Here is a 54,129-nt window from a genome sequence, read left to right on the forward strand (position 1 = left end):
GTCTCGGTAGACACGCTGCGCGTCATTGCTCTGCGTAGCCGACAATAAACTCGGTTTCAGTGCGAGCCATATCACGCACTAGAATCTTTTCTTGGGCTTCACTTACGAACCCCTCGCCATCTCTAGACATCAGGAGGACGCTTGCTTACCGCATTTGGCCGCGCCTTTCGCACGCCTGATCTGCGACGCAAGTTGTTGTTCACGCTGGGAATCCTCGCCATTTTCCGCTTGGGTGCGTTCATCCCCTCGCCAGGAATCGATTATCGAAACGTCCAGCAGTGCGTGAACTCTGCCAACACCAATGAGGGTCTTTATCAGCTGGTGAACCTGTTCAGCGGCGGAGCCTTGCTGCAGGTCTCCATCTTTGCTCTCGGGATCATGCCCTACATCACAGCGAGCATCATTGTTCAGCTGCTGCGCGTGGTCATTCCCCGCTTCCAGGAACTCCACCTTGAAGGTGCCCAGGGCCAAGGGAAACTGACCCAGTACACGCGCTACCTCACCATTGCCTTGGGCCTACTCAACGGTACGACTTTGGTGACTCTGGCCCGATCTGGTCAGCTATTTGCCGGGTGTGGTGCCGCAGGCACTGCTACCCCGTTGATCCCGAATGACAACCTGATTACGATCGTTCTTTTGATTCTGACCCTGACGGCCGGCTCCGGCTTGATCATGTGGATGGGCGAACTTGTTACCGAGCAAGGTGTTGGCAACGGTATGTCCTTGCTGATCTTCGTTGCTATCGCAGCTCAGTTCCCGACGTCGCTGGGCGCCATTTTGAAGACTCAAGGCTGGGGTACGTTCTTGATCGTCCTGGTCCTTGGACTCGTGGTGGTGGCACTTGTGGTGTTCGTTGAGCAGTCTCAGCGCCGTGTCCCGGTTCAGTATGCCAAGCGCATGATTGGCCGGCGCACCATGGGAGGGACCAGCACTTACATCCCGATCAAGGTGAACATGGCCGGAGTAATCCCGGTGATCTTTGCTTCCTCGATGCTGTACCTTCCAGCTTTGCTGGCCCAATTCGCCACGCCGGCAAATGGTGGGAACACGCCGCCGTGGATCGACTTCATCAACAACTACTTAGTCCGCGGCGATCACCCGTTCTACATGTTGATGTATTTCCTCCTGACAGTGGGCTTTACGTACTTCTATGTCGCGATTACTTTCGATCCGGAAGAAGTCTCTGACAATATGAAGAAGTACGGTGGGTTCATTCCCGGTATTCGAGCCGGAAAGCCTACGCAAGATTATCTGCAGTACGTGATCTCTCGCATCACCTTGCCTGGATCGCTCTACCTAGGTGTTGTGGCGCTTATTCCGCTGATTGCCCTAGTCATGGTGGGAGCGAACCAGAACTTCCCGTTTGGCGGCACGTCGTTGCTGATCGTCGTTGGAGTTGGGTTGGAGACCGTCAAGCAGATTGATGCGCAACTGCAACAGCGCCACTACGAAGGGTTATTGCGATGACAAGAATGCTGATCATTGGGCCTCCCGGGTCTGGAAAAGGGACGCAGGCCGAACGCATCTGTGCGGAACTTGGCATTGTTGCCATCTCCACCGGTGATATTTTTCGGGCCAACGTCAAGGGTGGAACCCCGCTAGGCGTGGAAGCCAAAAAATATATGGACAACGGCGACTTTGTCCCTGACAGCGTCACCAACCGCATGGTTCGGGACAGGCTTGCCCAGGACGACGTCGCGCAGGGGTTTTTGCTTGATGGCTACCCCCGTACTACAGCCCAAGTCGATGAGCTTGATGACATTTTGGCAACGGCCGGCGTCGAGCTTGGTACGGTTGTCCAGCTGACCGCTGACGATGAAGAATTGGTCAAGCGCCTGCTGGGCCGCGCGCAGGAAACTGGGCGAAGTGACGATACCGAAAAAGTTATTCGGCACCGCCTGGACCTGTACCGCGAACAGACAGAAATTGTTCTTGCTCGTTATGCGGAGCGTGGGATTTTAGTCAAGGTCGACGGTCTTGGCGATATCGACGAAGTCACCAGCCGTGTCATGGACGCCATTAAGAAGACGGCTTAGATCCAAGAGCGAAGGCGTGCAAACGGCACACTGAGCATAGGAGGGCTCCTTCCCGATCGTTGGGGAGGAGCCCTTGGACATTTTCCAGTGAAGGGATTCCGACATGGCGTTTGGCCAGCAGCGGATTGAGTACAAAAGCATTGAACAGATGCGCATCATGCATCGCAGTGGGCTCATCTTAGACGATGCCCTAAATCAGACTATTGCAGCGGCCGCTCCCGGAGTCACGACGGGGGAGCTGAATAAGCTCTTTGCCTCGATCATCACCAAAGCTGGTGCGAAATCCAACTTCCTAGGCTATTACGACTATCCCGCGTCCATCTGCACGTCGGTGAACGAAGAAGTCGTCCATGGAATCCCCGGCAAGCGTGTTCTCAAGGCTGGAGACGTCCTTTCGATCGACGGGGGCGCGATCGTAGAGGGCTGGCACTCTGACTCCGCGCGGAGCACCATAGTGGGCGCAGCGGAAGAAGAAGACGTAGCAGACCGGCGGCTCAGCGACATTACCGAAGAGTCCATGTGGCATGGGATAGCGGCCATGGCTAGCGGCAAGTACGTTGGCGATATTGGCGACGCGATTGACGACTATGTCACGTCGGCGCCGGGAGCGCCGCTAGGCATCCTAGAGGACTACGTGGGCCACGGAATCGGTACCGCCATGCACATGGCCCCGGATGTGCTCAACTACAGATCCAAACATCGCGGCCCCAAACTCAAACCCGGAATGTGCCTGGCTATTGAACCGATGCTGGTGCGGGGAGCCCTGGAGACCACCACTCTCGGTGATGACTGGACCGTTGTCACTAACGACGGCGCTCGTGCCGCCCACTGGGAACACTCTGTTGCCATCCACGCAAAAGGCATCTGGGTTCTAACGGCGGCAGACGGCGGTGCTGAGCGCCTAGAAGCGTTGGGCGTCACGCCAGTGCCTCTGGGCTAGTCCCCACACCCTCCCCACCTGCGCTCCGCACCTGCGCTCCCCACCTGCGCTCCCCACCTGCGCTCCCCACCTGCGCTCCGTACAGCCGGGGCCCTCGGGTGCGTGGCCCCACCCCCACCCACCCTCCGCACTACTTCTTCCCTGTCTCTTGAGGTTTTCCGCTGAGGCAGGGATGAAGTGTTTAACCTCCCGTTTCCTGCTGTCCACTTTCAAGACACCCAATGCCGACGTTCGATGATTAACGTTTCGAGTGGTGCCGCGACAGGCCCCGCAAGCACTGCGGGTCGGATAGTCGTGGCTTGAATCGAGAGGGTGCAAGCGAAATGCGCATCTATGCCCACAGAGGGGTGTCGGCTCACTATCCGGAAAACACCCTGGCAGCTTTTGCCCGAGCGATTGAACTCGGTGTTGATGGGATTGAGTTGGATGTTCGGACTTCAGCTGACGGCGTTCCGGTCGTCATTCACGACGACACCGTCGAACGCACCACGAATGCCATCGGATCTATCGCTGACTTCACTGCCAAGCAGCTGAACTTACTAGACGCTGGCCACCGCCAGCACGTCCCCACGCTTGCTGCGGTCCTCAAACTTGCTGAAGGTAAAGCGCGGGTGAACATCGAACTCAAGGAATCGGCAGTTGTCCCAGCCGTACTGGAAGTGACCTCGTCTTTTGACAACCTTGACTGGTTTGCTTCCGGCTCAGACTGGGATGCACTGAAGCAACTGCGCGCGCTGGACCCGGGAAGCGATGTCCATCCGCTCACCGTAGGAAATCCCCTAGGTATGGATAGCACCGGAGATTTGGCCCGCGCAATTGAATTCGTGATCAATCACGGTGGATCGGGAGTATCCATTTGGGAAGGCTCCTTGGATCAGGTATCCGTGGACCTCATCCATGGACGAGGACTAAAAGTCTGGGCATGGACAGTCAACGACGGTGACCGCGCCTGCGAACTCGCCCAGCTCGGCGTGGATGCGGTATGCACCGATGACCCCGAATTGGTCCGCAACGCCGTCGGCCTTGGCATTTCATGACGGGGATGGATAAGTCGATTCCGCTGGGACGCACCAAGCGTCACGCCAGTGCTCGCGCCCGTCGGGAGGCATGGGTGTTTCTCGCATTGGCGCTACCAAACATAGTGCTGATTGCCTTCTTCACGTACCGGCCGCTACTACTGAACATGTACTACTCGACCTTGGACTGGACCTTAGGGTCGATGGATGCCGTCGTCGTGGGGCTGGGGAACTATGTGGAGTTCTTCACCTCTGGAGACGCCGAGGAAGTCCTGAGCATCACAGCCATTTTCACCGTAGCCACGGTGGGTGGAGCTCTAGTGCTTGGCTTATTGGTAGCGCTCGTGCTCAATAAGAAGGTACCCGGAGCGACGTTGGCCCGCTCTGCAGTGTTTGCCCCCTATGTCCTTTCCGGAGTAGGCGTAGGCCTGGTATGGCTCTTCATCTTTGATCCCGTCTATGGCGCACTTTCTTGGGTGCTGCGTGGCATAGGACTTGCCAGTCCGCAATGGATCAACGATCCCAACCTGGCCCTTGTCATGCTCATCATCGTGTACGTGTGGAAAAACTTGGGCTATTGCGCGGTCGTGTACTTGGCCGGGCTGCAGTCTCTGCCGAAGGACGTCATGGAGGCTGCTTCATTGGACGGTGCCGGAGCCTTTCGGCGTTTCTGGCTGGTCAGCTTCCCACTCCTCTCACCCACCACCTTCTTTCTACTAATAACAAGTCTCCTGAGCTCCCTTCAAGCGTTCGACATCATCAAGATCATGACGCCAACCGGCAACGGTACCGGAACCCTTATTTTCGAGGCATATTTGCAGGCCTTTGGTGCCTACAACCGTGCAGGGTACTCAGCTGCCATCTCGGTGGTGCTCTTCGTTGTTCTGCTCGCCATGACAGGAATGCAACTGCGTTTTGTCGAAAGGAAGGTGCACTACTCATGAGTTTGCAAACAACGCACGCGCCCCGAACTGGCCCGCTCTCTCCAGCTAACCTCGCCCGGACAGTGGTCACCGGATGGCTCCCGCTACTGCTCGCGATAGTCGTCGTGGCAGCACCCTTGGCCTGGATGGTCCTTTCTTCGCTGAAAGAACCAGGGGAAATCGTTAGCACTGAGCTTTCTGTGCTCCCAGCGAACCCCACTTTCCAGAACTACGTGCAGGCTGCCACGACGGTGCCCTTTGCCAGATTCTTTGCCAACAGCGTGATTGTCACGCTCATAGGCTCGACGGTCAAGTGTCTGCTTGCGATCCTGACCGCCTATGCGCTGGTATTCGTCCAGTTCCCGTTCAAAAGAGCCATCTTCTTGGCTATTTTGGTAGCCCTGATGGTGCCTCCACAGGTCGCCGTGTTGCCAAACTATATTTTTGTTGCCGGGCTGGGCGGTTTGAACACCTATTGGGGCATCATTTTGCCGGGACTTGGAACGGCTTTCGGGACCTTCTTGTTGCGACAACATTTCCTCACGCTGCCGGCGTCGATCCTTGAAGCAGCGGAGATCGACGGCGCCGGGCACCTGCGCAGACTATGGCAGGTGGTGGTCCCCATTTCGGGTCCCAGCATCGCAACGGTGGCACTTGTGACGATCGTGGGGGAGTGGAATGACTACATCTGGCCACTGATCATCACGGACAAGCCGGAGATGATGACCCTCCCGGTTGGGTTGACCCTACTTGCAAACAGCGATTCATCCGCACAGGCGTGGGGAATCCTTATGGCCGGTGCCGTCATAGTGATCGTGCCCATCTTGATCATCTTCGCTGCCCTTCAGCGCTTCATCGTGGCTGGACTGACACAGGGCTCAGTCACAGGATAATTTCCCCCGCCCGACCCGCAACTCCTTCGACGAACGCTTCTTTTCCCTTTGATAACTACCTATTGAAAGAGACATCGCCATGACGACTGATATCAACCGTAGAAATCTCCTCGCCGCTGCCGGACTCGGCATGGGTGCGCTGGCACTAGCTGCGTGCGGCGGGCCAAGCACCGCAGCCCCTGCGGCAACCGCATCGGCTACGGACTGGTCCAAGGTAAAGCCGGCAAGCAAGATCACTTTTATGTCCAGCCATCCCGGAAAATCTGCGGACATTGAGGCGGCGCTGATAAAGGACTTTCAGGCGGCGAACCCTGGGATCGAGGTTGAACTGGTCACCGGCGGCGCCAACTATGAAGAAGTCGCCCAGAAGTTCCAGACGTCCCAAGCCGGAAATAATGTCCCCGATGTTGTGGTGGCATCGGATGTGTGGTGGTTCCGCTACGCCATTGCTGGCACAGTGGTCCCACTAGAAGCCTTGTTGTCTGCGGTGGATGATAAGAGTGCAGGCTTCAATAAGACTCTCTATGACGACTACAACTACGGAGAAAGTCACTGGGCAGTCCCTTACGCGCGGTCCACACCGCTCTTCTACTACAACAAAGATCACTTTGCGGCAGCAGGCGTCCCGGACCGGGCACCGGCCACATGGGACGAGTTCGCCTCCTGGGCTCCAAAGATTCAAGCAGCCAATGCAGGTAAGCCAGGCTACCTGCACGCCTATCAGTACCCGGCGCTTGCCGGGTATGCCGGATGGACTTTGCAAAACGTCCTGTGGGGCCAGGGTGCTGGTTGGTCTAACAAGTGGGACATGACCGCTAACTCGGATGCTTCCGTGAAGGCCATGCAGTGGGTTGCGGACACCATTGTCAAAGACGGTTGGGCTGGTGTCTCCTCTAAGGACGCGGTTGCTGATATGACTGCCGGTGCAATTAGCTCAACGATTAGCTCCACGGGTGACCTTGTGGGGACTCTCAAGGCGGCATCCACCAGCGGCATGAATATCGGCGTCGGATTCCTTCCCGGAGGGGCCGTCTCAGCGTCACCTGTCTGCCCCACGGGAGGCGCAGGGCTGGTTATTGCAACGAAAACTTCTCCGGAGCGCCAGCTGGCCGCGGCAAAGTTTATTTCCTTTGTCACCAACGCTCAAAGCACCGCCAAGTTCTCGGCTGCGACCGGGTACATGCCAGTCCGCACGGACGCGGATATGACCCCTGTCTTGTCAGCCACTCCGCAGATCCAGGTGGCACTTGACCAATTGAAGGTAACGCGCAGTCAAGACTACGGCCGTGTATTCCTCCCGGGGGCGGACCTCGAGATGGCGAATGCGGCAGCAAAGATCATGAATGAAAAGGCCGATGTCAAAGCAACACTAGATACGCTCCAAGGCAAATTGGAAGAAATTTACACCAAGACTGTCAAGCCTAAGCTCAAGAGCTGATCTCTGCGGCGGTGGCGGTCGGCGTCAAGGAACGGGCATAATCGAAGCCATGAGTGGCTCATGGTCCGCTCAGCCGGTTCAGCGAAGGGTCACTTATGGTGCAGGAGAAGGCAGTGGAGCGAGGCGGGTCCATTACGGATGTCCCCGGCATCCGTGTCGGCCAGGCTCAGCGTATCGGAGATGGTTGGCTGACCGGTGTCACGGTGGTGTTGCCACCGTCTGGCACTATTGGTTCCGTTGACGTCCGTGGTGGAGGTCCTGGGACTCATGAAACGGATGCCCTCGATCCCACCACGCTGGTACCCACCGTTGATGCCGTCGTCTTAACCGGCGGCAGCGCGTACGGATTAGCCACGGCCACAGGAGTGCAACGGTGGTGCGAAGAAAATGGGAGAGGGTTTCCCGTCCCCGGCGGAGTGGTGCCGATCGTCCCGGCCGCAGCAATTTTTGACTTGGGCCGGGGCGGCGACTTTGCTGCCAGACCAGATGCTGACATGGGCTACGTGGCGGCCCTTGATGCGGCCAACTCTGCTGATGGGGCCGACGTCGCCCGCGGAAATGTTGGTGCTGGTACCGGGGCGGCGATTGGCGCAGGAGCGTTTAAAGGGGGCTTAGGTAGCGCCTCCCTCCGGCTCGGGGGTGAGAACAGCGCTGTGGTGCTCGGCGCACTGGCCGTAGTCAACGCCGCCGGCGTTCCTTGGCGCCCGGGGACCTACACACCATCAGCGGGACCGGGGCTGAACACTACCTTGGTGGTGGTGGCAACGAACGCCGTTTTGACTGCTTCGGAGGCTAAACGTACCGCCACCGCCGCGCATGCTGGAATGGCCCGCGCGCTCAATCCAGTGCACACCCTGGCTGATGGTGACACCATCTTCACCTTGGCAACTGGTGCTGTGCCGCTGACCCACGGTCCTGGGCTTGCTGTTGCCGCGATGATTGAGCTCCAAAGCGCCGCGGCCGAAGTCGTTCGGATGGCGATTCTCAACGGGGTAGCCAGCGCGAAAGCGGTAAATACGGATGCGGGAGTGTGGCCGGCCTATTCTTCCAAGAGCGACTAAATCTGCGCAGGGGATACTTTGGTCAATTTAACTTTCTTGGCGCTGTGGCGTAGAGTGGGTTGTTGGTTGTCCGTGCCCTGCAATAGTTGGGTGCGCTGCCGGGTTTGGTTGCGCGGTTTGGCTGTGCGCTAAAACCCTGCACAGCAAGTACCGGCGAACAACCCATACGTAGCAAATCCAATGCTGGCCGTGTTGTGTCCATAAGGGCGGAACGTGGTCGGCGCAACAAAGTTAGCGGAGGATATGGCCAAGAAAGACGGGGTCATTGAGATCGAGGGCGTTGTGAATGAAGCGCTGCCCAACGCGATGTTTCGTGTTGAGCTGAGCAACAAGCACATCGTTCTTGCCCATATCTCAGGAAAAATGCGCCAGCACTATATTCGTATCCTTCCTGAGGACCGAGTTGTGGTGGAGCTGAGCCCTTACGACCTCACCCGTGGTCGCATCGTCTACCGCTACAAATAACCACAACTGTTATCACGCAAAGGAATGCCATGAAGGTCAAGCCGAGCGTCAAGCAGATCTGCGACAAATGCAAGGTGATTCGACGTAATGGTCGAGTCATGGTGATCTGCGAGAACCCGCGCCACAAGCAGCGTCAGGGCTAGTCTTTCCTCTTCCTAGAGGCAAGATCCCGGGCAGCCGCTCACGCAAGTACATATAGAAAGACAGCACAAGTTGGACGAAGGCGGATTGTATCCGCAACCGGCCAACGGACCCCCGGTCGGAGGCCGGGGCCGCATTGAGGAAAATGCGGGTGTACTGTCTACGACCTCCGGTTTACACAAGGAGCAGCCACTATGGCACGTCTCGCTGGCGTAGACCTTCCCCGCGAAAAGCGGTTGGAAGTAGCGCTTACATACATTTACGGCGTGGGCAAGACCCGTGCAACGAAAGTCCTAGCTGACACGGGGATTTCCCCGGACGTCCGCGTCAAGGACCTTTCTGACGCTGAACTCGTTCAGCTGCGTGACAACATCGAGGGTAACTACAAGGTTGAGGGTGACCTTCGCCGCGAGGTTGCAGCCGATATCCGCCGCAAGGTCGAAATCGGTAGCTACCAGGGTATCCGCCACCGTCGCGGAATGCCCGTGCATGGCCAGCGCACGAAGACCAACGCTCGCACCCGCAAGGGTCCGAAGCGCACCGTCGCTGGCAAGAAGAAGGCCGGCCGCTAAATCGCCCTTGCCGGTGTGAAGAGTTGTCTAACAACTTTTTACAGAATCTGGCAAGCGTGGACTCAAGCGTCCGCCGACCCAAATAAACTTTCGTAGGAGAATAAAATGCCCCCAAAGACTCGTGGAGCGGTTCGTAAGCCGCGTCGCAAGGATAAAAAGAATATTGCGCTGGGCCAGGCGCACATCAAGAGCACTTTTAACAACACCATCGTTTCCATCACGGATCCGTCCGGTGCAGTCATCTCGTGGGCCTCGGCCGGCGAAGTCGGCTTCAAGGGCTCGCGCAAGTCAACTCCGTACGCTGCACAGATGGCTGCTGAAGCCGCTGCCAAGCGCGCTCAGGAGCACGGCATGCGTAAGGTTGACGTGTTTGTAAAGGGTCCGGGATCGGGCCGCGAAACGGCCATCCGTTCGCTGCAGGCTGCTGGTCTTGAGGTTGGCTCCATCTCGGATGTCACCCCCAGCGCCCACAACGGCTGCCGTCCGCCCAAGCGACGTCGCGTCTAGCGAGACTCCAGTGCTGCAAAGTTGGCCTTCACCGATGGTGAAGGCCAACTTCGCCGCCGTTAAGTCTCGTCAGCCGCCATTTCCACTACCTGTGTTGCGTCATATAGCGGATGCTCGCTGAAAGGAAACCCCAGTGCTCATTGCACAGCGCCCCACCCTATCCGAAGAAGTAGTTTCCGAAAACCGGTCCCGGTTCGTTATTGAACCGTTGGAGCCCGGCTTCGGCTACACCTTGGGAAACTCACTCCGCCGGACCCTGCTGTCCTCCATCCCTGGCGCTGCTGTTACCAGCATCCGCCTCGACGGAGTCCTGCATGAGTTCACCACGGTCCCCGGTGTCAAGGAAGATGTCACTGAGATCATCCTGAACATCAAGGGCCTGTCCGTCTCAAGCGAGCATGACGAGCCTGTCGTCGCCTACCTGCGCAAGCAGGGCCCCGGCGTCGTCACGGCTGCTGACATTGCACCGCCGGCCGGTGTGGAGTTCCACAACCCTGACATGCACATTGCAACGCTGAACTCGAAGGGCAAGTTCGAACTTGAACTGACCATCGAGCGCGGCCGCGGCTATGTCTCGGCAGCTCAAAACAAGAGTGCAGATTCAGAGATTGGCCGTATCCCGGTCGACTCGATCTACTCTCCCGTGCTGAAGGTGACTTTCCGCGTGGAGGCCACCCGTGTCGAGCAGCGTACTGACTTCGACAAGCTCATTGTCGACGTTGAGACGAAGCAGGCCATCTCTCCCCGAGATGCCATCGCCTCGGCTGGAACTACGCTGGTTGAACTCTTCGGGCTGGCCCGTGAGTTGAACACCGCCGCTGAAGGCATCGAGATCGGTCCGTCCCCGACGGACGCCGCACTTGCTGCTGACATGGCGTTGCCGATCGAGGATCTGGACCTAACAGTCCGTTCCTACAACTGCCTCAAGCGTGAGGGCATCCACTCCGTGGGTGAACTCGTTGCTCGCTCCGAGGCTGACCTGATGGACATCCGCAACTTTGGCGCGAAGTCCATTGACGAGGTAAAGGCAAAGCTGGTTGAACTGGGACTGTCTCTGAAGGATTCTCCTCCAGGGTTTGACCTGGCCGCCCGTGCCGCAGCCATCGATGAGAACGACGACGCCTACGGCGACGACGAACTCTAAAGACGAACAACAAATTTTCTTAATCGCCCGCAGCCAGCACAAGTGATGTGCTGGCGGTGGTGCGGTTAATACTTGAGGAGAAACACCATGCCAACCCCCGCAAAGGGTCCCCGCCTCGGAGGCGGAGCGGCTCATGAGCGCCTGATGCTCGCGAATCTGTCCGCTTCGCTGTTTGAGCACAAGCGGATCACCACCACCTTGACCAAGGCCAAGCGTCTAAGCCCCTATGCAGAGCGACTGGTCACTTTCGCTAAGCGTGGAGACCTGGCATCGCGCCGCCGCGTTTTGGGCCTGATCAGCAACAAGGGCATTGTCCATGAGCTGTTCACGGACATTGCCAAGGCTGTGGAGAACCGTGAAGGCGGTTACACCCGCATCACCAAGATCGGCAACCGCAAGGGCGACAACGCCCCCATGGCCGTCATCGAGCTAGTTCTGGAACCGGTTAGCCCCAAGCAAGCCGTCGTCAAGGAAGCTACTGCAGCTACCACTAAGGCAGCTCCGGTTGAAGAAGCACCTGTTGAAGAAGTAGTTGAGACCGAGGTTGTAGAGCAGGACGCTACCGCCGAAGTTGAAGAAGCAGCTGCCGAAGAAGCCAAGTAGAACCCAAGCACTTGCCTTGAGTTCAGGCTAGAAGGGCCCGTCATCCGTTAGCGGATGGCGGGCCCTTCTGCATTGGCGCGTGAGTCCTGATGGCGTACTGAAACGATAGAATTGTAACCATGCATAACCCTCACCTTTCCCCTGAAGAGAGAGGCCTTGTCCGGGCCCGTCTTGATATTGCGTACGACGGCGGCCCGTTCAGTGGGTGGGCGGTGCAGCCCACTTGTAGGACGGTGCAGGGGGTGCTGGAGGAAGCTATGGCCATGATCCTGCAGCGACCCATTAGGTTGACCGTGGCAGGGCGCACTGACACCGGCGTGCATGCGCGTGGACAGGTTGCTCACTTGGATCTGACGCCAAGTGAATGGGATGGGCTGCTGCGGGGGGAGGATGTGCGCCCGGAGCAATCACTCAAGCGCCGACTAAACGGCGCGTTGGGTCGCGTGCTGCTCGATCACCGCGGCTCGGTTCAGGTCCAAAACGCAAGCCGTGCGTCGGAAGGTTTCGATGCGCGGTTCTCTGCGCTGCGGCGGCGCTATAGCTACCGGATCGCCGATGGGGCTACTTCGCGAGATCCGCTTCAGCGTGCGGTGACGCTGTGGCACCAGCGTGAGCTGAACGTGGAGTTGATGAATCTGGCTGCCGCACCCTTGTTGGGGCTGGCAGACTTCAGGGCCTTTGCCAAGCCACGCGAAGGGGCCACGACGGTGCGCACATTGGAGCGTTTTGAGTTTAAACGTGGAACAGATGGTGTGATCTTCGTCAATATTGCGGCGGACGCGTTTTGCCACAATATGGTCAGGGCCCTCATTGGTGCTTCTCTGCGAATAGGGGAGGAGACACAAGAAGTTGCTTGGATGCATCAGAGGCTGCTGGCCGGGGTCCGGGATGCGCAGTCCACTTTGGCGGCTCCTCATCCCCTGGTTCTAGAAGAAGTGAGCTATCCGCCTGATTCCGAACTACTTGCCCGCGCCACGTTGACGCGGACCAGAAGGGCGCTGCTGGATGAGGTGGGGGTCGACCTCACCGGACGCCAGGACGTGCCTGCGTCCTCGCTTTGACCCGGGCCGGTTATTAATAGTATTGTGGGTAGTCGTTGTGCGTGTCCTATCTCGATACCACACGCCCGTTGAAGGTCCGGTTGCAGGACGCCAACTCAATGGGTGTCATCGAGAAGTGTATGGATAACTGGTGTTAGAGCCCTCACCTCTGTTCCGGTAAACGCATAGATAGCAGGTGTCAACCATCTGTGACACCACCTAAGAACAAGAAACGAAGGCAAAAACCGTGCGTACGTATACCCCGAAGCCCGGCGACATCAACCGTCAGTGGCACATCATCGATGCCAATGACGTTGTCTTGGGCCGTCTTGCCAGCCAGACCGCAACACTGCTGCGTGGAAAGCACAAGCCGACCTTCGCTCCCCATATGGATATGGGCGATTTCGTCATCATCATCAACGCCGAGAAGGTGGCCTTGACCGGCGCCAAGCTCGAGCAGAAGCGTGCCTACCGTCACTCGGGTTACCCGGGCGGACTCTCCAGCATGAACTATGCAGAACTGCTAGAAACCAACCCGGTGCGGGCAGTGGAGAAGGCCATCCGTGGCATGCTCCCGAAGACCTCGCTGGCTGCTTCGCAGATCGGCAAGCTCAAGGTTTACCGCGGTTCTGAGCACCCGCATGCTGCTCAGCAGCCTAAGACGTTTGAAATCACCCAGGTCGCCCAGTAGTCCTGGCCACCAACCCAATATTTATCAAGGAGAATCGTGGCTCAGAACACTGAAGAGCTGAACACCGAAGCCGTTGTGGCCGAGGAAGAAGTTTTGACCAGCTACACCAGCGAAAGCGCATCCGCCGCCGACGCTGCCCCCAAGAAGGAACGCCCGGCACTAACCGTGTCCGGAGCAGCTGTAGGACGTCGCAAGCAGGCTATTGCCCGCGTACGCGTCGTTCCCGGTACGGGTAAGTGGATTGTAAACGGCCGCGAGCTGTCCAACTACTTCCCGAACAAGTTGCACCAGCAAGAAGTCAACGATCCGTTCCGTCTCCTGGACCTCGACGGCGCATACGACGTTTGGGCTCGCATCCACGGTGGTGGCCCTTCCGGCCAAGCCGGGGCATTGCGTCTGGGCGTTGCTCGCTCGTTGAACCAGATCGACGAGGAGAATAACCGTGCCATCTTGAAGAAAGCAGGCTTCCTGACTCGTGACGCTCGCGTTATCGAGCGTAAGAAGGCCGGTCTGAAGAAGGCCCGTAAGGCTTCGCAGTACTCCAAGCGCTAAATCCCGCGCTTACCAAAAAGCCCCCGTTCGTTCAGAGCGGGGGCTTTTTGTGTCTCTTGAGCAGATTTGGCTCTACAAGCGCTAAATTCAGTGCTTCAACAAAAGTCCTCGACCGCCTTGTGGCCGGGGGCTTTTGTTCTGCCAAGGCTAAACGTAGGCAGGGCGTTTTTTAGCCATGCGATATCCGCAGGGCAAGGGTGGCTGAATTGCTGTTCCAATGATTTAGAATGAACAGGATGTCTAGATTATTTGGAACAGATGGTGTCCGCGGATTGGCTAATGGCCTCCTGACGGCAGAACTTGCTTTGTCCCTTGCCCAGGCCGCCGCCGTCGTGCTTGGCCATGATCAAATGAGTGCCGGCAAGCGCCCGCGTGCTGTTTTGGCGCGTGACCCCAGAGCGAGCGGTGAGTTCATTGGCGCAGCCGTCGCTGCGGGCTTGGCGAGCGCTGGTGTTGACGTGTACGACGCGGGCGTTCTGCCCACGCCTGCCACAGCATTTTTGATCGCCGATTTGGGAGCGGACTTTGGCGTGATGATCTCCGCCTCCCACAATCCGGCTCCGGATAATGGGATCAAGTTCTTTGCCCGTGGTGGCACTAAGCTCGCCGATGACGTGGAGGACGCCATTGAAGAGCAACTCCAGCGAGACGCCTTCCGTCCAATCGGCGTCGACGTGGGTCGAATTCAGCGCTTCGCCGACGCCGAGGACAGATACGTTGTGCATCTGCTCGGTACCTTGCCTAACCGGCTTGATGGGCTTAAAGTCGTTTTGGATTGTGCCAATGGAGCTGCGAGCGGGTGCTCACCGCAGGTGTTTACGGACGCTGGAGCCAGCGTTACGGTCATCGGTGCCGATCCTGACGGGCTGAACATCAACGACGGTGTAGGGTCCACGCACATGGCAAAGTTGCAGGAAACGGTGCTGGCAACCGGTGCTGACCTGGGAATCGCCCACGATGGGGACGCAGACCGGTGCTTGGCCGTTGACCATGAAGGCAACGTGATCGATGGGGACCAGATCATGGCCGTTCTGGCACTGGCGCAGAAGGCTGCTGGAGAGCTTAAGGACAACGTCCTGGTGGCTACCGTGATGAGTAACCTAGGCTTGAAGATTGCGCTGCGTGAGGCGGGGATAACAATCCGCGAAACCGCAGTTGGCGACCGCTATGTTCTAGAAGAAATGCGCCGAGGAAATTACACGCTGGGCGGTGAGCAGTCCGGTCACGTGATCTTTTCTGAATATGCGACTACCGGCGATGGTCTCCTCACCGGGCTTCAGCTCGCCTGCCAGGTTGCCAAGACAGGTAAGTCCCTGCAGGAGCTGGCCGGTGCCATGACGAAACTCCCACAGGTGATGATTAACGTCAAGGATGTGGACAAGAACCGGGCTGGGATCGTGCTAGCCGTCAAGGCGGCAGTTGCCAAGGCTGAGGCGGAGCTTGGCGAGACTGGACGAGTGCTACTGCGCCCTTCGGGCACGGAGCAGCTGGTGCGTGTCATGGTGGAAGCTGCCGACCTTGCTACAGCTGAAAGAATCTGTAATGACCTGGTGCTGGTAGTGAAAACAGAGCTTTCACTCTAAAATAACTTCATAAGCAAGGAGGCGGCAACCCGAATGGGTTGCCGCCTCCTTGTCTAATAGCTTGTTTAGACGAATGGGGAGTGTTGACCACCTGAGGGCGCGGCCTTGAGCGCATCACGGATTTCAGTGAGCAGTTCAATCTGAGGATCAACTGCTGGTTCTTCGTCCTTGATGCCGAGCTTCGCATTGCGACGGGCGATCATGTGATTCATCGGAACAACAACCATAAAGTAAATGGCTGCGGCAACAATGAGGAAATTGACCAAGACGGTCAGGAAAACACCGAACTTGATGTCGACGCCATTGATGCCAACAACTCCGAAGCTGTCGAAGTTAGCAGCACCAAATAATGCGGCGATCAGCGGCATTAATATATTTTCTACTAATGAATTGACCACCGCTCCAAATGCGGCGCCAATGACGACGGCTACGGCAAGGTCTACGACGTTGCCCTTCATTATGAAATCTCTGAATCCTTTGAGCATGGCACTAAACTACCCCACTAAACACTTCAATGGGTGGAGGGTCGAAGTGTTTTTTAGCTCTTAGCTTCTATTTGTAACTGGGAGCTCCAAGGCTCCCCAAGTATTGCTCGTAACTGCTGATACCGCGGACGGCCATATCCCGTGCCACGGATATACCGACAAAGCGCAGATGCCAAGGTTCGTAAAGGTAACCGGTGAGAGCCTCTTCGCCCTGAGGATACCTGATTATAAATCCATACTCCATACCATGGGCACCCACCCATTTGGCCGCTGCGGAGCCTGCCATGCACGAAGTGAACTCGCACTCCGCCGGGACGTTTGCGTCTCCGATATCTAGGGCAAGACCGGTTTGGTGTTCGGAATAACCGGGACGAGCGGAGGTCTTGTCCGCTTCAGTCTGGCCCTTTTGTTCAACATAGTTCTCGTACAAGGATATTTGCGTGAGAAAAGAGCGGTAACTACTTTGGATCGTGATGGTCACCCCATCAGCGGCAGCGGCGGCAAACATTGTTTCCACAGCAGCAGCTGCATTCTTGCGCAGAAGAGGAGGATCAGGAGAATCAGTGCGAACATTGGGCGTCGTGAGGTCCGCAGGGATGAATGTTTTGGGTATTAGCTCATGATGTTTGTTCACCAGTACCACGGTGCTTTCCGGGTTGGCCACGTCCCACAGCCCTGATTCAGGCACAGACACTGTTCCAGTCGCAAACAATGCTTGGATGGGGGACGTTGCTGCCGCGCCGGCGACTAGTAAGTGGATGGGTTGCGAAGGATCTGACTGGCCCTTATCCGACCCAGGAGAGTCGGCGCTGACGGCGAGCGGTAACTCTGGCGCCGCCGTCGTACGTGGAAAAGTGCCCGGTGTGAATGCGATCCCCGACGAGACTACCGCGCAAGCGCCCACAACTGCGAGCAGTACCCCCGCTGGCCGCGGCCACGTGAAGGCCTGGCGGACACGTTCCCCTACGCTGCCGGATCCTCTGCGTGAAGAATGGCTGCTGGGCATGCGGGCCTAGACCTTCCTCAGTAGCATCCGACGGATTGAATGATCTGAATCTTTGGTGAGCACCAGCTGCGCGCGGCCGCGGGTGGGCAACACATTTTGGAGCAGGTTGGGCTCGTTGATGCTCTTCCAGATTCGCGTGGCGGTCGCCACTGCTTCGGCGTCCGAGAGGCCGGCGTATCGGCGGAAATACGACTCCGGGTCGGAGAACGCGCCGCTACGCAGGGATCGGAAACGGTCGATGTACCACTGCTCGATGTATTGCGTCTTTGCATCAACGTAGATGGAGAAATCAAAAAAATCACTGACGGCTAGCCCTGAACGCCCATCAGGACGGGGCCGAGCAGCGGCTAGCACGTTCAAACCCTCAACGATGAGTACGTCCGGACGGTGAACTACCACTTCTTGGTCCGGGAGGATGTCGTACGTTAAGTGGGAATACATGGGTGCGCGGACTTCGTCTGCTCCGCTCTTGACGGTGCTGACGAAACGGAGGAGAGCCCTGCGATCGTAGGACTCGGGGAAGCCTTTGCGGGCGAGAAGTCCACGGCGTTCCAACTCGGCGTTGGGGTAAAGGAAGCCGTCGGTGGTGACGAGCTCCACGTTGGGAGTGTCAGGCCAGCGGCGAAGCATTTCACGAAGAACCCGCGCGGTGGTCGACTTTCCCACGGCAACCGAACCAGCGACGCCGATGACGAAAGGGGTGCGGTTTCCGTGTTCGCCCAAAAACGTGGTGGTGGCGTTGTGTAGATGCCCAGCAGCACCCACATAGAGATTCAGAAGGCGGGAGAGAGGTAGGTAGACGTCCCGGATTTCACGCATGCTCAACTGTTCGCCCAGGCCTCGGAGTCGTTGCACATCCTCTTCGTTGAGGGGCTGCTCTATTTTGTTGGCCAGCCTGGACCACGTTTGTCGGTCAAGCTCGACGAAGGGAGAAGCGCCTTCGCCGTTGCCGGACTCGGATTTTTGCGATGTCACACCCTGATTCTGCCTTGTTTGCCTGCCTCGGGGAAATGCGAGCGTGGCGATGGGAAAACGGGTGGTGGATGGCTCTCATTCTGGCAGTGTCGCTAGAAGGTAGGATGTCCTGTGGATTGCCGAGGCATTATGATTAGTTTTCATGTGCGGAATTGTAGGCTACGTCGGAACTGCCCCGGCCAATGGAACATCGTCAAGCCGGGACCATCAGGCGCTGGACGTTCTCATGGAAGGCCTTCGCCGACTCGAATATCGGGGCTATGACTCTGCCGGTGTGGCGGTCGTGGCAGACGGCGGCATCGCTATGCGCAAGAAGTCCGGCAAGTTGGCAAACCTGATTGCCGAACTGGCGGAGAACCCGATGCCGGACTCCCTGACGGGTATTGGCCACACCCGGTGGGCAACTCATGGCGGCCCTACTGATTTGAACGCCCACCCCCATGTGGTTGACGGTGGCCAACTTGCCGTGATTCACAACGGCATCATTGAAAACTACGCTCCACTGAAGGCTGACCTCCTGAAGCAGGGCTACAGCTTTGTTTCCGAGACAGACACCGAAGTCGCTGCAGTTCTCCTAGGCTCGATCTACCGTAAATTGACGACGACGGCGGGGGCCGCGTTGGGTTCCAAGGGTGCCGACTCCGCACTCACGCAAGCGATGGCGCTGACCGCGCGTCAGTTGGAGGGTGCCTTCACGCTCCTAGCCATCCATGGCGAACAGCCCGGCGTCGTGGTAGCGGCCCGTCGGAATTCACCACTGGTGGTAGGACTCGGTGATGGGGAGAACTTCTTGGGCTCGGACGTTTCCGGGTTTATTGACTACACGCGTCGTGCCGTTGAACTCGGTCAGGATCAAGTGGTTACCATCACTGGTGACAGTGTGGATATCACCGACTTCTTTGGCGCTCCGGCCCAAGGTAAGGAATACGTCGTCGACTGGGACGCGTCTGCGGCCGAGAAGGATGGCTATCCCTCATTCATGGAGAAGGAGATCAACGATCAGCCCGATGCCGTAGCGGCAACGCTGCTGGGCCGTTCTGATCTTGAGGGAAAACTGACCCTTGATGAGATGCGCATTGACCCGCAGGTGCTCAAGACCATCAATAAGATCATCGTGCTTGCCTGTGGAACCTCAGCGTATGCCGGACAGGTCGCCAAATACGCGATCGAGCACTGGTGCCGCATCCCCACAGAGGTGGAACTTTCTCACGAGTTCCGTTACCGGGACCCGATTGTGGATGAAAACACGCTCATTGTTTCTATTTCCCAATCAGGGGAGACCATGGATACCCTCATGGCCGTTCGTTACGCCCGTGAACAAGGCGCCAAGACGATCTCAATTTGTAATACCAACGGGTCCACCATCCCGCGCGAATCCGACGCTGTGCTGTACACGCATGCCGGACCTGAGATCGCAGTGGCCTCGACCAAGGCGTTCTTGGCGCAGATCACTGCCACCTACCTTTTGGGCTTGTATTTGGCACAACTGCGCGGCAACCTGTTTCAGGGCCAGATCAAGGACATCCTCGCTGACCTGGCGAAGACCCCAGCGAAGATCGCTCAAGTCTTGGCGAATGCGGCTCAGATCAAGGACTTGGCCCTTAGTATGGCCAATACCCGTACGGTTCTTTTTCTAGGCCGACACGTGGGATATCCCGTAGCGCTGGAAGGGGCCCTCAAGCTCAAGGAACTGGCGTACATTCATGCCGAAGGCTTTGCCGCTGGCGAGCTCAAGCACGGTCCAATCGCACTGATAGAGGAGGGGCAGCCAGTTTTTGTTGTGGTGCCGTCTCCTCGGGGACGCGATTCGCTGCACGCCAAGGTTGTCTCCAACATCCAGGAAGTGCGGGCCCGGGGAGCCATGACCATTGTGATTGCTGAGGAAGGCGATGAATCGGTACGTGAGCACGCAGAGCATGTGTTCTATATCCCCGAAACCACTACTTTGCTGGCACCTTTGCTAACCACCGTGCCACTGCAGATTTTTGCGTGTGCCCTAGCCACCGCCAAGGGTTACGACGTCGATCAGCCACGGAACTTGGCTAAGTCGGTCACTGTCGAGTAGTTCCTCGAATCAGTTGTCGTTGCTGTGGGCGAGATAGGCTGGAGTCATGATTATTGGCATTGGTGTGGACGTCGTTGACATAGAGCGTTTCGGGCGCCAGCTTGAGCGCACACCGGGGTTGCGCGACAGATTGTTTGTGCCGGCAGAGCGGGGGCTGAACACGCAGTCGTTGGCTGCGCGTTTCGCCGCTAAGGAGTCCGTGGCCAAGGCCTTGGGTGCGCCGGCGGGTATGAATTGGCAGGACTGTTGGATAGGCCTGGATGAGCATGGACCTACCGTGAACGTCAAAGATACCGTTGCTGCCGTTGCGAAGGCCAAGGGTATCAAGCACTGGCACTTGTCCATGAGCCATGACGGTGGTATCTCCACGGCCATGGTGATCGCGGAGAGCTGAAGTGCTGCGCGCCTACACAGCCGCAGCAATCCGCGCCGCGGAGCAACCGCTCCTGGACGCCGGCCACGGCCCAGCTCTCATGCAACGTGCGGCGTATGGACTGGCCGAGGCCGTGGTCTCTGTGCTGCACGAGCGGGATGTAGGTGTATACGGTGCGCGCGTCGTGTTATTGATTGGTTCCGGTAACAATGGCGCAGACGCCCTCTTTGCTGGTGCGCGCCTCGCCGCTCGGGGAGTCCGGACGACGGCGCTGCTCACCGGGGGGCGGACGCATGGGGACGCGTTGGTAGCGTTTGGCCGCAGCGGTGGCCGCGTGCTGAGCGCACCCGAAGATGAAAATAAGTTTCTCTCCGAAGCGGCGCGAGCAGACGCGGTGGTGGACGGACTGCTGGGTACGGGTGGGCGCGGTGCACTAACGGATTCGACCGCCGCTATTGTGGCACGCTTGAACGAAATAAAGCAGAATGCAATAGCTGGGATGGGCACGGGGCTTGCCGTGGTGGCGTGTGATTTGCCCAGTGGTATAGATGCGAGCACTGGGGAAGTTTACGGTCCGGTGCTAGCAGCAGATGTGACGGTAACGTTCGGCGCGGCTAAAACGGGACTGTTATGCCCACCCGCGGAACAATTATGTGGCCAGCTGGTGGTGGTTGATATTGGTCTGGATGACTTTCTGGGCGAACCGGACGCTTACCGACTTCTGAGCGGTGACGTGGCTGAGCTGTTACCGCATCCGGCGACAGACGATCAGAAATACACTCGCGGTGTGGCCGGGATAGTGGCTGGCTCAGCGCAGTATCCCGGCGCTGCGCTCCTGGCGGTCGCGGCGGCGTCTGCCTGCGGCCCAGGCATGGTCAGATATCTCGGCGACCCAGCGGTCTCTGCGGCTTTACACGTGCGCAATCCGGAGGCTGTCTGCTCGGACCAAATCCCATCCCAGGTCAGAGTGCAGGCATGGCTGGTGGGCCCCGGGATCGACGGAGATTCGGCCCAGCTAGCGCGGGCGCAGCATGCCATGGGCTCAGGTCTGCCCACAGTCGTCGACGCTGGCGCACTGCCACTTGTAAGGGCCGCAGATACCGAGGATTCCAACCACAATGGCGTCTTGGTGTTGACCCCACACGCTGGGGAACTCGCTACGTTGATGACACGTCTGGGTGCCGATACGACGCGTGCCGATGTCGAGGCATGCCCGCTGGCCGCTGCTCGGAAGGCCGTCCAGCTTACTGGAGCCACTGTGATTTTGAAGGGGCCCACCACGGTGGTAGCCGCACCCAACGGGACGGTATTCACCCAAGCCGACGGCACGGCGTCGTTGGCTACGGCAGGCAGCGGTGACACTTTGGCCGGAATTTTGGTGGCCTTACTGGCTATGGGGGCTGGAAGAACACTCCCCAACCGCCACCTTCTCGGTGGCACGGCTACGGAGAACGTGGCAGTGGCGTCAGCGCTTGGAGCAGTGTTGCACGGACGGTTGGCCCGTATCTCCCCCGCGGAGCCTTTGAACGCAGGGATGCTGGCCGCACGAATACCGCGGGTGTGGGGCGAACTAATAGCAACTAATTGAAGGCGCAGCCAGGGAACTGTGGCAGGAAAGGCTCTATCTTCGCGGGACCGCACTGGTGCGGAAGAAGCGAATTTCAGCCCATCCGTCTTCCGAGTTCGCCGATTCATAAATAGTGGAATTCCATGTTGACGGGGCGCAATCACTCTGCCTGGGAGGGTCTAGCAGGGCCACCTTGGTGCAGACCGTGGCGCAGATTCGGTGGCAAGATGAGAAACATGACGTATAAAGCTGCGCACGACCGCTATGAGACCATGCCCTACCGTCGGATAGGCCGAAGCGGATTGAAGCTGCCGGCGATCTCACTGGGTCTGTGGCATAACTTTGGTGACGACAAGAACTTCCAAACGCAGCGAGACATCCTGCGCCGCGCGTTTGACTTAGGTGTTACGCACTTTGACCTAGCCAACAACTATGGCCCCTCTGAAGGCGCCGCCGAAACCAATTTTGGCAGGCATTTCAAAGACGATTTTGCCGCCCACCGGGATGAACTCATCATCTCTACTAAGGCTGGTTACTTGATGTGGCCGGGCCCGTACGGGGAGTGGGGCTCGCGTAAGTACATGCTCGCGAGTCTGGACGCATCGCTTGAACGCATGGGCCTGGATTACGTGGACATTTTTTATAGCCACCGTCCCGATCCGGAAACGCCGATGGAGGAAACCATGGGCGCACTGGATACGGCAGTGCGCTCGGGCCGCGCACTTTACGCGGGCATCTCCTCATACACTCCAGCCCAGACTCTTGCGGCCGCTAGCATCTTGAAGGAGATGGGCACCCCGCTGCTCATCCACCAGCCCTCTTACTCCATGCTTAACCGGTGGACTGAGAACGGAGATCCTAACCTTTTTGAAGCGCTCGACGCCGTCGGGGCAGGATCCATTGCCTTCTCGCCGTTGGCTCAAGGCATGCTGACGGATCGCTACTTCAAGGGTGTACCTGCTGATTCCCGCGCTGCCCAGGAGCATTTTTTGCACCAACATGATCTCACAGAGGAGAAGATGACCCGGGTCCGGGCCCTGAATGACATCGCAGCCACACGCGAGCAATCGCTGGCTCAGATGGCTATCGCGTGGATTTTGCGCGAGCAAACCAAGGGAAGCCCTGTCACCTCGGCACTCATCGGGGCATCCAGCGTTTCTCAGCTGGAAAACAATGTGGCAGCTATCAACAACCTGGCCTTTACTGAAGCTGAACTGACTTCCATCGACGAGTTCGCTGTGGAATCCGATATCAACCGCTGGGCACAAAAGTAGCGTTCAGTTGCTCGCCGATGTGACGGGGCAAGAAGGCATTTCTTGCCTGAGGGAACAGAATCGGTGGAGCCAGCGTTGACTAAGATGGTTAGGACGCCGTTGGGGCGTCAGGTCCGGTCTAAAAGCCGCGCGAGGAACGATGAGAAAAAATATTCGTCATTTCCCGCTCTGCGAACCATCACGACGACGTGAGCCGGGGCCGAGTAATTTTTAGAAGGAGTTCCGTGTCCAATCATCCTATTCGGGTTGCAATTATCGGTGTGGGGAACTGTGCATCGTCACTGGTGCAGGGGGTCCATTACTATCAGGATGCCGATCCTGCGCTAAAGGTTCCTGGCCTTATGCACGTGGAGTTCGGCAAGTACCACGTCAATGACGTGACCTTTGTGGCTGCGTTTGACGTGGACAGCAAAAAGGTCGGCCTTGACCTCTCCGATGCCATTGGTGCTAGCGAGAACAACACCATCAAGCTCGCTGATGTGCCCAATCTGAATGTTCCCGTCCTGCGCGGACCCACCCTCGACGGCCTGGGCAAGTACTACAGGGAGACCATCGTTGAATCCGATGCAGAGCCCGTTGACGTAGTTGCCACACTCAAGGACCTTGAAGTCGACGTTCTGGTCTGCTACCTGCCTGTTGGCTCGGATGCAGCCGCTAAGTTCTACGCACAGTGCGCTATCGATGCGGGCGTCGCGTTTGTTAATGCGCTGCCCGTATTCATCGCTGGAACGAAGGAATGGGCAGATAAGTTCACCGCAGCCGGCGTGCCGATCATCGGCGATGACATTAAGAGCCAGCTCGGGGCCACTATTACCCACCGCGTTATGGCCAAACTCTTTGAAGACCGTGGCGTCATTCTGGACCGTACGTACCAGCTCAACGTTGGTGGCAACATGGACTTTAAAAACATGCTTGAGCGCGAGCGCCTTGAGTCCAAGAAGATTTCCAAGACCCAGGCCGTCACCTCCAATACCTCAGCGGTGTTGAGCGCGGATGACGTTCATATTGGTCCGTCCGATTACGTTGCTTGGCTTGATGACCGCAAGTGGGCCTTTGTGCGTCTTGAAGGCCGCAACTTCGGCGACGCCCCTGTTTCCTTGGAATACAAGTTGGAAGTGTGGGATTCGCCCAACTCCGCCGGTGTGATCATCGACGCCGTTCGTGCTGCCAAGATCGCTTTGGACCGTGGCATCGGCGGACCGATCCTCTCCGCCGCGAGCTACTTCATGAAGTCCCCGCCGGTCCAGCACGCTGACGACGAAGCCCATGAGCTCGTCGAGGCGTTTATCCGCGGTGACATCGAGCGCTAACCCGCCCCCGACGCTCGGTTAGATTCGGGTGTCTTTTGTGCGACGCTCGGTTAGATTCGGGTGCTAAAAGCGGAATGCTCCCTACCTTCTGTAGGGAGCATTCCGCTTTTAAGCTTCTATTTTAAGCTTCTATTTCGTGGTCGTTTCCGGTTCAGTGGTGAGTGCCGAAGGTCCCTAACTGCTTGGGTTCGGGAGAACTTTAGCTTCCGGAAGAAAAGCCGGACGCGACGGAGGGATCCGCCCAGCCTTCAAACAGCGCCTGTTTAATCTGGCGCAGCGCCCCGGCAAAGTCTTCGGCCAAGTCCTCGTGGGTGAAAGTCAAGACGGTCCAGCCAGCTCGCTGAAACGCCTTGTCGCGGCGGCTGTCACTGAGCTTTTGCAAGTCGTCGCGATGATGGCCGCCGTCATAGTGGATGGCGATACGCCGCGCCCTGTAGCCAAGATCAGCTGACGGCGCGTTCGGCTGGGCCCACAAGGTGAGCTGCAAGTCCGGTTCCGGCAGTCCGGCGTTGAACATGGCTAGACGCAATAGTGTCTCCGGGCCGGAGTCCGCACCGACTCTCATATACTCGAGGGCCTCTCGCGCCCGAACGATCCCTTGCAGATTCTTGTGATGCCTAAGCATTTTCTGGAGTGAGAAAAAGGTGGCATAAGGATCTCGCGGCCCTCAAATACGAGACGGGGGGATACGGATGAGCTGATCGCCGATGCATACGAGTTGCGCCACGGGTAGGGTACGGGAAAGATCCAACCACGTGCGGGCTCGCGTACTGATCAGTAGGCCGTTGACAAATTCGACCTCGCCGTCACTGGCTAACAGTGTGTGCCCGATGATGCCCTTGCGGCGAGTCTCGGGCAACTTTCGGCTCTTGCTCACGTGCAGTTCCGTCGAACCGCTGAGCCACGGTGGCAGGATCAGCCCATGGAGGCGTGCCGCAGTTGTGTGCGATATCCAGCCGCCCGGAGTTGCCGCGCAAAGTGCCCGAGCCGCCTCTTGCAGCTCAAAATCCCAGGAGGCCGGGCGGTACAGCCCATGGCTGACTCCGCTGACAGCTCGACCCCTGAGTTGGTCGCGGGTAAAGCCTAGAGATTTGGCCTCACCGAGCGTGAACGGGGAGGTGGGGAGCCTCTGTGCGTTAACGGTATCCATGAGGCCATTGTGGCTCACATGTGGAGCCGCGCGCAGAAGTTATCCACAAGCTCTCGTGAGATCGGCAACTTGGCTGTGCATCCGACGTCGGACGGTAACCGAGGGTTGGGTGAAAGTGCCCCTAAAGTAACCGAGGGTTGGGGGTGAGCCAGAGTGTGGTTTCTCCTGGAATAAGAGCGGCCGCCTCCGCTGGACTCGACTCCTTGATACTGGAGCTAAGCACCACTTTGGAAGGATCGACGCCGGACGGCAAGGGTGCCGCCGAGGAGGAAAAGTTGGTGAGCACTTCCCAGCCGTTCGGGCGACGATAGTGGACCACAGAGGCATCCGGGAGGCTGAGCCATTCCAACGATTCGTCGCTTTGCAGTTCCCGACGCAACCGCAACGCCGCACGGTACATTTCCAAAGTAGAGCCAGCCACCCCATCTTGAACGTCCGCAGCTAGGGCACCGAACCACTTCGGCTGTGGCAGCCAAGGCGTAGCGCCGAAGCCGAAATTGGGACCGGCCGCTGTCCAGGGCAGCGGTACACGGCAGCCATCGCGGCCCTTGACTTTGTTAGCCGTGCGGGACCAGGTGGGATCGGCCAAAACGGAGGCAGGCAGGTCCGCAACCTCAAAGAGGCCTAATTCTTCACCTTGATACAGATATGCGGAACCGGGCAAGCCGAGCATGAACAGCGTTGCTGCCCGGGCCCGACGCACGCCTCGCGTCAGATCTGGAACAGGAATGGCGCCGTCGGCCAGCAACCATGCCTCAAGGTCGGCGTGCGTAGAGTCATCCGGGAGCGCGTACCGGGAGGCATGACGGACCACGTCATGGTTGGAGAATACCCAGGTCGAGGATGCACCGGAACCCTCGGCCTCGCTGAGGCACTTCTGGACAATTGTGCGGAATTCACTGGCGTCAAAGTGAGCTTGGAGCAGATCGAAGTTGAACGCCTGACCCAGCTCTGTGGAGCGGGCGTATTTGAGGCGACGCTCTGTAAACGGCACCCAGGCTTCGGCTACTGCGGCCTTCGGCGGATCGTACTCGTCCAACACGGCACGCCAGCCGGCAAAGATTTCATGCACCTGATCCCGGTCAAAGAGCGGGTCTGAACCATCAGCAACGACGATCTCCAACGTCGGTTTGGAGCGCAGCGGCAATGTCATGTCCTTGGCTAGCCCGTGCGCTACGTCCACACGGAATCCGTCCACACCTCTGTCCGCCCAGAACCGCAAGGTGGCATGGAAATCGTCGCGAACCTCCGGATGATCCCAGTTGAAGTCGGGTTGTTCGGTGGCGAACAGATGTAAGTACCATTGGCCCAATTCTCCGGCTTTAGGCCCGGCCTGCTCCACCACGCGCGTCCACGCGCCACCGCCAAAGTGGGAGGGCCAGTCCGAGGGCGGCAGCTCGCCATCGGCTCCGAGCCCATCGAGAAAATGGTATCGTTCGCGCTCGGGAGAACCAGGGGCGGAGGCCAGTGCGGCCTTAAACCAGACGTGCCGGTTGGAGGAATGGTTAGGGACGACGTCGACAATGACGCGAATACCAGCTGTATGCGCGGCGTCCATCATGACGTCAAAATCCGTCAAGGTGCCTAACCGCGGGTCAACGTTGCGGTAGTCGTCGACGTCATAGCCGCCGTCAGCCAATGCCGAAGGGTAGAAAGGACTGAGCCAGATCGCGTCAATGCCCAGATCGGATAGGTAATCCATACGGGCGCTCACCCCAGGCAAGTCCCCGAGACCGTCACCATTGGAGTCGGAGAAACTACGCGGGTAGATCTGGTAGACGGCGGCTTGGCGCCACCATGTTGCGTCGGGGTGCGTGGAGGGAAAACTCATGAGGTGATGGACCCTTTCATGACGCTTGCGCCAGCAATTGTCGAACCGATACAACAACACTATCGGTGACACGGCTCGGTTGCGGAAACCACGGGGCCAGTCCGTCCGGCGTTTTTCGTCTCGACAAGGCTGGCCAGCGGTACCCGGAACGGTTCGCCCTTGACGCTCAAAAGTCCTTGCATTAGTCTGTGAGAACGATTCCATGGGAACGTTTCCACGGAACACTGCACGACACATCACAAAGAGGTGAGTATGGCTACCATCAGAGACGTCGCTGCCGCTGCAGGCGTTTCGGTGTCGACGGCGTCGCGGGTTATTGCAGGTAATCCGGCTACATCGCCCGCATCTAGAGCCCAGGTAACCGCTGCTGTTAAAGCACTGGATTTCCGGCCAAATACGCAGGCACAGTCACTGCGCTCCACTCGCACCAATTCCCTCGGGCTCCTTGTCTCGGACGTACGGAACCCCTTCTTTGCAGACCTCGCCCATGCCGCTGAACAAGCAGGACTGGACGCTGGCTACGTGACTTTACTGGGCAATGCCAACGAACGTGTTGATCAACAGGATCGATACCTTAATACCTTGATCCAGCGGCGCGTTGACGGAATACTTCTGACCCCGCACGGGGACGGCAGCGGGGCAATTGCAGACATCGTCCGCCGTGGCATTCCGACGGTGTTCGTGGACCGGACCGTGGACGGCGTGGATGTGCCCACTGTGACCACAGACAGCAACAAGGGAATCCAACAAGCTGTCCAACATCTGTCCTCCATGGGCCACACCAGAATCGGTTTTATCTCTGGTCCGCAATCAACGTCCACGGGACGCGAGCGTTGGGCAGCCTATACCAATGCCTTGGCTATGAGCTCGCTCGCAGCTGATGTGGAATTGGTGTACTTCGGGGACTACCAGACAGCCAGTGGGGCTGCTGGCATGCAAAAGCTGATGAACCTTCAAACGCCCCCGACGGCGGTCATTGCTGCCGACAGTCTGATGGCTATGGGGGCCATTTCTTGTGTTCATGAGATGAAGTTGAAAATTGGCCGTGACGTGGCTCTGATTGCTTTTGACGACATTGAGATGTTCACCCTGCTTGACCCGTCTCTAACAGTAGTTTCCAACAACGTCCATGAAATGGGCAAGCTTGCCGTGGGGCTTCTCATCGATGTCATTGGGGGGCGGAACCCACAGTCGATAGTTCTACCGAGCGAACTCATCATCCGTTCCTCGACCAGCAGCGCCGAACAGGCCGGCTCGATAATCACAAGGGGCCACTGAAATGGATCCAAAACCGCTAGTCACGCTAGCCAACGTCACCAAGTCGTTTGGCCCCGTGCAGGTTATCAAGGGTGTTAGCGTCAGCGTTTATCCCGGCAAAGTACAGGTGCTACTGGGTGAAAACGGTGCAGGTAAGTCGACATTAATCAAGATGCTGGCTGGCGTTCATCAGCCGGACAGCGGCGAAATCATTATGGATGGCCAAGCTGTGAGCCTTCCCAACACCCGCACGGCAGAGCAGCATGGAATTGCCACGATCCATCAGGAATTGAATCTGGTGGGAACCATGAGTATCGCTGAAAACGTAATGCTGGGAAGAACACCACGCAAGTTTGGCATGGTGGACAGGAAAGAATTACGCCGCAAGGCGCGGGAAGCGTTGGCGCTGATTGGACTCACGATCGACGTCGATACACTCGTGAACGAACTCGGTATTGCTCAGCAACAGCTGGTAGAAATTGCCAAGGCGTTGAGCATCCACGCCAAGATACTGATTCTTGATGAGCCCACAGCCGCACTGACCCGCCATGAAACAGAACACCTATTCAAGGTCGTGGAGGACTTGCGCAACCACGGCGTGGGCATGCTCTTCATTAGCCACCACCTCGATGAAATAGCTGAGATTGGAGATTCAGTCACTGTGCTGCGGGACGGGGAGTTCGTAGCGGAAGTCCCGGGCTCCACGCCGGAAGACGAACTGGTGAAGCTAATGGTGGGACGCGCCATTGACGAGCAGTTTCCTCGCCAAAAAAATTCCCAACCAAAGGCTTCACTGATCTTGGAAGTTTCAAAACTTGGTTCCAAGGACAAGTTCAAGGACATCAGTTTCACCGTCAAGGCGGGAGAGATCGTGGGGATCGCAGGCCTAGTCGGGGCCGGCCGGACTGAAGTGCTCCGAGCGATCGCTGGCGCCGATAAATACGATCACGGCTCAGTGAGGATTCGCAATAAGCCACTACAGCGCGGAAGCGTGGAGGCTGCGATCAAGGCTGGGATCGGCCATGTCCCTGAAGATCGGAAGGTCCAGGGCCTAGTCTTGGATGCCTCGGTCAATGACAACTTAGGCTATGCCACGCTACAAGAAACCTCCCGGTTTGGCCTTGCCGACTTCTCAGGACAAAAGAGCCGTGCGGAGAGTGTGGCTAAGACCTTACGAATTCGCATGCACGACATAGAACAGCCGATCAGATCCCTATCAGGTGGGAATCAGCAAAAAGCGGTTTTCGGCCGGTGGATTCTTGCGCAATCCACTCTCCTTCTCTTGGACGAACCAACCCGAGGCGTTGATGTTGGCGCCAAGGTCGAAATCTACGAGCTCATGAATGCGATCACCGCCGCAGGTGGCGCCATAGTCATGGTCTCCAGCGAACTGCCTGAAGTCTTGGGCATGAGCGACCGGATCCTGGTAATGCGCGACGGTGAAATTGCCGGCGAACTTGACGCACGGGAAGCCACACAAGACAAAGTCATGACGCTCGCGGCGCGCGACACCGACGAAGACCTTTGAAAGACTAGGAACACAAGCAATGTCCACAGCAACGATTGACGCATCACGACGTCGTTTTGACGTCAAAAGATTCCTGGCAAACAATGGCGCCCTCGTGGGACTGCTGATCTTGTGTCTAGGTTTGTTTATTGCCACGCCAGACTTTTTGACAGGGCCTAACCTTCTCAACATTGGCATTCAAGTGTCCACTGTGGCAGTGCTTGCTTTCGGTATGACGTTTGTGATCGTGGCCGGCGGTATCGATCTCTCGGTTGGATCCGTGGCAGCCCTTTCAGCCATGGTTTCCAGTTGGCTCTATGTCGGCTCCGGGGTATCGGGGTGGATAGCGTTGATAGCAGGGTTAGTTACCGGCCTTTTGGTAGGAGTCGTCAACGGCTTAGTCAGTGCCTACGGTAAACTTCCGTCCTTCATTGCCACACTGGCAATGCTCAGCGTCGCCCGCGGTTTGACTCTCGTGATCTCCGACGGGCGACCCATCAAGACGGCGCCAGAGGTGTCCTTCCTCGGAGGGAATCTGGGCCCTATCCCCATGCCGATCATTGTGCTGGTGGCATCGGCGATCATCGCATCGTTCTTGCTCAATCGCACTGTTTTAGGGCGTTCAATGTACGCTGTGGGCGGCAACGCAGAAGCTGCGAGGCTCTCAGGGCTTCCCGTTAAGCGCATCGTAGTGATTGTCTTTGGTCTCGCCGGACTATTTGCTGCTCTGGCAGGACTACTGCTGGCTGGCCGCTTGGATTCCGCTCAACCGCAAGCTGCCGCTGGTTACGAGTTAGATGCCATCGCCGCAGTAGTAATCGGTGGAGCATCGCTGGCAGGTGGACTGGGACGGATCTCAGGCACATTTGTGGGCGCCCTTGTTCTTGTGGTTATCCGCAACGGATTGAACCTACTCAACGTGACATCGTTCTGGCAGCAGGTGGTTATTGGCGTGGTCATTGCGCTGGCAGTGGGCATTGACGTCCTACGCCGCAAAACCCGCAACGCGTGAACCCTCAATAGATCAATTAAGCACGTCAATTTTATTACCCTAAAGACAAAAGGAATGAACAATGAAGATCTCCCTTCGACAAATTGCGGCTGTCACCGCCACTGCCGCCATCCTTCTAACCGGAACTACTGCGTGCAACCGCAATACGGCGGCTTCCGGCACTGACAAGGTGGTCTTGGCGCTGTCCACATTGAATAACCCCTTCTTCGTGGAAGTTCGCGATGGGGCGCAAGCGGCTGCCAAAGAGGCTGGTATCAACTTAGAAGTAGTTGATGCCCAGAATGACTCCGCAACCCAAGCCAATCAGCTGGCAACAGCTGCCACCGGCAGCGCCAAAGTGGTGATCGTCAATCCGGTAGATTCGGATGCTTCGGGCACCTCGGTCAAGGCTCTGAACGCGGCCAGCATCCCCGTTATTGGCGTGGATAGAACAGTCAATGGTGCGGACCTGGCATCATTTGTGGCTAGTGACAATGTTGCTGGTGGCAAGCAAGCAGCCGTTGAACTAGCAAAATCCATGAACGAAAAAGGAAGCATCATCATCCTGCAAGGTGTTTCAGGTACATCCGCGAGCCGTGACCGTGGAGCCGGATTCGAAGAAGGCTTGAAGGCATATCCGGGTATTACCGTCGCCGCCAAGCAGACTGCAGGCTTTGACCGCGCCACTGCCTTGGACGTAACGACCAACTTGCTACAGGCAAATCCCAATGTGACAGGTGTTTTTGCGGAAAATGACGAAATGGCTTTGGGTGCGATCCAGGCCCTAGGCACAAAGGCCGGTACCAGCGTCAAGGTGGTCGGGTTTGACGGCACCACCGATGGGCTGGCCGCCATCAAGGATGGCAAGCTCGTAGCCACGATTGCTCAACAGCCGGCAAAGTTGGGGCAGCTGGCTATCCAGCTCGCCGCCAAGATCATCAAGGGTGAGAGCGTTGAAGCTACCGTTCCCGTCGAGGTTGTTTCAGTGACCAAGGCGAATGTTGCTGACTACCTCAAGTGAGCGCCGTGAGCTCTTCTCATAACCGAAAAACGTTGAAGACGGAAAAACCGATTCTTGGCACGGTGGTGGTAGTTGGCTCCATCAACATTGATCAAGTGGTGAGTGTTAACCGCCACCCGCTCCCTGGCGAGACCCTGATAGGCAATGACTTGGAATTGTTGCCTGGCGGGAAAGGGGCGAATCAAGCAGTAGCCGCGGCCAGCCTTGGCGGTAAAGTGGCGCTGGTCGGGGCAGTGGGAGATGATTCCACTGCCACGGCGGCGATGGCGATATTGATAGCTTCCGGTGTTGACACCGTGGAGGTGGAAACTGTCGAAGGGCCCACAGGCCTGGCACTGATCACGGTCTGTGAGAACGGTGAGAACACGATTGTAGTGGTTCCAGGGGCCAATGCTTTCGTTGATAAGGCATTTGTGCACGCGCGGCAGGCCCTGGTTGCCAGCGCTTGTGTAGTTGTTTTGCAAGGGGAAATCCCGCGTTCGGGAATTATGGAAGCTGCCCGGCTTGCTCAGGGCAGAGTGCTCTTGAACCTAGCCCCGGTCATCAAACTCGACGAAGCAACCTTGCACCTTGCCGACCCTTTGGTTGTCAATGAGCATGAGGCGTCGTTGCTATTGAACCTGCTCAAACCCGGGACGGATTTCCCGGGGGCCGATCGGAAGATTGCGCAAGAACTCCTGGATTGGGGCATGAAGTCAGTGGTTCTCACACGTGGCGCCAAGGGAGCGTTGTGTGTGGATGATTCAGGTACTCTTGACGTCGCGGCTCCAGTAGTCACTGCCCGCGACACGTCGGGAGCTGGCGATGCCTTCGTGGGTGCGTTGAGTCTGAAACTGGCTGCTGGGCAGTCTCTACAGGACGCCGTCCGCTATGCAGTGCGAGTGGGTGCTTTTGCTGTGCAGAGCCGCGGAACGCAGCCATCTTATCCGCGGGTGGGGGACCTCTTGCCGCAGTCTAAACAGTGAAGAAGCGCGGGATTCTTCACGCCGAGCTGAACGCTGAGCTGAGCAAATTAGGGCATACGGACATGGTGTTGCTGGCCGATTGTGGAATGCCAGTTCCGACAGGCGTAAAAGTCGTAGACCTAGCCGTGATTCACGGTGTTCCAAGCTTTGCTCAGGTTTTGGATGCTTTACAAAATGAATACATCTTTGAGCGATGCGTTGCCGCAGCGGAATGTCAAAGTGGCCCAGTTCAGACGTGGCTGCAGGAGCGTTTTCCCGGCATTGACTATGTGAGTCATGCAGGATTGAAGACCATGTCAGCTGACGCGAAACTGTTCATCCGCACTGGGGAAGCTACGCCTTTTGCCAATGTGGCATTGTATTGCGGGGTGCCTTTCTAGCTCCGAGACTGACGGATATATGCCACCAGGCAGCCAGCAAGCGTTAGCAGCCTGGTGGCACCACGTATTGGTACGTCAGTGCCAAATCGTAGCTTGACATGGTTTGAGCGGCGGTGTTTTCCCAGCCGAACGCCTCCGCGTAGACGGAAGCGGCCCGGCCCATGTCGATGCGCGTCTGAGCGGAATCGTGCAAGGAAGCAATGGCGTTGGCCCAGCGTCGCGCTGAGCGGCCCTCCACTAACAGCCCTGTTCGTCCGTCGCTGACAGCGCGGGGGAGCCCACCTACATTAGTAGCAATAACTGGGGTACCGCACGCCTGCGCCTCCAAGGCCACCAGACCGAAGGATTCGCTAGCTGACGGTACAGCGACGACGTCGGCGCTGCGGTACCAGTGCGCCAATTCTTCTGGGTTGACGGGAGTGAGTACCTGAGCGCTTGCCCTGAGTTTGGCGTCGCTGAGCATTTGTAAAAGATCATATTTCTCGTTTCCGCTGCGAGCCCCTAAAAACGTCAACCGCAGTGGAATATCAGGACGCTCATCTTGCAAGACCACGGCGGCGTTGACCAAGACGTGGGGGCCCTTTAGTCGCTGCAGACGTCCGGCAAACACCACATGAAAGTCACCGGCGGCAATATTGCGCTCTTGTCGAGAACGGTCACGGAACGCCGGTTTGAAGACCTTCAAATCTACGCCGGGAGAGACTATGTCAATGCGTTGTTCGCACCCGTCATAGTGGCGTTCCAACTCGGTGGCTTCCGCCGTGGTGTTCGCGATCAGGCGCGTGGCCGCACCCACGATCTGCTGTTCGCCGTCCTCCCGTATCCCTGGTTCCGCGCTCTGGCCAGGCTGCAAATGACCATTTTTCACCCGAGCCATGGTGTGCATGGTATGTACCAGAGGCAGGTCTAGACGCTTGGCTACGAGAATGCCAACCATGCCGGAGACCCAATAATGCGAATGCACAAGGCCGACGGGACTAGTGGGGCCCGCCCCTGAGACTTTATCCCCGGAAACTGTATCCACGGAAGGCGCTAAGCCAGAGGTGAGAGATTGTATGTGAGTACTGACGGCGTCGGCCATTTCGCCAATGAGTTCCGGCAGCTCTTCCTTGGAAACTTTGGCGCAGGGCCCGGCCGTGATGTGGTGCACGGCCACCTGTGGGGCCAAGGGAATGGTGTCTGGCTGGACAGGAGATGTGCGGCGCGTGTAGATGTCCACCCATACCCCGGCTGCTGCTAGTTCCTTGGCCAGTTGCTGGACGTACACATTCATGCCCCCTGCGTCCCCGCCACCTGGCTGTTCCAGAGGGGATGTGTGAAGGGACAGCATGGCAACGCGCCGGACTTTGTGCACTGGTTTCCTTTGCAGCCACGGTGGATGGATCGTTCCTTATCTTGCCACTGCTTGCCCTCTGCCACCACTTCTTGCAGCGTTCGGCGCAGCGGTTGTTCTGAAGGCCTAAAATAGAAGGGTGAGATCCTCAGTTGAGCCCAACCCTGCCCCTATGGGGGCCCCGGAACGGCAAGCCATCATCGACCTCCCTGCAATTTTTCATAACGTTGCCACTTTGAAAGCCATGGCGGCCCCTGCCAAATTCATGGCGGTGGTTAAAGCCGACGGCTACGGCCATGGCATGATTCCTGTAGCCCGGACAGCGTTAGCAGCCGGAGCGAATTGGCTAGGCACGGCTCATGTCAGTGAGGCACTGAGCCTTCGTGCGGCCGGGATCGGGGCACCACTGATGGCCTGGTTGCACACGCCGTCCACGGATTTCGGCGCCGCTGTGGCGCAGGGGATTGATTTGGGCTGTTCGGGTTGGGAACTAGACCACATCGCTGCCGCAGCCCGTGAACAGGAGCATCCTGCGCGCATCCACTTAAAGATCGACACCGGGCTGGGCCGCAACGGAAGCACCATGGCCGACTGGGACTTGTTGGTGGCGCGGGCTATTGCCTACCAAGACGATGGTCTGCTGCGTGTGGTGGGCGTGTTTAGCCACTTGGCAGTGGCGGATGAACCTCACCGCCCCGAAACTGACGCGCAGCTCCAATGTTTCCGCGAGGCCGTGGCCATTGCTGAAGATGCCGGTGCTGATCTGCAGGTGCGCCACATTGCCAATACCCCCGCCACACTTTCGCGGCCCGACTCGCACTTTGACATGGTGCGGGTGGGGCTAGGTATCTACGGGCTTTCACCGTTCCATGACCAGTCCGCAGCTGAGCTCGGCCTGATTCCGGCCATGACATTGGTGACCCGCGTGGCCATGTGCAAGGACGTTCCGGCAGGCCAAGGAGTCTCCTACGGACTGCACTACGTGACGGATGCTCCCACGACTCTGGGCTTGATACCGCTTGGCTATGCCGACGGGGTCCCGCGGGTGGCCACGGGTGGGCCGGTCCGTGTCAACGGCATCACTTATCCCGTGGTGGGCCGGATCGCCATGGATCAGATGGTCATTGATTTAGGTCCCACCGGTCGGGATGGATTTTCTGCTGCCGAGGTTCCAGGCTCGGCACTGGGTGCTGCTGCTGTGCTGTTCGGCAACGGGCACGACGGCGGCCCCCTGGTAGAGCGCTGGGCCGAGGCTGCCGGAACCATCAACTACGAGGTGGTTACACGCATCAGCGGGCGTGTGCCGCGCACGTACATTGAACTGACCGGCGCAGCGGAAGGCTCCGGCGTTTCCGGTGCTTCTGACGGTTCTAGCGTGGGCATGGGGGTCAGCGCGTGACGATGTGGGAATTCTCTACCGCAACGGCAACAGAAACCCAGTGCGTGGCCAAGAAGCTGGCGGCGCTACTCGAAGCCGGAGACCTGCTGATTCTTAGTGGGGAACTCGGAGCGGGCAAAACCACTTTCACGCAGGGTTTGGGTCATAGCCTGGGCGTTCGTTCGGGGATTATTTCGCCGACGTTCGTCTTGGTGCGTATTCATCCGAACTTGGTTGACGGTCCCAACCCGGGAGGCCCTGACTTGGTTCATGTGGATGCTTACCGGCTGGGTTCCCCGGGCGAGCTTGATGACATCGACTTAGAAAACACCATGGACACCTCCGTCACAGTGGTGGAATGGGGTGCGGACCGGGTGGAGCATCTGGCAGCGAGCCGGCTGGAGATCGAATTTGTCCGCTCCGTGGGTGGGTCCGGTGCGCAGGATGTTCCCTACGACGCAGGCCTGCTTGAACATGTTGACGCTTCCGGCTTTGACGCTGATACTGACGGCGACGACGACGAACCACGGCTCCTGCGCTTGCGCGCAGTGGGCCCTAGATGGCATGGCGTTGACTTCTCCGGGCTGGGCCACGGCGTGGATTCTGGCGCCACCACGAACGGAATAGACTAAAAAACGTGCGAATTTTGACCATTGACACTTCAGCCGTGGCCAGTGCCACCCTGCTGAACTTCGAGCCGAACGACCCTGTGCGGACACTTTCAGTGGTGGGGAACTTTGCCACGCAAGACACCCGCAGCCATGCCGAAGTACTGGCACCAGGGGTGAAATCACTATTCACCGACGCTGTCATAGAGGGCCCGGCCCTGGACGCTGTGGTGGTAGGCGTGGGTCCGGGTCCGTTCACCGGATTGCGTTCAGGCATTGCCATGGCCCGCACTCTAGCCTTCGTCTGGGACGTGCCCTTGTATGGACTGATGAGCCTTGAAGCCTTGGCGCAGCAAGTCTTTGACACCCCTCGGCATGGGCTTGACGGCCGGGCACTGGGTCCTGTGGCCATGGGTGACTTTGTGGTCGCCACGGACGCGCGCCGCAAAGAGGTCTACTGGGCCAGATTCAGCGCCGCGGCCCAGCTCATGGACGGTCCCCACGTTGGCCCGCCCACGGACATCAGCGACATCCAAGTGTTCGGTGCCGGTGCCGGGTTGTACCGCGAACAGCTGGAGCAGACCGGATGTGAGGTGTACTCGGTGCTCGCCGACGTGCAGCCCACTGCTTTGGCGCTTGGGCGGGCGGCGATCCGACGAATTTCAGTCGCCGGATCGCTAGAGGCTGCTGGTTTGCTCGACACCACACCTTTGTACCTTCGTGAATCAGATGCCAAGGTACCTGGGCCCAGGAAGCGGGCGCTGTGAAAGCGGACGTTGTGCTGCGCGATATGACGGACGCCGATGTGGACGCCGTCACGGTCATGGACCAGCAACTCTTCAGCATTGATTGTTGGCCTCGCAGCATGTTTGTCGCAGAACTTCGCGAACCTGCCACCCGGCGGTACATCATCGCGGAGGTTCGTGACGGGTTTGGAGAGACAAAAACAGCAGGTTACGCCGGGCTTATGTGCCTGCCACCAACGGGGGACATCCAAACTATCGGTGTCTTACCCGAATTTGAGGGTCGTGGAATTGCCCGAGCCATGCTGGATGAACTAATTGCCGAGGCAGTGCGACGGGGTGCCATGGACATCATGCTTGAGGTTAGCTCTACAAATCCCCGGGCGCAGGAGCTCTACCGGCGCTACGGCTTTGAACACATCCACACCCGGCCCAGGTACTACAGGGACGGTTCGGATGGGCTGATCATGCGCCTGATACTGCCAGAAATTAGTGCACACTCAACCCAGGAGGATCCTTCATGAGCCAGACAGATCCACTGATTTTGGGTATTGAATCGTCCTGTGATGAAACAGGTGTGGGACTGGTGCGCGGAACGCAGTTGCTCACTAACACCGTTTCCTCTTCCATGGAAGAGCACATCCGTTTTGGTGGGGTGATCCCGGAGATTGCCTCCCGCGCGCACTTGGAGGCGTTTGTGCCTACCTTGCGCCAGGCTTTGGCGGACGCCGGAGTGTCCCTCGAGGACGTGGACGCGATCGCTGTCACCAGCGGTCCGGGGCTAGCAGGGGCACTGATGGTGGGTGTGAGTGCGGCAAAGGCGTTGGCTCTTGCCACCGGTAAACCGCTGTACGCCATCAATCATCTGGTGGCCCATGTGGGGGTCGGACTCTTGGAAAATTCGATGGCCGTGCGGAGCCCGGGCGAGGGCCTGCCGGAAAATCTCGGCGCACTCCTGGTGTCAGGGGGCCACACCGAAATTCTGCGAGTACGCAGCATGGCCGAGGACGTGGAACTACTCGGATCCACGATCGACGACGCCGCTGGGGAAGCCTTCGATAAGGTAGCCCGGGTGTTGGGACTGAATTATCCAGGCGGCCCTGCGATCGACAAACTAGCCAAGGAAGGGAACGCCAAGGCCATTCGTTTCCCGCGCGGGCTCAGTGCACCAAAATACATGGGCGCCGCTAATGAACCCGGTCCGCACCGCTATGATTTCTCTTTCTCAGGATTAAAGACCGCAGTGGCGCGCTGTGTGGAAGGGTACGAGGCGCGTGGCGAGAACGTACCCGTGGCTGACATTGCGGCCTCTTTTCAAGAAGCCGCTGTGGACGTCATCACGGCCAAGGCTGTCCTGGCGTGCAAAGAAAAAGGGATGACCACTCTTCTCCTAGGCGGTGGGGTGGCTGCCAACTCCAGACTGCGTGAATTGGCGCAGCAGCGTTGCGCGGGCGCGAATATCACGCTGCTCGTCCCAAAAATGAGCCTGTGCACCGACAACGGCGCCATGGTGGCAGCGCTCGGCGCCCAACTGGTCATGAACGGCGTCTCACCCAGCGATCTAGCTTTCGCCCCCGACTCCTCTATGCCGGTGAGCAGTATCAGCCTCGCTTGATTGTGAAACGGTAGGCGATGCCCACCGCGAACATGATGACGCCGGCCAGAACGGCTTCCGGGGGCAGCGTTACCATCAGGACAACGCAGGCCGCGGCGCCGAGGAACTGAAGGAACCGTGGGTACCGTCGATCCAGACCGGTTTGTGTCAGCGCCGAAAGGTTGGCGATGAGGTAGTAGACGAGCACTCCGAAGGAGGAAAAGCCGATTGCTCCCCGGAGGTCAACAAATGCGATGATCAAGCACACTGCGCCGCCCACTACTAACTCTGCCCGATGCGGGACCCTGTACTTGGGGTGTATGGCCGCCAACCAGCGAGGTAGGTCCCCTTCCGTTGCCATGGCAAGGGATGTTCGCCCGAGGCCTGCAATGAGAGCCAGCAGCGCGCCCAGCGACGCCAATGCGGCACCGATGCGCACCAAGGGACTGGCCCACTCCCAGGGTCCGGACGCTACGGCCGCGGCGAGTGGGGTCGGGGAGGAGGCAACGGCGTCGGGCCCCAAAACTGCCAGCAACGTCACGGCCACGCACGCGTACACGAGGGCGGCAATGGCCAGTGCCAGCAGAATGGCTCGTGGGATGGTCCGCCGAGGATCCCTGACTTCCCCACCCATGGTGGCAATCCGGGCGTAGCCGGCGAACGCGAAGAACAGCAGTCCAGCAGATTGCAGAATCCCATAGAAACCGTGAGAAAGCAGCCCATCGCCTAACAGTCTCTGCACGTTAGCGTTCGATTCCCCAGCGGGGACGCTGGCCCACGCAGCTGCCGTGGAAAGCGCCAAGGCAATAAGCACGGCCGTCACGAGGATGCGCCCGAGCATGGCCGTCCGGGTCACGCCATGGTAATTCACCGCCACCAAGAGGACGACGGCGCCAATCGCCACCGGGCGCTCCCATCCGGGTGGGGCCGCGTAAGCTGCAAATGTTATGGCCATGGCGGCGCTGCTGGCCGTCTTTCCTACGACGAATCCCCAGCCGGCCAGAAAGCCAGACCACGGGCCAAGCCGTTTTCTTCCGTACACATAGGTTCCGCCAGAGTCGGGATAGGCGGCGGCAAGCTGAGCGCTGGAGCTTGCGTTGCAATAGGCCACCACTGCGGCAATCAACAGTCCTAGAAGGAGCCCGGATCCAGCGGCGCGGGCGGCAGGGGTGAAAGCAGCAAAGACGCCCGCACCGATCATTGAGCCAAGCCCGATCATCACGGCATCGACTGTTCCGAGGCGCCGAGCAAGCCCAGGAGCGTTAGTCATGAGAACAGTTTTCCCTTGCGTGGTAGTGGTCGTTGACAAAGAGTAGCGATATGAGGTGAACATAACGTAAACGTCCGCCTATTTAAGCGTCAACAATCAAGGAGCTGGCGGTTAGCGGGCCTTAGGCAGAGTGAGGATCATGGTGGTCCCGTGTGGCCCGGTCGAACTGATCTCAATGGTGCCACCCGCTGCGACAGCAATCTCCCGCACTAGCGCGAGCCCCAGACCATAGCTGCGTCGTCCGCCCTCGGAGGGCTCTGTAGTGTGGGCAAATCTATCGAACACCCGGGTGCGGTCGATCCCGGAGATCCCGGTGCCGGTGTCAGTGACAGAAATCAAAGCGGTGTGACCAGCTTTGCCGGTGGAGACGGTGATGCTCCCCCCGCGGGGTGTGTGGTTGAGTGCGTTGTCCACTAGCCCTAACACGGCCCGGCGCAGGCTGTTAGAGAGGATGCGAGCCGGCGGTGCGCCGTTATGGACGCTTTCGAGCCGGATACCGAGGGAGGACGCCATGTCGCCTAAATCTGCCAGGACGTCCTCGACGACGGCGGCAATGTCCACCGGTTCGGCAGGAGCACCGCCGCCTCCCGTGGCAGCGAGCAACAGCTCCTGGACAGTGGCGGAGAGAGCGGCCGTGTCAACGCGAATTTGTCCTAGAAGCCGTGCTGCGTCAGTCTCGGGGTCCACTTTGTGCTGTGCGAGCTGGACCCGGGCATCGAGGATGGTTAGCGGCGTGCGCAACTCGTGGCTGGCGTCCTGGACGAAGCGTCGCTGCAACTCCAACGCTTGACCGAGGGGGCGGATAGCGCTGCGGGCGCTCAACCAACCGATGGCTCCCGCTGCCACGATTCCGGCAAAACCGGCAACAACCATGGCCTTCAGCATGTCGTTGGACTCGACGTAAACGCGAGTTGACGTGTCCGTGGCTGAAACATCAGGGTGGTGGGAGAGATAAAGCATGTAAATGGCGGCTGCGATGATGACGGCTATGACCATGAGAGCAATGGCGGCGGCAATGCGGATTGCCACGGTAATGGCCGCGCGGCGCAGTTGAGGTGTATCCGCATGGGGTGCGCTGGAACTACTCATGAGTCATCGCCAATCTGATAACCGAGCCCGTGGACTGTGCGGATGAGGGCTTTGTCCACCTTCCGACGCAGGTAGTGGACGTAAGTGTCAATTACTCCAGGAGAATCACCGGGGTGGAAGAGAGCCTCGACGAGCTCGGGTCGGGTGAACACGCGGGAAGGATTTCCGGCCAGCAGTGCCAGCAGTTCGCTCTCCTTGGCGGTGAGGTCGACATGGTTCCCATACTGGGATCGCAGCTTTCTGCTCACCGGATCCAGCACCCACGTGCCAATCTCCAGAAGTGCCGGTGTGGAGCCGAAGTTGCGTGTGATGGCGCGCAGCCGTGCCTTGAGTTCACCGGCGTCGAAGGGCTTACTCATGTAGTCATTGGCGCCGGCGTCCAGTCCGTCGATCTTTTCAGCTGTGCTGCCCAGGGCCGTGAGGATCAGAGCCGGGGTGCCTACGCCGTTGCTGCGCAATGCCCGAACAAGCGCGAGTCCATCCATGACCGGGAGCCCGCGATCGATCACTAGGACATCCCATGTGCCGGTCAGGGCTAGATGCAGGCCCTTCTGACCATCAGCGGCGAGCTGGACGTAGTAGTCGCCAGCTAGCAGTTCTGCGATCAGCGGACCCAACACGGCGTCGTCCTCTATGAGGAGTAGTCGTGGCAGTTCAGAGTTGGGCATGGTCCTCATTGTCCAGCGTTACCGGCATCGGCGCACTAGTTGACGCGCGGCGGCGACGAAGAATGCTGATGGCACCAGGCAGAACGGACAGTAAGACCAGAACGACGGCAATCACGTCAATGTTTTTTGCGACTATCTCAAAGTGGCCCAGCCACGTGCCCAACAGCACTACAGAGCTGGCCCAACCGAGGGCACCGACAACGTTCCACAGCGTGAACTTTTTGTGGTCGTAGTGCGCGATCCCGGCCACGAGAGGCGCATAAGTGCGCACAATCGGCACGAACCGGGACAGCACCACTGCCCAGCCCCCTCGACGGGCAAAGAACTGTTCTGTTTCCACCAAATATCTTGTTTTGAGAACACGGGCATCGTCCTTGAACCAGCGCCGTCCAAACTTCCGCCCAAGGAGATAGCCTACCTGGTCTCCAGCTATAGCAGCCAGCGCAACGACGCCGATCAGCACCGGCAACGGCAGCCCAAGCTGTTGATGGAGCAACCCCGCGGTGAATAACAACGAATCGCCCGGCAGGAAGGGGAACAGCACACCGGATTCGATGAAGATGATGAGTGCGACGACGGCCAGCGTGGCGGGCCCGAGCCCGCCCAGTAACGCTGTGGGGTCTAACGAGGAGAGGAGCCCTGTGGGGACGGTTGCAGGGAGAACCAAAGTCGGAAAAGTCATTGATTTGCGCTCCGATCTTCTGAAACTGTGGGGGCCAGAGGGCCGAACCTGCCCAGAAGCGGGACTCGGGGCAGTACCCGTCGTTGATATTGGTTCCACACGGCGGCGAACAGCACCACAGCGGCGCTCGCAGCGAGAAGTGACGCAACGACGTCGCTGGGATAGTGAACGCCGATGTACAGCCTGGACCAGGCGATCACCAGCGGAATGCAAATCCCAAGAATGGCGGTGATCCGCGCCCAGCGGGTTTTCCTGGCGAGAAACCAGAAGGCCCAGGCTAATCCAACGGCCAGTGCCACATGGCCGCTGGGAAAGCTGTTGGATCCGGTTTCGGGGGCAAGTGGGTTGAAGAGCAAAGCCGGGTCGGGACGGGGACGCGCGATCACGGCCTTGAAGAACTGGCTAGAGAGCCACCCTGACGCCGCCACCGCCCCAAATGCCACTGCGTTCACGGGGGACTTGCGCACAATGAGCAAGAACAAACTCACGGCGGCAATGATCAGCACACCGCCTGCAGGAGAAAAAATAGTGCCAATGGAGAGAGCCACGACGTTGAAGATGCCGTCGTGATGGCGGCTAAGATCTTGATCCAAAGTGAACTCGTCGGTGGTGAATCGTGCGCTGTTGATAGCGTAAAAGCCCAACGCGAGCACGATCAAAGACAAGGAGAGCACCCACAGACCCCATAGCCGTGGCTGTGGGAGAACCTGGAGCCGGGTCTGGAGCGCGGACACTTCGTGTGGCTGCGGTCCGGGCCCTGTTCTATGGGTGCTGCGCGAAGGCAGTGAATGGCTCAATGAATTCTCCAAAGCATGGTGGATGGACAAGCGGCCCGGAGACCTTTCTTCCACTGTGCCGTGTGTAGTCTAAGAATTCGCTAAGAATTTCCTTGAGAGCTGTTGTTAATCCGCTTTAAGGGCAGTGATTGCCATCACGAGGGTTCGCGCTTCCGGACGGAGCGCGAAGTCCGGCCAGACGTCAGGACCGCACGCACGTGATCCCAGCCCGTGCTGCGCGGCGTCTAAGAGCAGATGGGTGTGAGTAGGGGCGGGTAGCTCGTGTGGATGTGCAGCCGCAGCGATCTGTCCGGGCGTGTGGTGAGAAAGCGTGAAGCCTGGCAGCCTGCCAGCGGCATCGGGCTCGGCGTCGATGCGCAGCCACGGGCCGCCGTCGCGGAGCAAATCCACAGAGCGCATATCACTGCGATGGCCGGTCTCCTGGGGCTTGGCATACGGGAAGGAAAGTTCTTCCACCGATGCCTGATACCGACCCACGAGCGCCGCACACATGCTGTCCGGATAAGACTCCAGCGGTCCAGTTCCAAACCACGACGCGCCAGCCACCTCCAGTGGCAAATCAAAACTGACACCGATACGGGGCAAGATGACGTCCCACCCGGTGCTGGGTGTGATGTCCACTCGCAGCCAGAGCTGGCCGTCAACGAACTGCCAATTCTCTTCCATGGCAATGGTGGCCCGACGGTCTGCGGCCGCATAGCGGGTCAGTCTACGCAACCCATTCTCCAGCGTAGCAACCTCTTCGACACGGCCCGTGAGCCGGTCCAGGCCAGCGTCTTTCCAAGTGCTAGAGCGTGCCGGGGCGGGGACGCCCCTGCCATAGTTTTCCCAGGGGTCCGCGGCGTCGTAGGAACCAAAGCCATTTCCGTTGTCATTGTCAGTGGGAGCACGCCACAGTTCCAACCGTGGTCCCTTAACGGCCAGTCCGTTTAGAGCCGTCAACTGGCCAGCATTGAAGCGGGCAGGCCCCAGCTCGAGGACTCCGGCCCTGGGTGCAGATCCAGGTGCCGATCCAGACGCTAACACAGTGGGAGATGGCCGAGGCGTGCGGGACTTCACCGCAGAACTTCGCCGGTTAGTTCCCTCAGTGACATCAAATTGCGCTACGGAAATCACATGCCCTGCTGGAGCCCACGGAGTGTCATGGCGCAGCGCAGCTTCCACCGTGAGCCAGATTTCGTCGGTGTCGTCCCGATCCGTACGCTGGCCCAGCACATCAGTCAGCGCAAGTGTGGAGGCTGCGCCCGGGGCGAGAACTCCGACGTCGAGCATCCCATGGGAGAGTAGAACGCCGTCGCCCTCCAAGCGCCAACGCAACTGTATGTCTGAGGTATCAGCGCTGTGACGCAAATTGGAAACCAGCAAGCTCACCCCGGCATCCGTGGGTATGAATCGCAGCCTGATGGGTGCCACAACCGCCTTGTACTCATGGAGGCCGGGAGTGGGGGTGGAATCGGAGAGGATCATGCCGTCCATGACGAAGTTGGAGTCATGAATCACCTCACCGAAATCTCCGCCATAGGCGAAGAACTCCGTGCCGTCCGCTGTTCGCGTACGGATTCCGTGATCTCGCCACTCCCAGACGAAACCGCCATGCAGCCTCGGGTATTTATCCGTCAGATCCTCATATTGGTCAATTGCGCCGGGGCCGTTACCCATGGCGTGGACGTACTCGCACAACATGAAGGGTTTACTACGTTGCCTTGCGGACTCGGTGGCAGTGCAGCCAAGTAGGAGCGAGCGGGAGTCATCGCGGCCAATCGAATCCGTTTCCGGAATCGAGGAATACATGCGTGAGTACACATCCGTGTAGGAACCGGTGTAATCGCCTTCGTAGTGGACTGGGCGGTGCGCATCACGGGCATGGACCCAGACGGACATCGCAGCGAGGTTGGCTCCCGTGCCGGACTCATTGCCCAGTGACCACATGACGATGGAGGCATGGTTCTTATCCCGCTCTAGGGTGCGTTCCATTCTGTCCAGATACGCGTCGCGCCATGCGGGGTCATCACTGGGGTTCTTCGCCCAACCGCCCGCTTCGAATCCGTGAGTTTCAAGGTCACATTCAAGAATGACCCAGAAGCCGAGCTCGTCAGCTAAGTCCAGCAGGCGCGGATGAGGGGGATAGTGGCTGGTACGGATGGCGTTGATATTGAAACGCTTCATCAACTTCAGGTCCGCGCGGGCGTCTTCTTCATTGAATACGCGTCCGCGGTCGGGGTGAGTCTCATGTCGGTTGACGCCGTGGAACAGAACGCGGCGCCCATTGACTAAGAACAAGCCATCCTTGATCTCCACTGTGCGGAAGCCAAGTTTGAGGGAGAGCGTCTCCGCTGCCGTGGATACGGTGGCCTGGTACAACCGCGGAATTTCAGCAGACCAGGGCCGGACATTCTCCACGCTCAAGGGTACGACGTCGGCTGGCGTGTTCCAGCGAACCTCAACTCCCAGCTCTGGCACCCGGAGGGTTACTGGGAAGGCCTGCAGGTCAGCGGTAATTTCCGCATCGATGGTGCCGGTTCCGGTACCCGTCTGCGTTGCCCCAAAGTCCGCCAACCACTGCGTGCGAAGCCAAACGTCATACAGTCCCGCGGCAGGCCGACTCACAAGAGTCACATCCCGAAAGATGCCAGGAAGCCACCACTGGTCTTGATCCTCCAAGTAACTGGCCGCAGACCATTGGTGTACCCGCACAACTATCAGATTTTTGCCTACTCTTAGCGACCCGCTGACATCAAATTCCTGTGCCAGTCGACTTCCAGAGCCCACTCCTATCTCTAGGCCGTTGACCCACACTTTGTAGCGAGACTCCACCCCGTCAAAGCGTAAAACGACGCCACCAGTGCCGTTGAGCCATTCCGCCGGGATAACAAAGTGGCGGCGGTAATCACCTGTGGGGTTCGCATCAGGAACATGCGGGGGATCAACCGGGAACGGAAACTGGACGTTCGTGTAGATCGGGCGCCCGTACTTGCCGTCGTGACCCAGTACCCAGTGGGACGGGACAGCGATCGCATCCCAGCCGGAGTCGTCAAAAGACTCCTCAGCCACCCCCTCCACCGCCTCGCCATCGGGGAGGACGGCGCTGCAACCAGGAGTTCCCGGGGCTCCGGGCAGCAGACGGAAGTGCCAGTCACCGTTCAATGAAATCTCCGGCGCGTCAGTGCGAAGCCATGACCGTGCAGGCATTCTGGCTCCGTGACCGGCCCGGAGGTCGCTGATGTAGCTGACTGTGTTTGTTTCGCTTGCAGTGCTTGCGTCGTTGAGCAAATTATCAGGAGACATGATGAACGTCCTTCGTGGGTGGGAGCCGACTGGAGACGAAACTACCATATATTTCGAGTACTCACTCGAATTTCACAATTAATACAAAAGACGTGGGCTAGGCTGGCACATCATGGGAAGCAATCCAGACGGAAAAACGGCAAAGCGGGGACCCTATGCAAAGTCGCGACTGCGGCGCGAGAGCATAGTAACGGCCGCCCATCAGGTATTCGCCGCTCACGGCTACCGAGGAGGATCGCTGCAGGACGTGGCGGACAAGGTAGGGATGAGCCAAACTAGCTTGTTGCACTATTTCCCCTCCAAGTCCGAGCTGCTGCTCGCGGTGCTGGTGTTACGCGATTCCGTTGCTGCCGGCGAAATCGCTCGCGCAAGCGACGGCATCCCTGCCGGGCTAGAAGAATCTTTCGTCGATGCCGTGATCCGGCAAGCACGCTTCAATGAGACAGTGCCGGGCGTCATTGAGCTCTACACGGTGCTGTGTGCGGAATCGTTGACGGAGGACCACCCGGGCAAGGCGTATTTCACGGACAGATACCAGAGGCTACGGGAGAGCTACGCCAGACGTTTTAGAGCGCTCGCCGAAGAGGGCAGACTGCGTGAGGGTGTGGACCCCGCGCGGGCAGCTGCCACCCTTATTGCGGTGTGGGATGGCATCCAGACTCAATGGCTTATGGCACCGGAGAATATCGACATGGCTGGTTGCCTGCGTGACTACCTGGACTTGGTGGTACTGCCGGGCTGACAAGCGGTCCCGAACTCTTAGGGTGCAGCACAGGCACAGGCACAGGCATCAGCACAGGCTTGAGTGCAGCGCAGCTGTGACGGCTCAGTTTCTGGCCATCTCCGCAACGAGTTCCCGAACTACCGCATGCAAGTCGCCGTCGTTCTTGGCCGCGACGGCACGCTGGCGCTGGTACCCAGCGCCTCGGGAGATGATGTCTTCCACTCCGGCTAATTCTTTGGCGCATCCCAAACGGGACGCTACTGGTTCAAGTCGGTTGATGAGTTCCATGAGGTGTTCGGTGACGGGCTGTTCGCGCCCTTGCGCGTCCAGGATAATGATGGCGTCCATGCCGTATCTGGCGGCGCGCCACTTGTTTTCCTGAACGTGCCACGGAGGCATGGTGGGGATGGTCCCGCCATTGTCTAGAATATTGGAGAAATCCTGAACCAAGCATTGCGTGAGTGCTGCAATGGAGCCAATTTCTTCCAACGTGGACATGCCGTCGCAAATACGCATTTCAATGGTACCCAGACCCGGTACCGGACGAATGTCCCAGCGAATTTCGTTCGTGGCATCAATGACTCCGGTGGTGAACATGTCCTGGACGTAGTCTTCGTAGCCGCTCCAGTCAGAGAATTGGAATGGCAGCCCGGCAGTAGGGAGCTGTTGGAACATCAGTGCCCGTTGAGACGCATAGCCGGTGTCCTCACCGCCCCAAAAGGGGGATGAGGCGGACAGCGCTTGGAAATGCGGGAAGTGGTTGAGCAGACCATCTAGTACGGGCATCGCTTTGGCGACGTGGTCCAGTCCTACATGGACATGAACGCCGTAGATGAGCATTTGGCTGCCCCACCACTGAGTGCGATCCACCAGCTTTGCGTAGCGTTCTTTATCCGTCACTTCCTGCGTGCGGGGATTACTGAAGGGGTGGGTACCGGCGCTGAGCAGATCCAAACCCAGCGGGTGCGCTGCTGCGCGGACAATGTTCAGATTCCTGCGCAAGTCCTCCGTGCCCTCTTCCACCGTGTGGGCCACACCTGTGACCAATTCCACGGTATTTTGCAGCATTTCACCCTTGATGTGCGGGTGTTCCTCGTCATTCATGGCAAGCGGATGAGTCTGCGCCACGGCCGCCAAGACCTTGTCGGCACCGGCAGCGAGTTCGCCAGTTTGGTTGTCAACGAGCGCAATTTCCCACTCCAAACCAAGGGTTGACTGCTCAGAAGTAGCAAAATCGATCTTCACTGCGGGTCCCCCTTTATGGGTGGTGTGGGTGCATTCCGCATGCATGAATGAAGCAGGCGCCTTTTGATTGTAGTTGACAGTGGTGGGGCAGAATGGGTGAATGCCCATTTTGAACAAAGACATGACTCTCTGCATTTCCTTGGCGGCGAGGCCCAGCAATATTGGTACGCGGTTTCACAACTACCTCTATGACGCTCTGGAGCTGAACTTCGTCTACAAAGCTTTTGCCCCCGCGGATCTGGCACAGGCCATTGCCGGCATTCGCGGGCTGGGCATTCGCGGTGCAGCGGTGTCAATGCCCTACAAGGAGGAAGTCATCGCTCTGGTGGATGTGATGGATGCTTCCGCCGCGGCGATCGACTCCGTCAATACGATCGTTAACGACGGTGGTGTCCTGACGGCTTACAACACAGATTATTTGGCGATTGCCCGGTTGCTGGCCGCGAACAGTATTCCGGTGGAAACCACCGTGCTGCTGCGAGGCTCCGGTGGTATGGCCAAGGCCGTAGCCGCTGCCTTGCACGACGCCGGATTTGCAAACGTCACGATTGTGGCTCGCAATGAGGCTGCTGGCCGGGCGTTGGCAGGGCTCTACGGCTTCGAGTGGGTCCCCGGGTCCGACGCCGACCGGGCGGAAATGCTCATCAACGTCACCCCACTCGGTATGAGTGGATCTGAAAAGAATGTCCAGTCGTTCACTGATGCTCAGGTAGCGGCTGCGAAGGTGATCTTTGACGTCGTCGCACTACCCTCCGAAACGCCCCTTATCCTGGCAGGACTCGCGGCAGGCAAGCACGTCATTACGGGTGCGCAAGTGATCGCTCTTCAGGCGGAGGAGCAATTTGTGCTCTACACGGGAGTGCGGCCCAGCGGGGAACTGGTGCGAGAAGCTTCAGAGTTTTCCAGGCAGTAATCGGGCTGCTTGTGAAAAAGTGAAATAGCCGATGTATTTTTTGCCAAGGCGATTACTTTGCGCGCGCGTTCCTCGACCAACTCAAACCGACTGCCTACTTCGTCGATTTGTACTGCGCTGATCTGCTCGCAGACGTCCGTCTGGCACCTATGAATCGTCGCATCGAGACTAGCAAGACAGCTCCAAAGGCCGATAGCCCACCACCAATCACCGACGGGAAATCAAAGGCGCTGATCGTCAGAAAAAATAACGACCCAGCCAGCACGAAAACGGTAAGGGTCGCGGTAATTGCCACTTGCATCCCGACTGAATGTGTCATGAGGGGAGTATATACCCATTTTATGTATTGGCAACCTTGGTATCTATTTAATTAAAGAAATTCAGATTATATCTAATTTCAGTAATTAAGAGCAAAAAATAGGATTATAAAATATCTAGATAACATCTGATTCGATTAGAAAGTGTTAGAAAACGCTCGCATAAATCTTCCTCCCTCACTAGCGCAGGCAAGTCTGGTATCGACGTTCATTTGCTGAACGCTGGGGTTCGTTTCCCCGACTCGTCTGAGTCGTTGGCCACCGTTGGGATCGTTCCCTCGGCCGCGGAGCCGTTTTGTGCTCACTGCGGCCGCGCGTGTGGCTCGGTGACAAGGATTCTGAAAAGCCGGATCCTGTGCAGCCGGACCGCAGCATGAGTGCGATCTGTGTCTGAATGCTGATCGGATACTTCGCCTCAGCACGTACAGCCAGCGGTGTCGATGAGGAGCGGCTTGACCTGGAGCCGCTGACGTTGGGTGATCTACGGGGAATTCTGGCTAGCCAACACCCGAAATTTGCTTGGGCGAGTGCACCTTCGCGGGCGACTCTGCTGAGTCGATGCATCTTTTTGAGCAACAAAGTAGCCTTACCGAACATGGCTGCAGTGCTGGAGGCGACCGCCGTCGTCGCCGTTCTGCCGACGTTTGCCGGCGAGTAAATGAGTCTAAACTGGCACACGCTATCAAGGGGGAGACATGTCCGTACGTACCAAAGGCCGAGTTGGAGCTTCGATTACAGGCCTTCATATTGCCTCAGCCATCGTGCTGGCTATTGCCACCATTGTGGTTAGCGGTTACATGTTAGTTGCAGTAGTTGGCATGTCATTCGTTGGCGATGCCCCCCGGTACGCGAACACCAATAGTGGCATGATTGAGTTTGGCATCGGATCGTGCCTCGCTGTGGCGGTGGGCATGCCTTTCGTCACCCTGATAGCGGCCACGTTGGCCTCTCCTAAGTATCACCTTGGGCTACTGACGGGCTGGGGATGCTTCGTGCTTCAAATTGTGCTGTTTTTCATTGCGGGATCATTCTTTTCTGCAGGGGCTGGCTCCCCGTCCCAAACTTCTCTGGCAGCCTCCAAGCACCAGGCGGTTAGAACCTCACCAGCTCTAACCGGCGCACCAGCAACAATCGTGGCGCCTAGGTGCCGGGGCTAGTAGTCACCCGTGATTCTTAAAGCGCGCAGGATTGACCGGGCTTTTGGTGAGTGGTTGAGAGTAGAACGGAACACGTCTGAAAAAGGTAGTTCTCCTTGGGGCGTAGTTTTGGAGATCAGTCATTGCCACGTCAAACTAAATGCGGTTATTTAGAGAATGAATATTAGAAAATAGAGCAGAAAACGATATAAGTCTCTACGAATTCAGTTGAGACAATGAAGTGAACCAAACATCAAATGGGTCAATCTGTAGTTTAAGAGTCCAACGGTTCAACGACGACTGCGACCCTGTCTTCACCGATTCGGGTCAGGATCAAGGTGGCCTTGTTGGGCCCTTTCCCGGAACCGGTCAGCAACTGGCGGCGGAGTTCCTCCGGGGTGATTGAAATCCCGCGTTTTTTGATGTCCAGCACGCCGATCCGATTTGCCTTCACCCATGCTTTAAGTGCTTTGACGTTCAACGGCCGCGCTTCTTGGACTTTGTAACCGCGAGCAAATGGAGTCTCCACGGGATGGTCCGTGCAAATGTACGCTATGTGTTCGTCTATCAAGTGCCCGCCCATGATGCGGGCTAAGTCCGCGACGAGTCCAGCGCGAATCACGGCGCCGTCGGGCTCATACAGATAACCGAATACCGGACCGGTTTGAACGTCCTGAGCGTACGGGACGTACGGCACCGCACTGGTCAGCTCGGACGAGCCATGCCGGCCAATGACCAGTGCTGCCCGGCGGATGCCTGGTCGGGCCAGTGCATTGAAGTAGAGTCCGGCCTCGACTACGTCTCCGTTGACGGAAATCCACTGTGCCTCCGCAGCATCCGGGATGGCCTCATGGGGAATCCCCGGACCCATTTTTACGCCCATGGCCAGGCCAGCATCAGCGAGCTTTTCCACGAACGAAAAAGGCGGTGAGAAGGCCTCCGGGTCAAAGAGTCGTGTGGTCCCTGATGTGCTGGTGGTGCGACGAGCCGGGTCAAGCCACACCCCCTGAATCCCTTCGAGATCGACGTCTTCCGCCTTGGCGCATACAACCAACGCATGCGGAAAAGGCATTAAGTTCACGGTGGCACAGGCTGCCGTGATCTCATCCATTTCTACGGCTGTGACGGCGATGTCCAAGCCGGCCATGGCCAGCGAGTCAGCGCCCAGACCACACCCAAGGTCTGCCACGGAGGTGATGGACGCGTTCGTGAACCGCTGCGCGTGCAGCGCTGCAATATTCAACCGGGTGGCCTGCTCCAGGCCTGCCTGAGTGAACAGCATGTGAGCGGCAAACTCGCCAAATTTCTCCTCCGCTTTGGCCCGCAGTCGGGACTGTGTCAGGGCAGCCGCCACCAATTCCGGACAGTGCCCAGCCTTCCGGAGGGTTTCGTTGAGTTTAAGCGAAGCAGACTCGCTGTACGTGTCCAGTGAGGACAAAAGCTCCCATCCGGCGGAGGTGAGAAGAGGGGAAATTGCGTCTGTAGACATGGATCAAGCGTAGCCGCCAGCGCCCGTTTAGCTGTCCTTGCGGATCCAGCGGAAGGTCAGGCGACACAGGATGAGTCCCACAACCAGCCACACACCCATGACCAAAGCCACGAGTCCCAAATCCCACGTACCAGCGGGTTCCATCGTCTCAAAGGAGGCTGGCAAGAACACGCTACGCATTCCTTGTGCCATCCATTTGAGTGGGAAGATGCTTGCCACGTTTTGTAGCCAACCGGGCAGCTGCGCAAAGTTGAGGTAGACGCCTGAGATGAACTGCAAAAGCAGCACGATTGGAATCACCACGGCAGTAGCACTTTTTCCCGACCGGGGCAGCGCCGATAAAGCGATGCCAAGTACACAGTTGGTAATTACGCCGAAAAGGAACACCCACGCAAACGTCAGCCATTTCCCACCATCCGTGGGCAGCTGGACATTGAACGCGAACCGGGCCACGAGTAGCAACAACCCCACCTGAAATACGGAGCTGATAAGAACCATGCCGATCTTGCCCATGAAATATGAAAAGACCGGGAGGGGAGTACCGGCAAGACGCTTGAGTGTGCCATCTCCCTTCTCGCCGGCAATGTCCACTCCCAGGTTCTGTACCCCGCTGAGCAGCATGCCTGCGGCCACCATGCCCGGTACATAGAACGCCGCAAAGCTAATTCCGCCACTACCATCGGGGGCGGCGCCGATGTTTCCGCTGGTGCTGAACGCTACCGCGAAGACGGAAAGCATCAGGATAGGGAATAAGAACGTGAAAAATACCGAGTCTCCCTGCCGGAAGTACAGGCGTAGCTCATAACCAATTCGGGAGGTGCCAAGTTCCAGGGTCTTCACGCGACACTCCCAGTTGACTGTGTCTTCGACTGAGACGGGGACTGGGCTTGGGTCTGCGACTGCGCCGTTTCCTCGGCTGTTGGCTGGGTTGGCTGGGTTGGCTGGGTTGGCTGGGTTGGCTGGGTTGGCTGGGTTGGCTGTGACGCTGTCGCCGGGAGTCCATGGCTGGCCACAAGTTGGAGATAGATGTCTTCCAGCGTTGGCCTGGTGATTTGTAGCCCTTCCACTTCCCCTCCTGCTTCGGCATACAGTCGGG

At 58.3% G+C, this 54,129-nt stretch carries 55 protein-coding genes and 1 pseudogene; 38 read left to right on the forward strand and 18 right to left on the reverse strand.

The annotated features are described in order from the left end of the window. The first annotated feature begins 141 nt into the window (after positions 1-141). From secY to glmM, 18 genes are all read left to right on the forward strand, one after another. Positions 142-1,467, forward strand: a complete 1,326-nt coding sequence (secY, locus tag LOH53_RS12860) for a preprotein translocase subunit SecY (RefSeq protein ID WP_230068149.1) — start codon at positions 142-144, stop codon at positions 1,465-1,467. Then, positions 1,464-2,036, forward strand: coding sequence for an adenylate kinase (locus LOH53_RS12865; RefSeq protein ID WP_230068150.1), 573 nt, complete (start codon positions 1,464-1,466; stop codon positions 2,034-2,036). Before secY ends, LOH53_RS12865 begins: the two co-directional genes overlap by 4 nt. 103 nt (positions 2,037-2,139) lie before the next feature. Next, positions 2,140-2,976, forward strand: coding sequence for a type I methionyl aminopeptidase (gene map, locus LOH53_RS12870; protein WP_230068151.1), 837 nt, complete (start codon positions 2,140-2,142; stop codon positions 2,974-2,976). A 299-nt stretch (positions 2,977-3,275) separates the two neighbouring features. Continuing rightward, on the forward strand, positions 3,276-4,013 hold the full coding sequence (locus LOH53_RS12875) for a glycerophosphodiester phosphodiesterase (protein ID WP_230068152.1): 738 nt from the start codon (positions 3,276-3,278) through the stop codon (positions 4,011-4,013). A 5-nt stretch (positions 4,014-4,018) separates the two neighbouring features. Then, the gene (locus tag LOH53_RS12880; RefSeq protein ID WP_376991636.1) at positions 4,019-4,936 is read left to right on the forward strand and encodes a carbohydrate ABC transporter permease; all 918 of its coding nucleotides are present in this window, start codon (positions 4,019-4,021) and stop codon (positions 4,934-4,936) included. Beyond that, positions 4,933-5,808: a carbohydrate ABC transporter permease gene (locus tag LOH53_RS12885; RefSeq protein ID WP_230068154.1), complete on the forward strand. Its 876-nt coding sequence runs from the start codon at positions 4,933-4,935 to the stop codon at positions 5,806-5,808. The genes LOH53_RS12880 and LOH53_RS12885 overlap by 4 nt, the downstream gene beginning before the upstream one ends. Positions 5,809-5,887: 79 nt before the next feature. Then, entirely contained in the window at positions 5,888-7,246 is a 1,359-nt protein-coding gene (locus LOH53_RS12890; protein WP_230068155.1) for an ABC transporter substrate-binding protein, read from the forward strand. A 95-nt stretch (positions 7,247-7,341) separates the two neighbouring features. Continuing rightward, the gene (locus tag LOH53_RS12895; protein ID WP_230068156.1) at positions 7,342-8,307 is read left to right on the forward strand and encodes a P1 family peptidase; all 966 of its coding nucleotides are present in this window, start codon (positions 7,342-7,344) and stop codon (positions 8,305-8,307) included. A gap of 243 nt (positions 8,308-8,550) precedes the next feature. After that, a complete protein-coding gene (infA, locus tag LOH53_RS12900) occupies positions 8,551-8,772 on the forward strand; it encodes a translation initiation factor IF-1 (protein ID WP_230068201.1) in 222 nt (73 codons plus the stop codon). A gap of 29 nt (positions 8,773-8,801) precedes the next feature. After that, positions 8,802-8,915, forward strand: coding sequence for a 50S ribosomal protein L36 (rpmJ, locus tag LOH53_RS12905; protein ID WP_011775570.1), 114 nt, complete (start codon positions 8,802-8,804; stop codon positions 8,913-8,915). 192 nt (positions 8,916-9,107) lie between these two features. Continuing rightward, positions 9,108-9,485, forward strand: coding sequence for a 30S ribosomal protein S13 (rpsM, locus tag LOH53_RS12910; RefSeq protein ID WP_230068157.1), 378 nt, complete (start codon positions 9,108-9,110; stop codon positions 9,483-9,485). A 105-nt stretch (positions 9,486-9,590) separates the two neighbouring features. Continuing rightward, positions 9,591-9,992 (forward strand): 30S ribosomal protein S11, encoded by a 402-nt coding sequence (gene rpsK, locus LOH53_RS12915; protein ID WP_230068158.1) that lies wholly within the window; start codon positions 9,591-9,593, stop codon positions 9,990-9,992. A gap of 133 nt (positions 9,993-10,125) precedes the next feature. Continuing rightward, complete coding sequence (locus LOH53_RS12920; protein ID WP_054012278.1) at positions 10,126-11,136, forward strand: DNA-directed RNA polymerase subunit alpha; 1,011 nt, start codon at positions 10,126-10,128, stop codon at positions 11,134-11,136. An 87-nt stretch (positions 11,137-11,223) separates the two neighbouring features. Further along, on the forward strand, positions 11,224-11,739 hold the full coding sequence (rplQ, locus tag LOH53_RS12925) for a 50S ribosomal protein L17 (RefSeq protein WP_230068159.1): 516 nt from the start codon (positions 11,224-11,226) through the stop codon (positions 11,737-11,739). A 119-nt stretch (positions 11,740-11,858) separates the two neighbouring features. Next, on the forward strand, positions 11,859-12,800 hold the full coding sequence (locus LOH53_RS12930; protein WP_230068160.1) for a tRNA pseudouridine synthase A: 942 nt from the start codon (positions 11,859-11,861) through the stop codon (positions 12,798-12,800). Positions 12,801-13,026: 226 nt separating this feature from the next. Further along, complete coding sequence (gene rplM, locus LOH53_RS12935) at positions 13,027-13,470, forward strand: 50S ribosomal protein L13 (protein ID WP_230068161.1); 444 nt, start codon at positions 13,027-13,029, stop codon at positions 13,468-13,470. A gap of 36 nt (positions 13,471-13,506) precedes the next feature. Further along, positions 13,507-14,022: a 30S ribosomal protein S9 gene (gene rpsI / locus LOH53_RS12940; RefSeq protein ID WP_230068162.1), complete on the forward strand. Its 516-nt coding sequence runs from the start codon at positions 13,507-13,509 to the stop codon at positions 14,020-14,022. 236 nt (positions 14,023-14,258) lie between these two features. Beyond that, positions 14,259-15,605 (forward strand): phosphoglucosamine mutase, encoded by a 1,347-nt coding sequence (gene glmM, locus LOH53_RS12945; RefSeq protein ID WP_230068163.1) that lies wholly within the window; start codon positions 14,259-14,261, stop codon positions 15,603-15,605. 65 nt (positions 15,606-15,670) lie between these two features. Here the strand turns inward: glmM and mscL are convergent, their stop codons facing one another. The 3 genes from mscL to coaA form a co-directional block, all read right to left on the reverse strand. Continuing rightward, positions 15,671-16,090 (reverse strand): large conductance mechanosensitive channel protein MscL, encoded by a 420-nt coding sequence (mscL, locus tag LOH53_RS12950; protein WP_230068164.1) that lies wholly within the window; start codon positions 16,088-16,090, stop codon positions 15,671-15,673. Positions 16,091-16,157: 67 nt separating this feature from the next. Continuing rightward, positions 16,158-17,096 carry a M15 family metallopeptidase gene (locus tag LOH53_RS12955; RefSeq protein ID WP_230068165.1) on the reverse strand — a complete coding sequence of 313 codons (939 nt, stop codon included), beginning with the start codon at positions 17,094-17,096 and terminating at the stop codon, positions 16,158-16,160. 6 nt (positions 17,097-17,102) lie between these two features. Next, positions 17,103-18,071 (reverse strand): type I pantothenate kinase, encoded by a 969-nt coding sequence (coaA, locus tag LOH53_RS12960; protein WP_230068166.1) that lies wholly within the window; start codon positions 18,069-18,071, stop codon positions 17,103-17,105. 142 nt (positions 18,072-18,213) lie between these two features. On the opposite strand from coaA, the gene glmS reads away from it, so the two are divergent. The 5 genes from glmS (at position 18,214) to LOH53_RS12985 (ending at position 24,660) form a co-directional block, all read left to right on the forward strand. Beyond that, complete coding sequence (glmS, locus tag LOH53_RS12965) at positions 18,214-20,136, forward strand: glutamine--fructose-6-phosphate transaminase (isomerizing) (protein ID WP_230068167.1); 1,923 nt, start codon at positions 18,214-18,216, stop codon at positions 20,134-20,136. A gap of 46 nt (positions 20,137-20,182) precedes the next feature. Continuing rightward, a complete protein-coding gene (locus LOH53_RS12970) occupies positions 20,183-20,530 on the forward strand; it encodes a holo-ACP synthase (RefSeq protein WP_230068168.1) in 348 nt (115 codons plus the stop codon). Position 20,531: 1 nt separating this feature from the next. Beyond that, positions 20,532-22,097, forward strand: coding sequence for an NAD(P)H-hydrate epimerase (locus LOH53_RS12975; RefSeq protein ID WP_230068169.1), 1,566 nt, complete (start codon positions 20,532-20,534; stop codon positions 22,095-22,097). Positions 22,098-22,312: 215 nt separating this feature from the next. Then, complete coding sequence (gene mgrA, locus LOH53_RS12980; RefSeq protein WP_230068170.1) at positions 22,313-23,350, forward strand: L-glyceraldehyde 3-phosphate reductase; 1,038 nt, start codon at positions 22,313-22,315, stop codon at positions 23,348-23,350. Between the two features lie 224 nt (positions 23,351-23,574). Then, positions 23,575-24,660: an inositol-3-phosphate synthase gene (locus LOH53_RS12985; protein ID WP_230068171.1), complete on the forward strand. Its 1,086-nt coding sequence runs from the start codon at positions 23,575-23,577 to the stop codon at positions 24,658-24,660. A gap of 199 nt (positions 24,661-24,859) precedes the next feature. Here LOH53_RS12985 and LOH53_RS12990 read toward each other — a convergent pair whose 3' ends face one another. From LOH53_RS12990 to LOH53_RS13000, 3 genes are all read right to left on the reverse strand, one after another. Beyond that, a complete protein-coding gene (locus tag LOH53_RS12990) occupies positions 24,860-25,225 on the reverse strand; it encodes an endonuclease domain-containing protein (RefSeq protein ID WP_230068172.1) in 366 nt (121 codons plus the stop codon). A 102-nt stretch (positions 25,226-25,327) separates the two neighbouring features. Then, positions 25,328-25,810: a hypothetical protein gene (locus LOH53_RS12995; RefSeq protein ID WP_230068173.1), complete on the reverse strand. Its 483-nt coding sequence runs from the start codon at positions 25,808-25,810 to the stop codon at positions 25,328-25,330. Between the two features lie 121 nt (positions 25,811-25,931). Further along, entirely contained in the window at positions 25,932-27,641 is a 1,710-nt protein-coding gene (locus LOH53_RS13000) for a glycoside hydrolase family 13 protein (protein ID WP_230068174.1), read from the reverse strand. Between the two features lie 252 nt (positions 27,642-27,893). Between LOH53_RS13000 and LOH53_RS13005 the strand changes: the two genes are divergently transcribed. The 6 genes from LOH53_RS13005 (at position 27,894) to rbsD (ending at position 33,762) form a co-directional block, all read left to right on the forward strand. Next, positions 27,894-28,919 carry a LacI family DNA-binding transcriptional regulator gene (locus tag LOH53_RS13005; RefSeq protein WP_230068175.1) on the forward strand — a complete coding sequence of 342 codons (1,026 nt, stop codon included), beginning with the start codon at positions 27,894-27,896 and terminating at the stop codon, positions 28,917-28,919. Between the two features lies 1 nt (position 28,920). Continuing rightward, positions 28,921-30,426: a sugar ABC transporter ATP-binding protein gene (locus LOH53_RS13010; RefSeq protein WP_230068176.1), complete on the forward strand. Its 1,506-nt coding sequence runs from the start codon at positions 28,921-28,923 to the stop codon at positions 30,424-30,426. Positions 30,427-30,445: 19 nt separating this feature from the next. Beyond that, the gene (locus LOH53_RS13015) at positions 30,446-31,417 is read left to right on the forward strand and encodes an ABC transporter permease (protein WP_230068177.1); all 972 of its coding nucleotides are present in this window, start codon (positions 30,446-30,448) and stop codon (positions 31,415-31,417) included. Positions 31,418-31,478: 61 nt separating this feature from the next. Next, positions 31,479-32,417 (forward strand): substrate-binding domain-containing protein, encoded by a 939-nt coding sequence (locus LOH53_RS13020; RefSeq protein ID WP_230068178.1) that lies wholly within the window; start codon positions 31,479-31,481, stop codon positions 32,415-32,417. Between the two features lie 5 nt (positions 32,418-32,422). Continuing rightward, positions 32,423-33,382, forward strand: a complete 960-nt coding sequence (locus LOH53_RS13025; RefSeq protein WP_230068179.1) for a ribokinase — start codon at positions 32,423-32,425, stop codon at positions 33,380-33,382. Continuing rightward, on the forward strand, positions 33,379-33,762 hold the full coding sequence (gene rbsD / locus LOH53_RS13030) for a D-ribose pyranase (RefSeq protein WP_230068180.1): 384 nt from the start codon (positions 33,379-33,381) through the stop codon (positions 33,760-33,762). The genes LOH53_RS13025 and rbsD overlap by 4 nt, the downstream gene beginning before the upstream one ends. A gap of 43 nt (positions 33,763-33,805) precedes the next feature. Here rbsD and LOH53_RS13035 read toward each other — a convergent pair whose 3' ends face one another. Beyond that, entirely contained in the window at positions 33,806-35,116 is a 1,311-nt protein-coding gene (locus LOH53_RS13035) for a glycosyltransferase (protein WP_230068181.1), read from the reverse strand. A gap of 151 nt (positions 35,117-35,267) precedes the next feature. Here LOH53_RS13035 and alr point away from each other — a divergent pair, with 151 nt between their 5' ends. The 5 genes from alr to tsaD are packed head-to-tail and all read left to right on the forward strand — an operon-like array spanning position 35,268 to position 39,439. Continuing rightward, positions 35,268-36,494, forward strand: coding sequence for an alanine racemase (alr, locus tag LOH53_RS13040; protein ID WP_230068202.1), 1,227 nt, complete (start codon positions 35,268-35,270; stop codon positions 36,492-36,494). Positions 36,495-36,496: 2 nt separating this feature from the next. Then, entirely contained in the window at positions 36,497-37,105 is a 609-nt protein-coding gene (tsaE, locus tag LOH53_RS13045; protein WP_230068203.1) for a tRNA (adenosine(37)-N6)-threonylcarbamoyltransferase complex ATPase subunit type 1 TsaE, read from the forward strand. 5 nt (positions 37,106-37,110) lie between these two features. Continuing rightward, the gene (tsaB, locus tag LOH53_RS13050) at positions 37,111-37,848 is read left to right on the forward strand and encodes a tRNA (adenosine(37)-N6)-threonylcarbamoyltransferase complex dimerization subunit type 1 TsaB (protein WP_230068182.1); all 738 of its coding nucleotides are present in this window, start codon (positions 37,111-37,113) and stop codon (positions 37,846-37,848) included. Beyond that, positions 37,845-38,348, forward strand: coding sequence for a ribosomal protein S18-alanine N-acetyltransferase (gene rimI, locus LOH53_RS13055; RefSeq protein ID WP_326832787.1), 504 nt, complete (start codon positions 37,845-37,847; stop codon positions 38,346-38,348). Before tsaB ends, rimI begins: the two co-directional genes overlap by 4 nt. Beyond that, positions 38,345-39,439, forward strand: coding sequence for a tRNA (adenosine(37)-N6)-threonylcarbamoyltransferase complex transferase subunit TsaD (tsaD, locus tag LOH53_RS13060; protein ID WP_230068183.1), 1,095 nt, complete (start codon positions 38,345-38,347; stop codon positions 39,437-39,439). The genes rimI and tsaD overlap by 4 nt, the downstream gene beginning before the upstream one ends. On the opposite strand, the gene LOH53_RS13065 is transcribed toward tsaD, so the two are convergent. The 6 genes from LOH53_RS13065 to LOH53_RS13090 all read right to left on the reverse strand — a co-directional run bounded on the left by LOH53_RS13065 (position 39,426) and on the right by LOH53_RS13090 (position 47,209). After that, a complete protein-coding gene (locus tag LOH53_RS13065) occupies positions 39,426-40,688 on the reverse strand; it encodes an APC family permease (protein WP_230068184.1) in 1,263 nt (420 codons plus the stop codon). The two genes, tsaD and LOH53_RS13065, sit on opposite strands and share 14 nt — an antisense overlap. A gap of 111 nt (positions 40,689-40,799) precedes the next feature. After that, positions 40,800-41,777, reverse strand: a complete 978-nt coding sequence (locus tag LOH53_RS13070; protein WP_230068185.1) for a sensor histidine kinase — start codon at positions 41,775-41,777, stop codon at positions 40,800-40,802. Further along, positions 41,774-42,445: a response regulator transcription factor gene (locus LOH53_RS13075; protein ID WP_230068186.1), complete on the reverse strand. Its 672-nt coding sequence runs from the start codon at positions 42,443-42,445 to the stop codon at positions 41,774-41,776. The genes LOH53_RS13070 and LOH53_RS13075 overlap by 4 nt, the downstream gene beginning before the upstream one ends. Beyond that, on the reverse strand, positions 42,432-43,127 hold the full coding sequence (locus LOH53_RS13080; protein WP_230068187.1) for a DedA family protein: 696 nt from the start codon (positions 43,125-43,127) through the stop codon (positions 42,432-42,434). The genes LOH53_RS13075 and LOH53_RS13080 overlap by 14 nt, the downstream gene beginning before the upstream one ends. After that, positions 43,124-43,861: a phosphatase PAP2 family protein gene (locus LOH53_RS13085; protein ID WP_230068188.1), complete on the reverse strand. Its 738-nt coding sequence runs from the start codon at positions 43,859-43,861 to the stop codon at positions 43,124-43,126. The genes LOH53_RS13080 and LOH53_RS13085 overlap by 4 nt, the downstream gene beginning before the upstream one ends. Before the next feature lie 168 nt (positions 43,862-44,029). Then, the gene (locus tag LOH53_RS13090) at positions 44,030-47,209 is read right to left on the reverse strand and encodes a glycoside hydrolase family 2 TIM barrel-domain containing protein (protein ID WP_230068189.1); all 3,180 of its coding nucleotides are present in this window, start codon (positions 47,207-47,209) and stop codon (positions 44,030-44,032) included. 112 nt (positions 47,210-47,321) lie between these two features. On the opposite strand from LOH53_RS13090, the gene LOH53_RS13095 reads away from it, so the two are divergent. Continuing rightward, positions 47,322-47,951, forward strand: coding sequence for a TetR/AcrR family transcriptional regulator (locus LOH53_RS13095; protein WP_230068190.1), 630 nt, complete (start codon positions 47,322-47,324; stop codon positions 47,949-47,951). Positions 47,952-48,035: 84 nt separating this feature from the next. Here the strand turns inward: LOH53_RS13095 and LOH53_RS13100 are convergent, their stop codons facing one another. Then, positions 48,036-49,178: a glutamate--cysteine ligase gene (locus LOH53_RS13100; RefSeq protein ID WP_230068205.1), complete on the reverse strand. Its 1,143-nt coding sequence runs from the start codon at positions 49,176-49,178 to the stop codon at positions 48,036-48,038. A gap of 100 nt (positions 49,179-49,278) precedes the next feature. On the opposite strand from LOH53_RS13100, the gene LOH53_RS13105 reads away from it, so the two are divergent. Then, positions 49,279-50,091: a shikimate 5-dehydrogenase gene (locus LOH53_RS13105; RefSeq protein ID WP_230068191.1), complete on the forward strand. Its 813-nt coding sequence runs from the start codon at positions 49,279-49,281 to the stop codon at positions 50,089-50,091. A 94-nt stretch (positions 50,092-50,185) separates the two neighbouring features. On the opposite strand, the gene LOH53_RS13110 is transcribed toward LOH53_RS13105, so the two are convergent. Continuing rightward, positions 50,186-50,410, reverse strand: coding sequence for a hypothetical protein (locus LOH53_RS13110; RefSeq protein WP_230068192.1), 225 nt, complete (start codon positions 50,408-50,410; stop codon positions 50,186-50,188). A 392-nt stretch (positions 50,411-50,802) separates the two neighbouring features. On the opposite strand from LOH53_RS13110, the gene LOH53_RS13115 reads away from it, so the two are divergent. Beyond that, positions 50,803-51,066 (forward strand): MoaD/ThiS family protein, encoded by a 264-nt coding sequence (locus LOH53_RS13115; RefSeq protein WP_230068193.1) that lies wholly within the window; start codon positions 50,803-50,805, stop codon positions 51,064-51,066. Positions 51,067-51,103: 37 nt separating this feature from the next. Next, positions 51,104-51,565 (forward strand): hypothetical protein, encoded by a 462-nt coding sequence (locus tag LOH53_RS13120; RefSeq protein WP_230068194.1) that lies wholly within the window; start codon positions 51,104-51,106, stop codon positions 51,563-51,565. 253 nt (positions 51,566-51,818) lie between these two features. Here the strand turns inward: LOH53_RS13120 and LOH53_RS13125 are convergent, their stop codons facing one another. The 3 genes and pseudogenes from LOH53_RS13125 to LOH53_RS13135 form a co-directional block, all read right to left on the reverse strand. Then, the gene (locus tag LOH53_RS13125; RefSeq protein WP_230068195.1) at positions 51,819-53,033 is read right to left on the reverse strand and encodes a class I SAM-dependent methyltransferase; all 1,215 of its coding nucleotides are present in this window, start codon (positions 53,031-53,033) and stop codon (positions 51,819-51,821) included. Between the two features lie 27 nt (positions 53,034-53,060). Then, positions 53,061-53,873: an ABC transporter permease gene (locus LOH53_RS13130; protein WP_326832788.1), complete on the reverse strand. Its 813-nt coding sequence runs from the start codon at positions 53,871-53,873 to the stop codon at positions 53,061-53,063. After that, positions 53,870-54,129, reverse strand: a pseudogene (locus LOH53_RS13135) (DUF4162 domain-containing protein); the annotation flags it as partial. The gene LOH53_RS13130 and the pseudogene LOH53_RS13135, both read right to left, overlap by 4 nt.

Source organism: Arthrobacter cryoconiti, assembly GCF_020905375.1.
GTDB lineage: Bacteria > Actinomycetota > Actinomycetes > Actinomycetales > Micrococcaceae > Specibacter > Specibacter cryoconiti.

What these genes read in the sequence shown, in the direction of transcription:
- rpsK (WP_230068158.1), top strand. Translation starts at nt 9,591, where the DNA reads ATGCCCCCAAAGACTCGTGGAGCGGTTCGTAAGCCGCGTCGCAAGGAT.
- LOH53_RS12865 (WP_230068150.1), top strand. Translation starts at nt 1,464, where the DNA reads ATGACAAGAATGCTGATCATTGGGCCTCCCGGGTCTGGAAAAGGGACG.
- LOH53_RS12885 (WP_230068154.1), top strand. Translation starts at nt 4,933, where the DNA reads ATGAGTTTGCAAACAACGCACGCGCCCCGAACTGGCCCGCTCTCTCCA.
- LOH53_RS13000 (WP_230068174.1), bottom strand. Translation starts at nt 27,641, where the DNA reads ATGAGTTTTCCCTCCACGCACCCCGACGCAACATGGTGGCGCCAAGCC.
- LOH53_RS13120 (WP_230068194.1), top strand. Translation starts at nt 51,104, where the DNA reads ATGTCCGTACGTACCAAAGGCCGAGTTGGAGCTTCGATTACAGGCCTT.
- LOH53_RS12955 (WP_230068165.1), bottom strand. Translation starts at nt 17,096, where the DNA reads ATGCCCAGCAGCCATTCTTCACGCAGAGGATCCGGCAGCGTAGGGGAA.
- LOH53_RS12930 (WP_230068160.1), top strand. Translation starts at nt 11,859, where the DNA reads ATGCATAACCCTCACCTTTCCCCTGAAGAGAGAGGCCTTGTCCGGGCC.
- LOH53_RS12990 (WP_230068172.1), bottom strand. Translation starts at nt 25,225, where the DNA reads ATGAGAGTCGGTGCGGACTCCGGCCCGGAGACACTATTGCGTCTAGCC.
- LOH53_RS13125 (WP_230068195.1), bottom strand. Translation starts at nt 53,033, where the DNA reads ATGTCTACAGACGCAATTTCCCCTCTTCTCACCTCCGCCGGATGGGAG.
- LOH53_RS12895 (WP_230068156.1), top strand. Translation starts at nt 7,342, where the DNA reads ATGGTGCAGGAGAAGGCAGTGGAGCGAGGCGGGTCCATTACGGATGTC.
- mgrA (WP_230068170.1), top strand. Translation starts at nt 22,313, where the DNA reads ATGACGTATAAAGCTGCGCACGACCGCTATGAGACCATGCCCTACCGT.
- infA (WP_230068201.1), top strand. Translation starts at nt 8,551, where the DNA reads ATGGCCAAGAAAGACGGGGTCATTGAGATCGAGGGCGTTGTGAATGAA.
- tsaD (WP_230068183.1), top strand. Translation starts at nt 38,345, where the DNA reads ATGAGCCAGACAGATCCACTGATTTTGGGTATTGAATCGTCCTGTGAT.
- LOH53_RS13070 (WP_230068185.1), bottom strand. Translation starts at nt 41,777, where the DNA reads ATGAGTAGTTCCAGCGCACCCCATGCGGATACACCTCAACTGCGCCGC.
- LOH53_RS13090 (WP_230068189.1), bottom strand. Translation starts at nt 47,209, where the DNA reads ATGTCTCCTGATAATTTGCTCAACGACGCAAGCACTGCAAGCGAAACA.
- LOH53_RS13095 (WP_230068190.1), top strand. Translation starts at nt 47,322, where the DNA reads ATGGGAAGCAATCCAGACGGAAAAACGGCAAAGCGGGGACCCTATGCA.
- LOH53_RS13005 (WP_230068175.1), top strand. Translation starts at nt 27,894, where the DNA reads ATGGCTACCATCAGAGACGTCGCTGCCGCTGCAGGCGTTTCGGTGTCG.
- LOH53_RS12995 (WP_230068173.1), bottom strand. Translation starts at nt 25,810, where the DNA reads ATGGATACCGTTAACGCACAGAGGCTCCCCACCTCCCCGTTCACGCTC.
- LOH53_RS13015 (WP_230068177.1), top strand. Translation starts at nt 30,446, where the DNA reads ATGTCCACAGCAACGATTGACGCATCACGACGTCGTTTTGACGTCAAA.
- rplQ (WP_230068159.1), top strand. Translation starts at nt 11,224, where the DNA reads ATGCCAACCCCCGCAAAGGGTCCCCGCCTCGGAGGCGGAGCGGCTCAT.
- alr (WP_230068202.1), top strand. Translation starts at nt 35,268, where the DNA reads ATGGGGGCCCCGGAACGGCAAGCCATCATCGACCTCCCTGCAATTTTT.
- LOH53_RS13010 (WP_230068176.1), top strand. Translation starts at nt 28,921, where the DNA reads ATGGATCCAAAACCGCTAGTCACGCTAGCCAACGTCACCAAGTCGTTT.
- LOH53_RS12890 (WP_230068155.1), top strand. Translation starts at nt 5,888, where the DNA reads ATGACGACTGATATCAACCGTAGAAATCTCCTCGCCGCTGCCGGACTC.
- LOH53_RS13020 (WP_230068178.1), top strand. Translation starts at nt 31,479, where the DNA reads ATGAAGATCTCCCTTCGACAAATTGCGGCTGTCACCGCCACTGCCGCC.
- rpsM (WP_230068157.1), top strand. Translation starts at nt 9,108, where the DNA reads ATGGCACGTCTCGCTGGCGTAGACCTTCCCCGCGAAAAGCGGTTGGAA.
- rpmJ (WP_011775570.1), top strand. Translation starts at nt 8,802, where the DNA reads ATGAAGGTCAAGCCGAGCGTCAAGCAGATCTGCGACAAATGCAAGGTG.
- map (WP_230068151.1), top strand. Translation starts at nt 2,140, where the DNA reads ATGGCGTTTGGCCAGCAGCGGATTGAGTACAAAAGCATTGAACAGATG.
- LOH53_RS13065 (WP_230068184.1), bottom strand. Translation starts at nt 40,688, where the DNA reads ATGACTAACGCTCCTGGGCTTGCTCGGCGCCTCGGAACAGTCGATGCC.
- glmM (WP_230068163.1), top strand. Translation starts at nt 14,259, where the DNA reads ATGTCTAGATTATTTGGAACAGATGGTGTCCGCGGATTGGCTAATGGC.
- LOH53_RS13105 (WP_230068191.1), top strand. Translation starts at nt 49,279, where the DNA reads ATGCCCATTTTGAACAAAGACATGACTCTCTGCATTTCCTTGGCGGCG.
- LOH53_RS13110 (WP_230068192.1), bottom strand. Translation starts at nt 50,410, where the DNA reads ATGACACATTCAGTCGGGATGCAAGTGGCAATTACCGCGACCCTTACC.
- LOH53_RS13080 (WP_230068187.1), bottom strand. Translation starts at nt 43,127, where the DNA reads ATGACTTTTCCGACTTTGGTTCTCCCTGCAACCGTCCCCACAGGGCTC.
- LOH53_RS12880 (WP_376991636.1), top strand. Translation starts at nt 4,019, where the DNA reads ATGGATAAGTCGATTCCGCTGGGACGCACCAAGCGTCACGCCAGTGCT.
- mscL (WP_230068164.1), bottom strand. Translation starts at nt 16,090, where the DNA reads ATGCTCAAAGGATTCAGAGATTTCATAATGAAGGGCAACGTCGTAGAC.
- LOH53_RS13115 (WP_230068193.1), top strand. Translation starts at nt 50,803, where the DNA reads ATGCTGATCGGATACTTCGCCTCAGCACGTACAGCCAGCGGTGTCGAT.
- glmS (WP_230068167.1), top strand. Translation starts at nt 18,214, where the DNA reads ATGTGCGGAATTGTAGGCTACGTCGGAACTGCCCCGGCCAATGGAACA.
- LOH53_RS12970 (WP_230068168.1), top strand. Translation starts at nt 20,183, where the DNA reads ATGATTATTGGCATTGGTGTGGACGTCGTTGACATAGAGCGTTTCGGG.
- LOH53_RS13075 (WP_230068186.1), bottom strand. Translation starts at nt 42,445, where the DNA reads ATGCCCAACTCTGAACTGCCACGACTACTCCTCATAGAGGACGACGCC.
- tsaE (WP_230068203.1), top strand. Translation starts at nt 36,497, where the DNA reads ATGTGGGAATTCTCTACCGCAACGGCAACAGAAACCCAGTGCGTGGCC.